This is a genomic window from Autumnicola psychrophila, assembly GCF_031846645.1.
Classification (GTDB): Bacteria; Bacteroidota; Bacteroidia; order Flavobacteriales; family Flavobacteriaceae; genus Autumnicola; species Autumnicola psychrophila.
Genome location: NZ_JAVRHN010000003.1, coordinates 57,672 through 115,342, shown reverse-complemented (window position 1 = coordinate 115,342; position 57,671 = coordinate 57,672). Strand labels below are relative to the sequence as shown.

The 57,671-nt window shown below is 37.7% G+C and carries 54 protein-coding genes (2 of these 54 cut by a window edge); 20 read left to right on the top strand and 34 right to left on the bottom strand.

What is annotated here, in order from left to right; genetic code table 11:
• The 18 genes from hisB to RM541_RS04655 all read right to left on the bottom strand — a co-directional run.
• A protein-coding gene (gene hisB / locus RM541_RS04740) for a bifunctional histidinol-phosphatase/imidazoleglycerol-phosphate dehydratase HisB (protein ID WP_311499072.1) crosses the window boundary here: on the bottom strand, positions 1 to 470 show its 5' portion. It extends 670 nt beyond the left edge of the window; only the first 470 of its 1,140 coding nucleotides appear in the window; its start codon is at positions 468 to 470; the stop codon falls past the left edge of the window.
• Between the two features lie 11 nt (positions 471 to 481).
• Entirely contained in the window at positions 482 to 1,528 is a 1,047-nt protein-coding gene (gene hisC / locus RM541_RS04735; RefSeq protein WP_311499071.1) for a histidinol-phosphate transaminase, read from the bottom strand.
• 35 nt (positions 1,529 to 1,563) lie between these two features.
• The gene (gene hisD / locus RM541_RS04730; RefSeq protein WP_311499070.1) at positions 1,564 to 2,850 is read right to left on the bottom strand and encodes a histidinol dehydrogenase; all 1,287 of its coding nucleotides are present in this window, start codon (positions 2,848 to 2,850) and stop codon (positions 1,564 to 1,566) included.
• 20 nt (positions 2,851 to 2,870) lie between these two features.
• A complete protein-coding gene (gene hisG, locus RM541_RS04725) occupies positions 2,871 to 3,734 on the bottom strand; it encodes an ATP phosphoribosyltransferase (RefSeq protein WP_311499069.1) in 864 nt (287 codons plus the stop codon).
• 256 nt (positions 3,735 to 3,990) lie between these two features.
• On the bottom strand, positions 3,991 to 4,806 hold the full coding sequence (locus tag RM541_RS04720; RefSeq protein WP_311499068.1) for a prohibitin family protein: 816 nt from the start codon (positions 4,804 to 4,806) through the stop codon (positions 3,991 to 3,993).
• Positions 4,807 to 4,835: 29 nt separating this feature from the next.
• Positions 4,836 to 5,639: a 3-oxoacyl-ACP reductase FabG gene (fabG, locus tag RM541_RS04715; protein ID WP_311499067.1), complete on the bottom strand. Its 804-nt coding sequence runs from the start codon at positions 5,637 to 5,639 to the stop codon at positions 4,836 to 4,838.
• A 13-nt stretch (positions 5,640 to 5,652) separates the two neighbouring features.
• Positions 5,653 to 7,689, bottom strand: a complete 2,037-nt coding sequence (locus tag RM541_RS04710; RefSeq protein ID WP_311499066.1) for a VWA domain-containing protein — start codon at positions 7,687 to 7,689, stop codon at positions 5,653 to 5,655.
• A 126-nt stretch (positions 7,690 to 7,815) separates the two neighbouring features.
• Positions 7,816 to 8,562, bottom strand: a complete 747-nt coding sequence (fabG, locus tag RM541_RS04705; RefSeq protein WP_311499065.1) for a 3-oxoacyl-[acyl-carrier-protein] reductase — start codon at positions 8,560 to 8,562, stop codon at positions 7,816 to 7,818.
• 126 nt (positions 8,563 to 8,688) lie between these two features.
• Positions 8,689 to 9,564, bottom strand: a complete 876-nt coding sequence (gene sucD, locus RM541_RS04700; protein WP_311494812.1) for a succinate--CoA ligase subunit alpha — start codon at positions 9,562 to 9,564, stop codon at positions 8,689 to 8,691.
• A 237-nt stretch (positions 9,565 to 9,801) separates the two neighbouring features.
• Complete coding sequence (locus RM541_RS04695) at positions 9,802 to 11,319, bottom strand: M56 family metallopeptidase (protein ID WP_311499064.1); 1,518 nt, start codon at positions 11,317 to 11,319, stop codon at positions 9,802 to 9,804.
• A gap of 77 nt (positions 11,320 to 11,396) precedes the next feature.
• Positions 11,397 to 11,768 carry a BlaI/MecI/CopY family transcriptional regulator gene (locus tag RM541_RS04690; protein ID WP_311499063.1) on the bottom strand — a complete coding sequence of 124 codons (372 nt, stop codon included), beginning with the start codon at positions 11,766 to 11,768 and terminating at the stop codon, positions 11,397 to 11,399.
• Positions 11,769 to 11,907: 139 nt separating this feature from the next.
• Positions 11,908 to 12,273 (bottom strand): nuclear transport factor 2 family protein, encoded by a 366-nt coding sequence (locus tag RM541_RS04685; RefSeq protein ID WP_311499062.1) that lies wholly within the window; start codon positions 12,271 to 12,273, stop codon positions 11,908 to 11,910.
• Positions 12,274 to 12,275: 2 nt separating this feature from the next.
• Positions 12,276 to 13,208, bottom strand: coding sequence for a UDP-3-O-(3-hydroxymyristoyl)glucosamine N-acyltransferase (locus RM541_RS04680; protein ID WP_311499061.1), 933 nt, complete (start codon positions 13,206 to 13,208; stop codon positions 12,276 to 12,278).
• A 410-nt stretch (positions 13,209 to 13,618) separates the two neighbouring features.
• The gene (gene efp, locus RM541_RS04675) at positions 13,619 to 14,185 is read right to left on the bottom strand and encodes an elongation factor P (protein WP_311494809.1); all 567 of its coding nucleotides are present in this window, start codon (positions 14,183 to 14,185) and stop codon (positions 13,619 to 13,621) included.
• Between the two features lie 11 nt (positions 14,186 to 14,196).
• Positions 14,197 to 14,982, bottom strand: a complete 786-nt coding sequence (lpxA, locus tag RM541_RS04670; protein WP_311494808.1) for an acyl-ACP--UDP-N-acetylglucosamine O-acyltransferase — start codon at positions 14,980 to 14,982, stop codon at positions 14,197 to 14,199.
• A 4-nt stretch (positions 14,983 to 14,986) separates the two neighbouring features.
• Positions 14,987 to 16,387 carry a bifunctional UDP-3-O-[3-hydroxymyristoyl] N-acetylglucosamine deacetylase/3-hydroxyacyl-ACP dehydratase gene (locus tag RM541_RS04665; protein WP_311499060.1) on the bottom strand — a complete coding sequence of 467 codons (1,401 nt, stop codon included), beginning with the start codon at positions 16,385 to 16,387 and terminating at the stop codon, positions 14,987 to 14,989.
• Positions 16,380 to 17,408, bottom strand: coding sequence for a UDP-3-O-(3-hydroxymyristoyl)glucosamine N-acyltransferase (gene lpxD / locus RM541_RS04660; protein ID WP_311499059.1), 1,029 nt, complete (start codon positions 17,406 to 17,408; stop codon positions 16,380 to 16,382). Before lpxD ends, RM541_RS04665 begins: the two co-directional genes overlap by 8 nt.
• A 24-nt stretch (positions 17,409 to 17,432) precedes the next feature.
• Positions 17,433 to 18,662: an HD domain-containing protein gene (locus tag RM541_RS04655; protein ID WP_311499058.1), complete on the bottom strand. Its 1,230-nt coding sequence runs from the start codon at positions 18,660 to 18,662 to the stop codon at positions 17,433 to 17,435.
• Positions 18,663 to 18,778: 116 nt separating this feature from the next.
• Here RM541_RS04655 and porX point away from each other — a divergent pair, with 116 nt between their 5' ends.
• The 6 genes from porX to RM541_RS04625 all read left to right on the top strand — a co-directional run bounded on the left by porX (position 18,779) and on the right by RM541_RS04625 (position 23,623).
• The gene (gene porX, locus RM541_RS04650; protein ID WP_311499057.1) at positions 18,779 to 20,329 is read left to right on the top strand and encodes a T9SS response regulator signal transducer PorX; all 1,551 of its coding nucleotides are present in this window, start codon (positions 18,779 to 18,781) and stop codon (positions 20,327 to 20,329) included.
• A gap of 134 nt (positions 20,330 to 20,463) precedes the next feature.
• Positions 20,464 to 20,868 (top strand): tRNA (adenosine(37)-N6)-threonylcarbamoyltransferase complex ATPase subunit type 1 TsaE, encoded by a 405-nt coding sequence (gene tsaE / locus RM541_RS04645; protein WP_311499056.1) that lies wholly within the window; start codon positions 20,464 to 20,466, stop codon positions 20,866 to 20,868.
• Between the two features lie 280 nt (positions 20,869 to 21,148).
• On the top strand, positions 21,149 to 21,295 hold the full coding sequence (locus RM541_RS04640; protein WP_311499055.1) for a hypothetical protein: 147 nt from the start codon (positions 21,149 to 21,151) through the stop codon (positions 21,293 to 21,295).
• A 163-nt stretch (positions 21,296 to 21,458) separates the two neighbouring features.
• The gene (locus RM541_RS04635; protein ID WP_311499054.1) at positions 21,459 to 21,845 is read left to right on the top strand and encodes a hypothetical protein; all 387 of its coding nucleotides are present in this window, start codon (positions 21,459 to 21,461) and stop codon (positions 21,843 to 21,845) included.
• Between the two features lie 64 nt (positions 21,846 to 21,909).
• A complete protein-coding gene (locus RM541_RS04630; protein WP_311499053.1) occupies positions 21,910 to 23,109 on the top strand; it encodes an alanine dehydrogenase in 1,200 nt (399 codons plus the stop codon).
• Positions 23,110 to 23,245: 136 nt separating this feature from the next.
• Positions 23,246 to 23,623: a hypothetical protein gene (locus RM541_RS04625; RefSeq protein ID WP_311499052.1), complete on the top strand. Its 378-nt coding sequence runs from the start codon at positions 23,246 to 23,248 to the stop codon at positions 23,621 to 23,623.
• A 365-nt stretch (positions 23,624 to 23,988) separates the two neighbouring features.
• On the opposite strand, the gene bcp is transcribed toward RM541_RS04625, so the two are convergent.
• Positions 23,989 to 24,438, bottom strand: a complete 450-nt coding sequence (gene bcp / locus RM541_RS04620) for a thioredoxin-dependent thiol peroxidase (protein WP_311499051.1) — start codon at positions 24,436 to 24,438, stop codon at positions 23,989 to 23,991.
• Between the two features lie 30 nt (positions 24,439 to 24,468).
• Between bcp and nth the strand changes: the two genes are divergently transcribed.
• The gene (gene nth, locus RM541_RS04615; protein WP_311499050.1) at positions 24,469 to 25,128 is read left to right on the top strand and encodes an endonuclease III; all 660 of its coding nucleotides are present in this window, start codon (positions 24,469 to 24,471) and stop codon (positions 25,126 to 25,128) included.
• An 89-nt stretch (positions 25,129 to 25,217) separates the two neighbouring features.
• Here the strand turns inward: nth and RM541_RS04610 are convergent, their stop codons facing one another.
• Positions 25,218 to 25,370, bottom strand: a complete 153-nt coding sequence (locus tag RM541_RS04610; protein WP_311499049.1) for a hypothetical protein — start codon at positions 25,368 to 25,370, stop codon at positions 25,218 to 25,220.
• A 59-nt stretch (positions 25,371 to 25,429) separates the two neighbouring features.
• Positions 25,430 to 26,014: an RNA polymerase sigma factor gene (locus RM541_RS04605; protein ID WP_311499048.1), complete on the bottom strand. Its 585-nt coding sequence runs from the start codon at positions 26,012 to 26,014 to the stop codon at positions 25,430 to 25,432.
• Between the two features lie 236 nt (positions 26,015 to 26,250).
• On the opposite strand from RM541_RS04605, the gene uvrA reads away from it, so the two are divergent.
• Positions 26,251 to 29,037 carry an excinuclease ABC subunit UvrA gene (gene uvrA / locus RM541_RS04600; protein WP_311499047.1) on the top strand — a complete coding sequence of 929 codons (2,787 nt, stop codon included), beginning with the start codon at positions 26,251 to 26,253 and terminating at the stop codon, positions 29,035 to 29,037.
• Positions 29,038 to 29,288: 251 nt separating this feature from the next.
• A complete protein-coding gene (locus RM541_RS04595) occupies positions 29,289 to 30,452 on the top strand; it encodes a hypothetical protein (protein ID WP_311499046.1) in 1,164 nt (387 codons plus the stop codon).
• Positions 30,453 to 30,539: 87 nt separating this feature from the next.
• On the opposite strand, the gene RM541_RS04590 is transcribed toward RM541_RS04595, so the two are convergent.
• The 4 genes from RM541_RS04590 to RM541_RS04575 all read right to left on the bottom strand — a co-directional run bounded on the left by RM541_RS04590 (position 30,540) and on the right by RM541_RS04575 (position 36,125).
• Positions 30,540 to 31,994, bottom strand: coding sequence for an oligosaccharide flippase family protein (locus RM541_RS04590; protein ID WP_311499045.1), 1,455 nt, complete (start codon positions 31,992 to 31,994; stop codon positions 30,540 to 30,542).
• Positions 31,995 to 31,999: 5 nt separating this feature from the next.
• Entirely contained in the window at positions 32,000 to 33,286 is a 1,287-nt protein-coding gene (locus RM541_RS04585) for a glycosyltransferase family 4 protein (RefSeq protein ID WP_311499044.1), read from the bottom strand.
• 3 nt (positions 33,287 to 33,289) lie between these two features.
• Positions 33,290 to 35,716 carry a YfhO family protein gene (locus RM541_RS04580; RefSeq protein WP_311499043.1) on the bottom strand — a complete coding sequence of 809 codons (2,427 nt, stop codon included), beginning with the start codon at positions 35,714 to 35,716 and terminating at the stop codon, positions 33,290 to 33,292.
• Between the two features lie 136 nt (positions 35,717 to 35,852).
• Positions 35,853 to 36,125 carry a DUF4834 family protein gene (locus RM541_RS04575; RefSeq protein ID WP_311499042.1) on the bottom strand — a complete coding sequence of 91 codons (273 nt, stop codon included), beginning with the start codon at positions 36,123 to 36,125 and terminating at the stop codon, positions 35,853 to 35,855.
• A 110-nt stretch (positions 36,126 to 36,235) separates the two neighbouring features.
• Between RM541_RS04575 and RM541_RS04570 the strand changes: the two genes are divergently transcribed.
• Positions 36,236 to 37,189, top strand: a complete 954-nt coding sequence (locus RM541_RS04570; protein ID WP_311499041.1) for a transporter — start codon at positions 36,236 to 36,238, stop codon at positions 37,187 to 37,189.
• 1,105 nt (positions 37,190 to 38,294) lie between these two features.
• On the opposite strand, the gene RM541_RS04565 is transcribed toward RM541_RS04570, so the two are convergent.
• From RM541_RS04565 to RM541_RS04540, 6 genes are all read right to left on the bottom strand, one after another.
• Positions 38,295 to 39,926, bottom strand: coding sequence for a sodium:solute symporter (locus tag RM541_RS04565; RefSeq protein ID WP_311499040.1), 1,632 nt, complete (start codon positions 39,924 to 39,926; stop codon positions 38,295 to 38,297).
• A gap of 4 nt (positions 39,927 to 39,930) precedes the next feature.
• Positions 39,931 to 41,115 (bottom strand): aldose epimerase family protein, encoded by a 1,185-nt coding sequence (locus RM541_RS04560; protein WP_311499039.1) that lies wholly within the window; start codon positions 41,113 to 41,115, stop codon positions 39,931 to 39,933.
• A 21-nt stretch (positions 41,116 to 41,136) separates the two neighbouring features.
• Positions 41,137 to 42,642, bottom strand: a complete 1,506-nt coding sequence (gene araA, locus RM541_RS04555; protein ID WP_311499038.1) for an L-arabinose isomerase — start codon at positions 42,640 to 42,642, stop codon at positions 41,137 to 41,139.
• Positions 42,643 to 42,669: 27 nt separating this feature from the next.
• Entirely contained in the window at positions 42,670 to 43,374 is a 705-nt protein-coding gene (locus RM541_RS04550) for an L-ribulose-5-phosphate 4-epimerase (protein ID WP_311499037.1), read from the bottom strand.
• A 2-nt stretch (positions 43,375 to 43,376) separates the two neighbouring features.
• Positions 43,377 to 45,062, bottom strand: coding sequence for a ribulokinase (locus RM541_RS04545; protein WP_311499036.1), 1,686 nt, complete (start codon positions 45,060 to 45,062; stop codon positions 43,377 to 43,379).
• A 127-nt stretch (positions 45,063 to 45,189) separates the two neighbouring features.
• Complete coding sequence (locus RM541_RS04540) at positions 45,190 to 46,734, bottom strand: alpha-N-arabinofuranosidase (RefSeq protein WP_311499035.1); 1,545 nt, start codon at positions 46,732 to 46,734, stop codon at positions 45,190 to 45,192.
• A 248-nt stretch (positions 46,735 to 46,982) separates the two neighbouring features.
• On the opposite strand from RM541_RS04540, the gene RM541_RS04535 reads away from it, so the two are divergent.
• The gene (locus RM541_RS04535) at positions 46,983 to 47,672 is read left to right on the top strand and encodes an NUDIX hydrolase (RefSeq protein WP_311499284.1); all 690 of its coding nucleotides are present in this window, start codon (positions 46,983 to 46,985) and stop codon (positions 47,670 to 47,672) included.
• Between the two features lie 74 nt (positions 47,673 to 47,746).
• Here the strand turns inward: RM541_RS04535 and RM541_RS04530 are convergent, their stop codons facing one another.
• A complete protein-coding gene (locus tag RM541_RS04530; protein ID WP_311499034.1) occupies positions 47,747 to 48,328 on the bottom strand; it encodes a T9SS type A sorting domain-containing protein in 582 nt (193 codons plus the stop codon).
• Between the two features lie 229 nt (positions 48,329 to 48,557).
• Between RM541_RS04530 and RM541_RS04525 the strand changes: the two genes are divergently transcribed.
• Positions 48,558 to 49,436, top strand: coding sequence for an AraC family transcriptional regulator (locus RM541_RS04525; RefSeq protein ID WP_311499033.1), 879 nt, complete (start codon positions 48,558 to 48,560; stop codon positions 49,434 to 49,436).
• A 74-nt stretch (positions 49,437 to 49,510) separates the two neighbouring features.
• Here the strand turns inward: RM541_RS04525 and RM541_RS04520 are convergent, their stop codons facing one another.
• Positions 49,511 to 49,864 (bottom strand): 4Fe-4S dicluster domain-containing protein, encoded by a 354-nt coding sequence (locus RM541_RS04520; protein ID WP_311495789.1) that lies wholly within the window; start codon positions 49,862 to 49,864, stop codon positions 49,511 to 49,513.
• Between the two features lie 140 nt (positions 49,865 to 50,004).
• Here RM541_RS04520 and RM541_RS04515 point away from each other — a divergent pair, with 140 nt between their 5' ends.
• The 8 genes from RM541_RS04515 (at position 50,005) to RM541_RS04480 (ending at position 57,504) form a co-directional block, all read left to right on the top strand.
• The gene (locus RM541_RS04515) at positions 50,005 to 51,066 is read left to right on the top strand and encodes an acyl-CoA reductase (RefSeq protein ID WP_311499032.1); all 1,062 of its coding nucleotides are present in this window, start codon (positions 50,005 to 50,007) and stop codon (positions 51,064 to 51,066) included.
• A 78-nt stretch (positions 51,067 to 51,144) separates the two neighbouring features.
• On the top strand, positions 51,145 to 52,209 hold the full coding sequence (gene serC / locus RM541_RS04510) for a 3-phosphoserine/phosphohydroxythreonine transaminase (protein WP_311499031.1): 1,065 nt from the start codon (positions 51,145 to 51,147) through the stop codon (positions 52,207 to 52,209).
• Positions 52,210 to 52,324: 115 nt separating this feature from the next.
• Positions 52,325 to 53,275 (top strand): D-2-hydroxyacid dehydrogenase, encoded by a 951-nt coding sequence (locus tag RM541_RS04505; RefSeq protein ID WP_311499030.1) that lies wholly within the window; start codon positions 52,325 to 52,327, stop codon positions 53,273 to 53,275.
• Positions 53,276 to 53,406: 131 nt separating this feature from the next.
• Positions 53,407 to 54,030 carry a DUF937 domain-containing protein gene (locus tag RM541_RS04500; RefSeq protein WP_311499029.1) on the top strand — a complete coding sequence of 208 codons (624 nt, stop codon included), beginning with the start codon at positions 53,407 to 53,409 and terminating at the stop codon, positions 54,028 to 54,030.
• 40 nt (positions 54,031 to 54,070) lie between these two features.
• On the top strand, positions 54,071 to 54,487 hold the full coding sequence (locus RM541_RS04495; RefSeq protein ID WP_311499028.1) for a DUF6146 family protein: 417 nt from the start codon (positions 54,071 to 54,073) through the stop codon (positions 54,485 to 54,487).
• A 45-nt stretch (positions 54,488 to 54,532) separates the two neighbouring features.
• Positions 54,533 to 54,838, top strand: a complete 306-nt coding sequence (locus tag RM541_RS04490) for a DUF6787 family protein (protein ID WP_311499027.1) — start codon at positions 54,533 to 54,535, stop codon at positions 54,836 to 54,838.
• Position 54,839: 1 nt separating this feature from the next.
• Entirely contained in the window at positions 54,840 to 55,157 is a 318-nt protein-coding gene (locus RM541_RS04485) for a hypothetical protein (RefSeq protein WP_311499026.1), read from the top strand.
• 64 nt (positions 55,158 to 55,221) lie between these two features.
• Positions 55,222 to 57,504, top strand: coding sequence for a TonB-dependent receptor (locus RM541_RS04480; RefSeq protein WP_311499025.1), 2,283 nt, complete (start codon positions 55,222 to 55,224; stop codon positions 57,502 to 57,504).
• A gap of 159 nt (positions 57,505 to 57,663) precedes the next feature.
• On the opposite strand, the gene RM541_RS04475 is transcribed toward RM541_RS04480, so the two are convergent.
• Positions 57,664 to 57,671: the end of a GlcG/HbpS family heme-binding protein gene (locus RM541_RS04475; protein WP_311499024.1), read on the bottom strand. The gene runs 451 nt beyond the window's last position; 8 of the gene's 459 nt are visible here — the last part of the coding sequence; the start codon falls outside the window, past its right edge; its stop codon occupies positions 57,664 to 57,666.

The window sequence follows — 57,671 nt, the reverse complement described above, 5'->3', positions numbered from 1 at the left end:
TCGGCTCCTAATTCTTCATGAGTGTTTATAAAGATACCTTTACCTTCAAAATTGAGGGCGAATTCCATATCTGTTAACCTGTCGCCAATCATAAAGGAATTCTTGAGGTCATATTCCTGATTATTCAGATATTTTTCCTCCAGCAATCCGGTATTTGGTTTACGGGTATGGGCGTTGTCCTTAGCAAAAGTGCGGTCAATCAGTGCATCGGTAAATTTTATTCCTTCGTTGGCTAAAGTTTTGGTAATGAAATTCTGAATCGGCCAAAAATCACTCTCTGGAAAAGAATCTGTTCCCAATCCATCCTGATTGGTCACCATTACCATTTCGTAATCCAGTTCTTTGGCAATTTTCGTGAGATAGTAAAACGACTCCGGATAAAATTCGAGCTTATCCAGACTGTCAATTTGATAATCATCAGGTTCATGAATCAGGGTGCCATCACGATCTATAAATAAAACCTTTTTCATAATTATTGTTGCTAAAGACTCTTTAGAGCCTCGATTAATTTGTTGTTTTCTTCTTTTGTGCCAACCGTAAACCTCAGAGTATTTTCACAAAGTGGTTGCGTCGTCCTGTTCCTGATTACTAATCCTTTCGAAATTAATTCGTCATATCTTCGGGTTGCATTATCTACTTTCAAAAGGATGAAATTAGCGTCTGAAGTATAGATTTTTTCAATAAATTTTACTTCATCCAATTCTTTAAATAAACGTTGCCTTTCACTAAGGATATCAGATACTTCTGAATTTATTTTATCCTGATTCAACACCCTCTCCAGCGCTCTTTGCTGCGTAAGTTCGTTTACGTTATAAGGTGGCTTTATTTTATTTAAAATCTGAATAATCTCTTCGGAAGCATAACAAGTTCCAAGTCTTATTCCTGCCATTCCATAAGCTTTGGATAAAGTTTGAGTAATCACCAGATTCGGATATTTTTTCAGCTGAAGCAGCCAACTTTCCTTTGCTGAAAAATCTATATACGCTTCGTCTATCACAACGAGTCCGTTAAAATCCTGAAGGATTTCAGTAATATTTTCTTCCGAAAAAGAATTCCCTGTGGGGTTATTTGGTGAACATAGGAAGATCATTTTTGTCTGCTCATCTGTCGCTTCCAGAATCCTGGCGACATTTGGCTCAAAATCTGCAGTTAACAGAATTTCCCTGTTTTCGATATTATTGATATTTGCCAAAACCTTATACATACCGTAAGTAGGTGGCAACGTAATCACATTGTCCTTTGCTGGTTCACAGAAAGCTCTGAAAAGCAGATCCAGCACTTCATCACTTCCATTGCCTAAAAGTATATTTGATGTATCTACACCTTTTATTTTAGCCAATTCCGACTTTAAACTGCGCTGCTGCGGATCTGGATACCGGTTCACATCTGTCTGAAACGGATTCTCATTGGCGTCCAGAAAAACCATTTCAGATCCTGTACTCTTGTACTCATCCCTTGCCGAAGAATACGGTTTTAGCCCCGCTACATTCTCCCGAACTAAAGAATTTATGTTGAAATTTTTAATCATAACAAAGACCCTTCGACTTCGCTAAGGGTAACAATTTATTTATTCAAATCTATTAATCTCAAACTCACAGCATTTTTATGCGCCTGCAAACCTTCCGCTTCTGCCATTAATTCGATTGCAAGTCCAATATTTCTTATACCTTCCTGACTTATCTTCTGAAAAGTCATATTCTTCATAAAACTATCCAGATTTACGCCACTATACTGTTTTGCATAGCCATTTGTTGGCAATGTATGGTTGGTACCCGAAGCATAATCTCCTGCACTTTCAGGTGTGTAATTACCTATAAAAACGGAGCCCGCATTTTGCACATTTTCGACATAGAAATTGTCATTTGTCGTGCAGACAATAAAATGTTCAGGACCATATTCATTGATGATTTCGAGTGCTGTTTCTTTCTCTTCAACAAATATCAGCTTCGAATTTGCTATAGCTTTTTCTGCCATTTCCTTTCTCGGCAACACCTTTATCTGGTCTTCAATTTCTTTTTCTACTTCATCTATAAACTTCTCTGAAGTAGAAATTAGGATCACCTGACTATCAGCTCCATGTTCTGCCTGGCTCAATAAATCTGAAGCTACAAAAGCAGCATTAGCCGATTCATCTGCCACTACCAACAACTCAGAAGGTCCCGCCGGCATGTCGATGGCTACATTATGTTTTGTGGCCAATTGTTTTGCCACGGTCACAAATTGATTTCCGGGACCAAAAATCTTGTAAACCTTTGGAATTGATTGTGTCCCGAATGTCATTCCCGCAATCGCCTGTATTCCACCTACCTTAAAAATTTTCGTCACTCCACATAAATGTGCGGTGTACAAAATAGCAGGATTTACACTGCCTTCTTTATTTGGCGGAGTGCAAAGCACAATTTCTTTACATCCTGCAATTGCCGCCGGAATTGCCAGCATAAGAATTGTAGAAAACAGAGGAGCAGTACCTCCCGGAATGTACAAACCAACCTTTTGAATTGGACGTTTTTCCTGCCAACACTGCACACCATCTGCAGTTTCTACAGTAATTTTTTCTGTTTTTTGAGCAGCATGAAATTTTTCGATATTGGCATATGCCAGGTGTATAGCATCTCTTAATTCCTGCGAAACCTGGTTACGGGCATCATCAATTTCCATAGAAGTAACCCGTACATTTTCAGGTTTAAAACCATCAAAAGTCTCCGTGTACTTTTCTATAGCCGCATCGCCATCCTGAATAACTTCAGCAAAAACTTTATTTACTGTTTCTTCAATGTCATTTACAGTTCTGGTGGGCCTTTTTAGGAGTTCCAGCCATTCTGAAGCCGCAGGATTATAAATTTTATTCATGGTTTCTTTTTTCAAAAAAATTAAAGCACCATTTTCTCGATAGGGGCAACCAAAATACCTTCTGCCCCGTTGTTCTTCAGCTCATCAATAACTTCCCAGAAGCGTTCTTCATTAATCACAGTATGTATAGAACTCCAGCCTTCTTCAGCTAAAGGAAGGACTGTAGGGCTTCTCATTCCTGGCAACAATTTTATGATTTTTTCCAGATTTTCGTTTGGAGCATTCAGCAGGATATATTTAGAAGTGCGCGCATTCAGCACAGACTTAAAACGAAACTGTAATTTTTCCAGAATAGCTTTTCGTTCTTCAGAAATTTCCGGAGAGATCGCTAATACGGCTTCACTTTTCAGCATTACTTCCACTTCTTTCAGATTATTCTTGAAGAGCGTACTTCCGCTGGAAACGATATCACAAATTCCGTCGGCAAGTCCAATATTCGGCGCAATTTCTACAGAACCGTTGATGATATGAAGATCTGCAGTTATGCCTTTTTCCTTTAGAAAATCATTTACCGTATTTGGATAAGAAGTAGCTATTTTTTTACCGTCAAGATCCTGAAGCCCTTTGTACTTCATAGATTTTGGCACTGCCAGGGAAACTCTACACTTTGAAAATCCAAGTTTTTCACCACGAATGATATCCTGACCTTTCTCGATAAGCACATTTTCGCCGATAATTGCCGCATCTACTACTCCATCTCTTAAATACTGCGGAATATCACCATTTCGCAGGTACATTACCTCCAAAGGAAAATTGCGTGCTGAAGCTTTTAATTGCTCCTTTCCATTGTCTATGGAAACTCCTGCATCTTTTAATATTTTCAAGGAATCTTCATTAAGTCTTCCCGACTTTTGTATTGCTATTCTAAGTTTTTCTGTGCTCATTTTTTTCCTTTTTCTATTTCAGTAATTCTTTATAATTCTAAATAGTAGTACATAACAATATTAAAAATAAAAAACCCGTCTGATTGGCTCAAACGGGTTTTGAAATATGGTGAAAACTACAGCATACCAAACTTACCTCGCCTAAGCGTAGAAGTAAACATGATGATGATGTAATTGCTTTGCTTTCATAACTGTCACAAATCTAACTATAATTTTTAAAAAGCAAAACAGCTTTTCAATTTTTATCAATTGTTTTTTAATTATTTCCAAGTATTAACGGCAACCCATCTTCTCCTGAACCAATAATTACTGTTTTTGCATTACCAGATTTAGCCAGTTCAACTGTAGCCTGGATACCTTTTTCCTGTAGAACCTTATCGGTTAAAGATTCACTAAGTATCCTGTTTGCACGAGCTTTACCTTCAGCATCAATTCGCTGCCGTTCTGCTTCCTGCTCTGCTTTGGTTAAACGGAATTCATACTCCAATGACTCCTGTTCCTGGCGTAATTTACGCTCTATTGCATCTTTAATTGTTTCAGGTAAAGAAACATCTCTTACCAACACTTCATTGACCTGAACATATTGTTCGGCCAGTAAAATATTGGTTTCTTCAAAAATTTCCTTTTGAATTGCTTCCCTTTTGCTGGCATAAAGCTGCTCTGGATTATAACGGCCAACTACGGCACGAGCTGCAGATCTTACTGCAGGTTGCAACAAACGCTGGATATAAGCTTCCCCTTTTTCCTGATGAAGTTTTCCCAGAGAACCATACTCCGGCTGGAACCATACTGAGGCATCTAATTTGATCTCCAGACCGTTGGAAGACAAAACCTGCATTTTCTCATCTAGAGATTGCTGGCGAACTTCATAAATAAAAACTTTATTCCAGGGTGCCACGATATGAAAACCCTCACTCAAAGGTGGTTCATCTGTAACAACCCCGCCTCCAAAAGTCTTATATAAAACTCCGGCTTCTCCGGAATCTACGGTAACCGCAGATTTTGCAATGAGGATAATTAGAAATACGGCAACAATAAATGCCGGAATTGCAATTTTTGGTAATCTTTCCATTCTTGTATTTAATTTATTTGTTTTTGTGTTTAACCATTCCCGATAAAACCGGGATAAAGTGACATACCGCCATCCACAAAAATGGTGGTGCCATTTACATATTCAGATTTATCTGAAGCTAGCCAAAGCACAACTTCAGAAACATCTTCGGGTTCTCCCAATCTATTGTAGGGAATAAGTTTTAACAGTTCTTTTACCTGTTTTTCATCCTTCCAGACGTCTTCATTAATAGAAGTTTTTATAGCTCCGGGCGCGACACTGTTCACACGTATCTGTTTATTTGCCACTTCCTGGGAAAGAGTCCGCATAAATTCTGTTAGTCCGCCTTTGGCTGCAGCATAGTTAATATGGCCTGCCCACGGAATTTCCTGGTGAACAGAACTCATAAATATTATTTTCCCGGCAGATCTACTGATGCCATCAACCACACCACGTTTTAGAAAATATCGCACCGCAAGACGGGAACATAAAAATGCACCGGTAAGATTAGTCCTTATCACAAGTTCCCAATCTTTTAGAGTCATCTCATCAAGAGGTGCATCTTTTTGAATACCGGCATTGCTTACCAAAATATCGAGATTATCATAAGTATTAAATACTTTTTCGAACATTTCTTCCACAGCATGCTCGTCGCCCACATCTGCCTGCACGGCAAAAGCTTCGCCACCTTCCTTTTTAACAGTATCTACAGTATCATTTGCGCCCTCTTCGTCGCTATGATAATTCACTGCAACTTTCGCTCCTGCCCTGGCAAGATAAATAGCGACACTTTTTCCAAGTCCGGAGCTGGCTCCGGTAACCAATGCAACCTGATTTTTTAAGCTTTTTTCCATAGCGAAGATAATTTTAGATCAATCCGGTGTACTTCCTGTAAAACCATTCCGCTGCGAGCAGTAGAACAAGCAGAAACAAAAGGAAGTACCAATCGATCAAAGGTACTGTTTTTTCGCGGCTTTTCTGTACAGGAAGATAACGTTTATCTTGCAGGAGATCAGAAATTAAATTCTGTGTCAAATCCGTAAAATACAGCGTTGCCTCATTGTTTTCAGCTAAAAATTGAAGCTTTCCTACATCTGCAGAAATGAATTGCTGCTCTACATTAAAATCTATAATTGTAAAGCTGCCGTTTTCCGATATTGTTGAATTTTCAGGTTGCACTTTAAAAGAATATTCTCCCGCTTCCAAATTCCCCAAATCAACTTCGTATAGATTGTTGCGAAGCAGTAGCGGAGCTTCGATATTTTCTCCAGTTTCCTGATGGGTTAGCTGAATTGTTATATTAGCACGTGGATCAAATTGATAATTTTCATCAAAATATTGTGCGGAAACAGAAATAGCCGAATTTCCGTAGTAAAAAGATTCATAATCCACGGTTAAGCGATCCCTCCTTTTCTTAGAAGATAAATTCTGAATTATCTTTCCTAAAAAATCATCAAATTGCCGAAAATTGCCATTTTCGAGGTATGACTGTGAACGCCATTTCCAGATGTTCTCACCGAATAACACACCTTGCCTGGAAGAATTTCCATCTGAAATTGCCAAAAAAGGCTGCTCTGTTGCTATTCCTTCAATTTGCTGAAAAAGAAGACTGGTAAAGGAATTATCTGAAAATTCTATGATCCCGAACACATCCTGCAAAGGAGGAAAATTTTCAAAACCAATATCTTCAAACTGAAATTTACTGAAGTTTTCATTTACTACAGGAAAAATATCCTGATCCTGGAAAGATGCATCTTTCTGAAACTGCTCCTGATTGGAATTAAGGAAATTCCAGTCGGTTTTAGTGCCGGTAATCAGAAAATAATTAATATTTTCCTGCTGAATTTCATCGATTACCATCTTAAAGTTATTATTTGGCTGATAAAGGATAATTAACTGAAAATCTTGTATTTCTACATTTTTAGAATCTATATATTGTATTGTAGCTTCCCGCTGTTCATTCGACTCGATTGACTTTTTTAGAGCGCCAAGATCGGGATGCGCAATAGCCGAAAGAATAAGCACATTTGTCCTTTCATCTATAACTTCTACAGCAAATTTTTCAGCATTATTAATCTTATTTTTTTCATTTTCTAACTGAACAATTTCCGCTTCATAAGTAAGCACGCCAAGTTGCGAAGCAGGTAACGTAGTGCCGATAATTGCCGAATTTTGAGCCTCACTAAATTCTACTTCTTCTGAATAGAGTACGTTCTCTCCGGAGCGGATAACGAAATTTGCAGAAATATTCTCTTCACCGGTGTAGTTAATGATAGCCTCTACAGGAAAACGATTATTCAGGAAAGCATAACGATTTACATTTAAGTTCGATAATTGCAAATCTGCATACTGCGCAGTGTCGCCAACAACAACAGGAAAAACTTCAACATTATCGCGAGCTTTAAAATATTGAAAATCTCTGCCTAAACTCTGGTTGCCATCAGAAATTAATATTACGGCCGTGTTTTCCTTTCGGTACAATTTATCAACCTGATTTAAAGCTGCGGAAATGTCTGTTTGTGGCTCATTAAATTCCAGATCGCTGCCTGAAGAAAGCTTTTCTCCAAACCTGACTTGCTGCACATTAAACCGCTCCTGGATCTCTTCATTTTGCTTTATGTTTTGAATAATATTCCGAACTGTGTCTGCCTGGCCCAGATGCGGAATAGACTGAGAATCATCTACTGTTAAAACCAGGTTTGGTTTTACGATTTCGTAATTGGTTGATGATATTTTAGGATTGATAAGCAGTATCAGCAACACAAAAACCGAAAGGAACCTGAGAGCAAAGAAAATATATACATTCCGGGTTCTTCTTTTACTTTTAAAAAGATATTGAAAAAAAGCAAACCCCAGCGCGAAGATCGCAGCCAGGGCTATAAATAAAATAATGCTTATTTCCATTGGAGGTGAATATGAGTATAAAAGGCAGAAGGAAGAGGTACGAACGTAGTTAGGAGAATGAGGTGTGAAGATTTGTAATTCTTGCCATTTTGTACTTCGTACTTCCCACTTCTAATTTCTAACTTCCTAAGTTAGCATTCCACCGTTTACATGCAGAACCTGACCAGTCACATAAGTACTGAGGTCACTCCCTAGAAAAACACAAGCATTGGCGATATCTTCAGGCGTACCACCTCTTTTTAACGGAATAGAATCCCTCCAGCCTTCTACAGTTTTCTCATCCAGTTTTTCCGTCATTTCAGTCTCAATAAAACCTGGAGCGATTATATTTGTACGAATATTTCTGGATCCTAATTCCAGAGCCATAGATTTAGAAAATCCGATAATTCCTGCTTTGGAAGCTGCATAATTAGCCTGTCCTGCATTTCCTTTCACTCCTACTACAGAACTCATATTAATAATGCTCCCGCTTCTCTGCTTAAGCATGGTACGCTGTATGGCTTTGGTCATATTGAAGATTGACTTTAGGTTAACCTCAATCACCTGATCAAAATCTTCCTCGCTCATACGCATAAGCAAATTATCTTTGGTAATACCGGCATTGTTCACAAGCACGTCTATGGCTCCAAAATCTTCAGCAACGCTTTTTATTAACTCCTGTGCTTCTTCAAAACTGGCAGCATTGGATTTGTATCCTTTTGCTTTTATTCCCATTCCGGATAATTCCTTTTCAAGCTCTTCGGCGGCTCGTGCTGAAGAGGCATAAGTAAAAGCAACGTTAGCGCCGTGTTCTGCAAAAACTTTTGCTATTCCTCTGCCAATTCCGCGGCTCCCACCTGTTATGATGGTATTTTTTCCTTCTAGTAATTTCATAAATTGATTGCTTAGATTGTATTGTAGCTCAAATATAGCAAAACCAAAAGGCTAAGAAATGAAAAATCCCCCCGAAATTTGCCAGTTTAGACAATCTCAGGAGGATTCAACTAATTTTATAGCAGTTTAGCCGTTCAAAACTTCGGCAACTTTTTTACCAATTTCAGCGGGAGAATCCACAACATGAATTCCGTTCTCCTTTAAAATAGCTTTTTTAGCTTGTGCAGTATCTTCGCTACCTCCAACAATAGCTCCGGCGTGGCCCATTGTTCTTCCGGCAGGTGCAGTTTCACCAGCTATAAATCCTATAACAGGCTTTCTGTTTCCGTTTTCTTTAATCCATTTAGCTGCATCGGCTTCCAGCTGTCCACCAATTTCACCAATCATCACGATACATTCTGTTTCGTCGTCGTTCATCAGTAACTCCACAGCTTCTTTTGTAGTAGTTCCGATAATAGGGTCCCCACCAATACCAATTGCTGTAGTAATTCCAAGACCTTGTTTTACAACCTGATCTGCTGCTTCATAAGTAAGCGTTCCAGATTTTGAAACGATTCCTACTTTTCCTTTTTTGAATACAAAACCGGGCATAATTCCCACTTTTGCTTCTCCCGGAGTGATAACACCAGGACAGTTAGGACCGATAAGGCGACAATCTTTATGTTTAATATATTCTGAAGCTTTTACCATATCGGCAACCGGAATACCTTCAGTAATAGTAATAATTACTTTTATCCCTGCATCTGCTGATTCCATGATGGCATCTGCAGCAAAGGCCGGCGGTACAAAGATGATAGAGACATCTGCCCCTACTTTTTCAACAGCTTCAGAAACTGTGTTAAAAACAGGTCTGTCCAGGTGTTTGCTACCTCCTTTACCCGGAGTTACACCACCCACCACATTAGTTCCGTATTCTATCATTTGCTCTGCATGGAAAGTACCTTCACTTCCGGTAAAACCCTGCACGATTATCTTTGAATCTTTATTTACTAAAACGCTCATAAATATGTATTGATTTTTTGGAATAACAAAAGTAAGTTTTTAAAGATAAAGTTTAAAGCCTTTTAGAAAGTTTATTGGGGTAAGTTGAACCAAAACTGTCTGGTTCCAGTAATTTTCTGTAATTCTGGAAATCAATAGTAAATCCGGAATAAAATTGTTCGCATTTAAGAAGCATTTCTATATTAATCTTTCCTGGCTTCCTGAAATGTAACTGCACGTTAGCAGATGATTTTCAATTTAATCCCGGTGCACAGATTCACGTAGATTTTCAGCTTTATTTTCCACCTCTTCCATTCTTTGCTCAAGCTCTCTTTTCCGCTCCTCCATCGTTGCCCGCATTTCTTCAGTTGTCTGCAGGCGATCTTGCATTTTTTGCTGAATTTCCTGCTGTTTTTGCTGCATTTTCTCCTGGAGTTGTTGCATTCGCTTCTCCTTTTCCTGCATTACTGCCAAGCGTTTTTCCATTATCTGCTGTATACGTACGCTATCATTAAATAGAACTCTCTCCTTGGTACCTGCTCTACGTAATTCGTCTTTAATCATGTCGTCAGGAGACGGTGGAACTGGTGGTAAAGGTAAGTTTTCAATACGTGGCGGTGCTGGTGGTGCAGGAGGAATTAAATCTCCCCCTCTTACTTCAGCAAATCTTGTTTTGAGATATCTCTGATTTAGTTTCTCTCTAAGATTTGTGGAATTACTAATCTGAATGTTCAATTTCGCCTTTCTTATTTCTTCATCTGTCCACTCCGCAGTTAATTTATTCAATTTCACACTAAAATTTTTTAAAGTCGCTTCTTCTCCATTCAGCGAGATTTGATCACCTTTTAAATGTATCCTGATAAGTTTGCCATTTTGATAAAGTACTGAATTTGGCAATTTTCGCCCCTCAAAAAAGGATGTTTTCTTGGGTACAAATAAATCTTGAGAAACAGAAGTTTCTATAGTTTCTACTGAATTTGGTTTTGCAACAATTTTGTTATTAAACAATAAAAGGCAAACTGCAATTACGGGCAGCAGAAGACTTAGTCTTGCCACCAATCTTTTTCCTGAAAATGGTTTTGAAATCATAATTATTCGTTTTTTAATTGATAAATGATTAAATGCACTCGACATGCTGGTATGATGAGTACCTGCCGAATAGTTGAGTAAAAGTTTTGAGTAATCCACCACCGAATTTTTTCCTGAAATCACCTTTTCATCTGCCAGGTATTCATGGTTGGTCTGGATCGATCTTTTCAGCAAAAACAACAACGGGTTAAACCAGAAAATCACCTGCAAAAATTCTATAAAAAGAATATCCCAGGAATGTTTCTGTAGCACATGCGCCTGCTCATGGGCCAGTATTTCCGGAGCGATACGTTCTTCTTCGAATTCCTTTTTATTTAGAAAAATGTACTTCAGGAAAGAATGCGGAGCAGTTTTTTTGGAAAGTAATACTGTAGTATGTTTTGCTGAAGCTATCTTTTTATTAATCCTGATCTTATTCCTAAACTGAAGCAAATTGTGAGTAAATCTATAGCCGAAAATAATAGATCCTATTATATAGATCGTCCACAAGGTTTTGTTGAAAAATTCTGTCACATTCCCGGCCGATTGCTGAAAATTGCCATTTTCGACATCCTGTCTAAACACTACTGCTTCCTGAGTGTACGACGGAATTTCTACTGGCTCTACCGTGTATGAAATGGTGATTAAAGGAATAGAAAATGATAAAAAAAGCGTTCCCAGAAGGTAAAAACGCTTAAAATGATGCATTTTTTCATTTTCTAACAACATTTTGTAGAAAAAGAAGAGCACCAAGAGACAAAAAGCCGATTTTAGAAGATAAATAATCATGTTTTCTTCTTTTCAATTTGTTCATCTATAAGCTCCCTTAAATCTTCCAGTTCATCCTGACTTAAATTGGTTTCTTTAGTAAAAAAAGAAGCAAATTGTGAAGCGGAATCATTAAAAAAATTCTTAATCAAGCCGTTTACCTGCCTGGAAAAATAATCTTTCTTCTTAACCAGTGGAAAATATTCACGGGATCTACCATATTGCACATAATCTATAAAATCCTTATCCTGCATACGCTTCAATAAAGTAGCCACTGTTGTATTTGCGGGTCGTGGTTCGGGATAAGCAGTAATTAGGTCTTTCATAAAGGCTTTTTCCTTCTTCCAAAGGATTTGCATAAGTTGTTCTTCTGAATTAGAAAGCTTCATTTGTTCCACAGAATTAGAATTACCTCTACAAATGTAGAATAATAAATTTATTCTACAAACATAGAACAAATGATTTTCGGGAATAAAAAAATCCCTGTCGAAAAATTTCAACAGGGATTAATTACCATTTATATATAAGCTAATCAGCCAACTGACTAATTTGGTGACCTTTGTATAATTTATTATCTCTGATTTCCCAAATAGCCATAAAATGCGCCATTGGAATTTCCTCTTCGGGATTTTCAATAGTGTTTACGTGGTAGGTGAAATTGATAACCACCTGATCTTTTTCCATAAGTATATCCCTTACTTCCAGTCGTAAAGATTCATAAGACCGGGCCATTTCTGCAGCAAAAGCGGAGATATCCTCAAAATTCAATAATCGTAAGCCCGTGCTACTATTCCAGGTTAATTCTGCATCTGGATGCAGGTACTTTTCAACATCTGAATCTTTATAAAAACATTCATAGAATTTTTCGATTATTTCCTTTCTCCGTATACTCATAGCTACTGTTTTAATTTAGCGATTAAGTTAGGTAATTGTCGTAAAAGTGCCAACTCTTTTAATTTTGCCCTGGCTTCCATAGCAGGATTTCCGGTGTAGGTTTTTCCTTCCTGAGTAGATTTAGTGATACCGGCCTTTCCCATTAAAACCCCGCCTTTCTTAACTACTATTCCGCTACGCATGCCTACTTGTCCCCAGACAGTCACCTCATCTTCAATAATTACAGCGCCGGCAATTCCTACCTGCGACGCAATAAGACATTTTTTACCGATAACGGTGTCATGGCCAATCTGGATAAGATTATCCAATTTTGTGCCTTCACCAATAGTGGTATCTCCAGTCACTCCTTTGTCTATAGTACAATTCGAGCCTATATCCACGTTGTCTTTTACCACTACCCGACCTCCTGATTTCAATTTATCAAAACCTTCAGGCCGATTTTTGTAGTAAAATGCATCGCCTCCCAGTACAGTTCCGGAATGTATTGTTACATTATTACCAATTACTGCATTATCATATATGCTAACGTTGGCATGAATAAGACAATTATCGCCGATTATAACATTGTTTCCTATAAAAACATTTGGCTGGATTATAGTATTCTCCCCGATTTTAGCTGAAGAAGAAATACTTTCTTCAGACTTTTGAAAAGGCCTGAAATAATCGGTTAGTTTGTTAAAATCCCTGAAGGGATCGTCAGAAATCAACAACGCCTTTCCTTCCGGACAGTCTACTTCTTTATTAATGAGAATTACTGTCGCTGCGGATTTTAATGCTTTGTCGTAGTATTTTGGATGATCTACAAAAACAATATCACCCGGCGTTACGACGTGAATTTCGTTCATACCTTCAACCGTAAAATCTTCATCTCCCACATAGTTACAGGAAAGAATTGTGGCGATTTGCTTAAGCGTATGTTTTTGCTGAAATTTCATTCTAAGACATAGATGTTAGACGATAGACTTTAGACTACAATTATATTACATTCTGAATTTTAAATTTTACATCCTACCTACCTCTCCACTCTCCTCTTTTTTCCCGCAGATTACGCAGATAAGCGCAGAATTAAAATTTAAAACTTTAAATTAAAAATTTTTAGAGGTCAGTAATTATATTCATATCGTAAATATAGTTTATAAGGCGTTTGTCAGGTTGAGCGGAGTCGAAACCTATGCTTTTTAGTTGAAAAGTTCTCGACTGCGCTCGAACAGACAATGAGCTCATTTTAAAATACTGAAAAACAGTCAGGTTGAGTCAAATTAACATATGTAGTTACCTAATGACCTCTAAAATTTTTCATTTTTTTCACTCTTCACTTCTCACTCTTCACTTTCCAAGAAAAAAGCTACTCCTTCATACGCTCTTTATAGGTGCCTTTTTCTGTTTCTACTTTAACTTTATCCCCTTCATTTATAAATAAAGGAACGTTCACCTCAGCCCCGGTTTCTAAAGTGGCAGGTTTCGTGGCGTTTGTGGCAGTGTTACCTTTAAGACCAGGTTCTGTGTGAGTAACTTCCAAAACAACACTTGCAGGCATCTCTGTAGAGAGCGGCGCGTTATCTTCAGTGTTAATGAGAACAGTAAGCACTTCGCCTTCTTTTAAAAGCTGCGGCATATCGAGTGCATTCTCTGTTAACCTAATTTGGGTATAATCCTCTACATGCATAAAATGATAGAACTCCCCATCCTGATAAAGAAATTGATATTTGTGAGTTTCCACCCTAACATCTTCAATCTTATGTCCTGCAGAAAAAGTATTATCTATTACTTTACCGGTGGTGACGCTTTTTAATTTTGTACGAACAAAAGCAGGACCTTTACCCGGTTTCACATGCAAAAATTCTATTATTTTAAAAATATCATGATTATATCGAATGCACAATCCCTTTCTGATATCACTAGTACTTGCCATTATTTTTATAATTAGTTAGAACTGAAGTATCCTTTCATGATACCTCGTTGCGAGTTTTTAATAAATTCTAATATTTCATCCCGCTCTGCGCTTGCCTGCATTTCTGCTTCAATTATAGCGACTGCCTGGGTGTTGTTGTAATTCTTCTGGTAGAGAATTCTATATATATCCTGAACTTCTCTGATTTTTTCTGTAGTAAAACCTCTTCTTCTTAATCCGATAGAATTGATGCCGACAAAAGCTAAAGGTTCCCTTCCTGCTTTTACAAAAGGTGGCACATCTTTTCTCACCAGCGATCCGCCGGTAACAAAAGCGTGATTACCAATACTGCAAAACTGCTGAATTGCAGTCATTCCTGCCAGGATAACATATTCACCCACGTTAATGTGGCCTGCGAGCGTACTGTTGTTCGAAAAAATGCAATTATCACCCACAATACAATCGTGCGCAATGTGGCAATAAGCCATAATCCAGCAATTTTTACCGATTACAGTCTTCATCCTGTCAGAAGTACCCCTGTTAATGGTTACACACTCTCTTATGGTAGTGTGATCACCAATCTCGGTCACCGTATCTTCATCATTAAACTTTTTATCCTGCGGAATTGCCGAAATAACAGCCCCGGGAAAGATATTGCAGTTCTTCCCGATTCGGGCACCTTCCATTATAGTTACATTCGAACCGATCCAGGTTCCCTCCCCAATTACAACATTATTGTGGATAGTTGTAAAAGGTTCTATGACCACGTTTTTGGCAATTTTAGCTCCCGGATGAACGTATGCTAAAGGTTGGTTCATAATATTATTTTGTTTTTACAATTTGTGCCATTAGAATAGCTTCTGTGGCAATTTTACCATTTACGTAAGCATAACCCTGCATTTGACAAATTCCGCGACGGATAGGCGCCAAAAGTTCCAATTTAAAAATAAGTGTATCTCCCGGAACAACCTGCTGCTTAAAACGCACATTATCGATCTTCATAAAATACGTTAGATAATTTTCAGGATCGGGCACGGACTTTAATGCCAGAATCCCTCCTGTTTGCGCCATGGCTTCTACCTGAAGCACACCCGGCATAACCGGTTTACCAGGGAAATGGCCTACAAAGAATGGTTCATTCATCGTCACATTCTTCATACCAATCACAGAGGTCTCAGTGAGCTCATAAATTTTATCTACTAACAAGAACGGAGGCCGGTGTGGTAAAGTATTCATAATATCATTGACATCCATAAGAGCCTTCTGGTCAGGATCTATTTTAGGGACTTTATTCCTTCTTTCCTCCTTAATCTTCTTTGCCAGTTTCCTGGCGAACTGAGTATTTACAAAATGGCCGGGTTTGTTGGCTATTACTTTACCACGGATTTTTGTCCCAACCAGTGCTAAATCTCCCAACACATCCAGCAACTTGTGCCTGGCTGCTTCATTTGGATAATGCAACGTAAGATTATCAAGAATTCCGTTAGGTTTTACAGCAATTTTATCTCTCTTAAAGACTTCTCTTAACTTCTGAAGTGTATCTTCCCCAATCTCTTTATCTACATAAACAATGGCATTATTTAAATCGCCACCTTTTATTAATCCGTGCTGCAGCAAAGCTTCAAGCTCATGTAAAAAACTAAAAGTCCGCGCATTAGAAATTTCATCTTTAAATTCACTAATGCTGGAGATAGAAGCATTTTGAGTGCCTAATACTTTTGTTCCAAAATCTACCATGGTAGTTACCTGGTACTCATCTGCAGGCATAACAATGATTTCGCTCCCAGAATCCTCATCCTGATAACAGATTATTTCATTTACAACGTATTCAATCCTTTCTTCATCCTGCTCAACAATTCCTGCCTTTTCCAGAGCTTCTACAAAAAACTTTGACGAACCGTCCATAATAGGAGGTTCTGAAGCGTTTAGTTCAATAAGGAGGTTATCGATATCAAGTCCCACGCAGGCTGCCAAAACATGTTCTGAAGTTTGAATGCTCACTCCGTTTTTTTCAAGGTTTGTACCTCTTTGGGTATTCACGACATAAGTAACATCTGCTTCAATAACAGGACTACCTTCCACATCAACCCTCTTAAAAACAAAGCCTGTATTTTCGGGAGCGGGTTTAAAAGTTAAAATCACCTCCTGCCCTGTATGAAGGCCCACGCCATTTAGCGAGACTTCATTTTCAATGGTCTTTTGTTTTGACACTTTTTCAGCCATTATTGTTTAATTTTTTTTCCAGTTGGTTAAGTTTATCTACAGTTTTGGATAGATTCTTAAAATGTATATATGATTTGTTATAATTACTATAAGTTAAGGCAGGAGAACCCTGCAGCATTTCGTCATCCTGAATATTTCGTCCAACACCAGACTGAGCCTGGATTTTCACCCTGTCTCCAATAGTGAGGTGTCCCGAAATTCCAACCTGACCACCAATAAGGCAATTCTTACCTATTTTGGTAGAGCCTGCGATACCTGTCTGGGCAGCGATGGCCGTATTTTGGCCAATTTCGACATTGTGGGCAATTTGAATCTGGTTATCCAGTTTCACACCTTTTCTTAAAACGGTAGATCCCAGTGTCGCTCTGTCAATCGTCGTTGCAGCACCAATATCTACATTATCTTCAATAACAACATTGCCAATTTGAGGTACCTTTGCATATACTCCACCTTCATCCGGACTAAAACCGAAGCCATCTGCACCTATAATTGCGCCGCCGTGTATAACAACATCGTTACCAATAAGCGTTTCCGAATATATTTTTACTCCTGCAAAGAGCGTAACGTCATTTCCAATTTTCACATTATCACCAATATAAACGTTGGGATAAATTTTGACATTGTTCCCGATTCTTACATTTTCACCAATATATGAGAAAGCACCCAGGTAGAGCTCTTCACCATACTGAACATTTTCTGCAACAAAACTTGGCTGTTCAATCCCGCTTTTGTTTAATTTGATCTTATTGTAATATTCCAAAAGGGTAGAAAATGCTTTATAGGCATCCTTTACTTTAATAAGTGTGGTGTTCACCGGCTGCTCTACTTCAAATCCATTGTTTACAATAGTAATGGAAGCATTTGTCTTATATATATAGGAAGTATATTTAGGATTACTCAGAAAAGTAAGAGAACCCTCAGAGCCTTCTTCTATTTTTGCCAATTCTGAAACTTCAGCCTCGGGATTCCCCACGACTTCACCTTCCAGAATTTCCGCTATTTGTGATGCTGTAAACTTCATTCTGGCAAAAGTAAAAAAAATGCTTCAATGTTTGGACTTAGGATAACAGATATAATATTTCACTACAGTTTTAGAAAGTGCTTTTAAATTAAGTTGATCTGAAACTTTAATGACATCGCTGATCTTGCCATTTTTATGCAGAATGTTTATCGTGTTATTTTCCTTTTTATAAGCAAGGTTGGTAATTTCTCCGCTAAAAACGAAATAATCAGCTTCTTTTTCTGAAATATCATATTTCTCCTGAAGCTTTTCCATGTGATTTTGAATCTTTAATGCATCTGGTTTCTTTCTTTTAATTTTAACCTTCAGTAGCTCGCGATTAATAATCATGCGACACAAATTGCTCAAAACAAAATCATCACAATCCAGCCATTCTTTCATGGCGCTAATAATATCATAGTCATCGAGACGTGAAAAGATCTCCAAAATTTCAGCATTAAAATCCTCTTTTCGCACTTTGTTATGCAGGAAATAACTTAAAGCAGTACTGGATTTAATTGTTTTTCCTTCATCTATTAATTCCTTTGCGCGCCTTAGAACGCGTATAAGTAACTGCTCTGCCACAAGGCTGGTTTTGTGAAGATAGACCTGCCAGTACATAAGCCTTCGGGCAACCAGAAATTTTTCTACAGAGTAAATTCCTTTCTCCTCGATAACAAGTTCATCATTTACCACATTAAGCATCGTAATAAGACGTTCACTATTTATATTACCTTCGGCAGCACCGGTATAAAAACTATCTCTTTTAAGATAATCCAGCCGGTCCATATCCATCTGACTGGAAATTAACTGATTCATAAACCGGCGGTAGTAACTTCCTTTAAACATCTTGATAGCGAGCGTTAAATCCTGGTTAAAGTTTTTATTAAGCTCCTCCATAAAAAGAAGGGAAATACATTCATGATCCACTCCTTCTACTATACTATGTTCCATTGCATGAGAGAATGGACCATGGCCAATATCATGTAATAAGATGGCTATATAAAGAGCCTCCTCTTCTTCCGAAGAAATCTCAACACCTTTGTATTTAAGGATATACACTGCTTTCTGCATTAAATGCAGGCAACCCAAAGCATGATGAAACCTGGTGTGATTAGCTCCCGGATATACGAGGTAAGACAGCCCCATCTGTGAAATTCTGCGCAGTCTTTGAAAGTATGGATGCTCAATAATGTCAAAAATCTGCTGACTGGGGACGGTAATAAATCCGTAAATTGGATCGTTTAATATTTTGAGTTTGTTTTGTGAAGCCAAGCTTTATATTTTAATTCAAACAAATATACATATTGAAGCCTATACTAGGCATCTGTTCAACCAAAAAGCCATTCGTATTCCACGAAATATGTTTTGGCCTGTAAAATTTAAATAAAATGAATAATATAAAAATACTCTGGGTAGATGATGAAATTGATTTACTGAAACCGCATATTATTTTTCTCGAATCCCGCAATTATAAAGTGAGAACATGTAAAAGTGGCACCGAAGCTCTGGAGAAAATAGAAGAAGAAAGTTTTGATATTGTATTTCTGGATGAAAATATGCCGGGCCTCACGGGACTTGAAACTCTTTCAGAAATAAAAGAGAAGCGGGAAAACCTTCCTATAGTAATGATTACCAAAAGTGAGGAAGAGTATATTATGGAAGAAGCTATAGGTTCTAAAATAGCAGATTATCTTATAAAGCCGGTTAATCCCAACCAGATTCTCCTGAGCATTAAGAAAAACCTGGACCATTCCCGGCTGATTTCTGAAAAGACGACATCCAATTATCAGCAGGAATTTAGGAAAATAGCGATGGACATGTCACAGGTAAATTCTTATGAAGAATGGGCAGAGCTTTATCAGCGGCTTATCTATTGGGAACTTCAGCTGGAGACTATTGAAGACAGTAGCATGTTTGAAATTTTGGAATCTCAAAAACAGGAAGCCAACAATCAATTCTGTAAGTTTATTGATAAGAATTACGCTTCGTGGTTTGATCGGGACACCGAAGCTCCAGTAATGTCGCATACACTTTTTAAAAGAAAAATTGTTCCTGAACTAAGTAAGGAGCAACCAACGCTGCTTGTAGTAGTGGACAACCTTAGATACGACCAGTGGAAAGCCTTTGAGCCGGTGGTAAATACTTTTTATAAGAAGGAAAAAGAATCACCCTACTTTAGCATTTTACCAACGGCCACACAATATGCCCGGAACGCGATATTCTCGGGACTTATGCCCAGTGAAATGGAAAAATTATTTCCGAAGTACTGGAAAAATGATACTGATGAAGGCGGAAAAAACATGTATGAGGAACATTTCCTACAGGAGCAAATGAAAAGGCTGGGGCTGGATTACAATTGCGGATATCATAAAATAAGCAGTTTAAAAGCCGGAAAAAGGCTTGTAGAAAATTTTAAGTCCCAAAAGAACAATGATCTTACAGTGGTAGTTTACAATTTTGTAGACATGCTATCCCATTCCAAGACCGAGATGGAAGTGATCAAAGAATTAGCATCTAATGACAAATCTTACCGCTCTCTTACACATAGCTGGTTTAAAAATTCCCCGTTATTGGAGATCATTCAGCAGGCCCAGCAGCTAGGTTTTAAATTAATTATCACTACAGACCACGGAACTATTAATGTAAAAAACCCTTCTAAAGTAATTGGGGACAAAGAGACGAGCCTTAATTTAAGGTATAAGACAGGAAAAAGTCTTACCTATGAAAAAAAGGAAGTTTTGGAAGCTACAAATCCCAAGAGCATCCATCTTCCTACTTTAAATATGAGCAGCTCATTTATTTTCGCCAAGGGAGATTTGTTCTTTGCTTATCCTAATAACTTTAACCACTACGTAAGCTACTACAGAAATACCTACCAGCACGGCGGAGTTTCGCTGGAAGAAATGATAATCCCTTACATCGTTTTATCTCCAAAATAATAAAAAACCGATAAAAAGCGTTGTTTTATCGGTAAAGTGCATTTTTAATATTTGTATTATTCTGGTATTCAGCAATATGTAATTTATTTCAAATATTTCTCTATCTTTATCGTCCCTTAAATCTGTATTATTAAATGTCGTTAACCTACGATCTAGACCAAATGGATATGGCCGTTAGTCATATCCTTGAGCATACAAAAAGCAAAACTTTGCTTTTTTATGGCGAGATGGGTGCCGGTAAAACCACCCTTATAAGAGCTCTTGTAGACGCTTTGGGCGCAGAAGAGTCTGCCTCAAGTCCCACATTTTCCCTGGTTAACGAGTACCACTCCCCACAAGGACCTATTTATCATTTTGATTTTTACAGAATAAACTCTGAAGCTGAAGCTTTAGATATGGGAATTGAAGATTATCTAGACACCCCCGCATGGAAATTCATTGAATGGCCACAAAAAATTAGTGGCTTATTGGATGAAAATGATCAAAAAGTGGAGATTTCGATCAAAACTCAGGAATTAAGATTGTTAATATTATGTTAAAAAATCAAGGAAAAGGCAGAATTACTGAAAAACGAGGGTGTAAGAAAAAAGTTACATATTAAAAATAATTTTAAGTTCAGAGAATATTTTTTGACAACTGAACGAAAATTAAAAGAAGTTTATCTTACTTTTGAAAAGTAAAATTTTCATAAGCAGGTAATTTATTGCTTTAAAAAAAGCTGCAAAAGTACAACTAATATATTTGGCGGCAGCATGTTAGGTTTTTTATAGGTTTGTATCAGAAACAAAAACGAAATACAAATTTTTAAAATCTACAAATATGAAAATCAAAGCAGTATTATTCGCAGCAGCAATCTTTGGAGCAAGTTTTTTTGTAACTTCAACTACAGATAACAACAATGATAAAGAAGTCATCAAAACACAAGCGGTCGAAAAAAGTAAAATCAGAATTCCTACTAACGGGTAGCATTATTGCGCTTCTTATTGCATTTTCACCTTATATATTTTATTTATATGAAATTTTCCCAAGCGGTCCCGTTTGGGAAAATTATTTTTTCACCTATGAAAGTAAATATTATCTTGATGTAGCTACTGCGGCCTGGACATATTTAGGAAAAATAGTACCTCTTATGCTGCTTCTTATATGGTTTTTCACTTGTAAGCATTGGTGGTATCATGTAATTTTGGTCCCAGTTTCCATGTATTCTTATCAGGTAGTTAGCACAGTTTATGATGATGTATTTATAGACTCAAATTTTTTGGATAATGATCAATTAGTTTATTTAGCTCCCTTCTTCATTGTTATTCTTTGCATTGTCTACTTAATTCGTATAAAAATCTTCGACCGCATCTATGGTCTGGATGATCTCAGCGAACTCGAAGAAACAGAAATTTCCGTTTTTTCTAATGTTTCTGAAAGAGATCGAAGAGAAATTAAATCTTTTCAGCAAGAGGTAGAAAATGATGAAACCGGAGACCAGGAAATCATTCTTGAAGATTACTACCGTAAACTATAATTAATTTTCTTCTTATTTATTTTATTAAATTAGTCGTACTTAATAATACTAGTACACTATAAGTATGGACCAGCAAGTTTCGCCTTTTACAAAAGAGCAACTAATTCCGCAGGAAGAAATGCTCGAAATTCACAAGAATAAGGGAGAACTTTTTATAGGTATCCCCAAAGAAACTTCTTATCAGGAAAAACGGGTTTGCCTTGGTCCGGACGCTGTTGCAGCAATTACCTCCAATGGGCATAGAGTACTTATAGAATCTGGGGCTGGAAAATGGGCCCGGTTTAGTGATAAAGACTATTCTGATGCCGGTGCTGAAATCACCAGAGATACAAAAAAAGTTTTTTCCTGTTCTACTATTTTAAAAATGGAACCTCCTTCCATGGATGAACTGGAAATGATTAACCCTCAATCGGTGTTAATTTCTGCACTTCAGTTAAAAACACAGTGTAAAGAATATTTTCAGAAACTGGCTTCAAAACGAATCACCGCTCTCGGTTTTGAATTTATTCGGGATGAAGACGGCTCCTACCCTATTGTAAAGGCGCTAAGTGAAATTGCAGGTACAGCTTCTGTCCTTATCGCTTCAGAAATAATGAGTAATCATGCCCGCGGTAACGGACTCATGTTCGGAAATATTAGTGGAGTCCCACCAATAGAGGTTGTAATCCTTGGCGCAGGAACTGTAGGGGAATTTGCTACACGATCTGCCCTGGGATTAGGTGCGAGTGTAAAAGTTTTTGATAGTTCGCTTACCAAATTAAGAAATATTCAATCCAACCTGGGACGTCCTTTTTACACTTCGACGATTCAACCAAAAAACCTTAGCAAAGCTCTTAGACGTTGTGATGTTTTAATAGGTGCCGTTCGTGGTAAAAACCGCTCACCGGTTTTAATTACTGAAGACATGATTGCCACTATGAAACGTGGCGCCGTAGTTATAGATGTGAGCATCGATATGGGTGGTTGCGTAGAAACCAGTGAAGTTACTTCTCACGATAGCCCGATTTTTGAAAAACATAATGTAATTCACTATTGTGTGCCTAATATTCCTTCACGTTATGCACGCACCTCTTCCCTTTCTATAAGTAATATTTTTACGCCTTATTTACTTCACATTGCTGAAGAAGGCGGACTGGAAAATACGCTGCGTTTTGATAAAGGACTACGAAGCGGGTTATATTTTTACCACGGAATTTTGACGAACAAATCCATAGCAGAATGGTTCGATCTCTCCTATAGAGATATTAATCTTCTAATTTTTTAATTTTAGCTGCTGTACAGTTTTTTCGGAAAATGTCAACTGAAACTTATCACTTTTACAGTTATGATTCAGTTTTAAACCTGATACATTTAAGTAATTTGTCACTGAAGTTTAATACTTTTGCGCATAATTTTTTTAGATGAATTTAGCACACCGTTTAGGTTATTATGGTTTTGGCCTGGTATTGGGAATAATTATTTTAATGTTTTTCCTCGGAGGCAAAAAAGCTTCCTGTGACTACTCACCCACTGCCCGCGTTTTAAAAAACATTAGAATAAAGGAGAGAAATTTCTCTGAAGAATCCCTGACTTTCTTTTCTAATAACAGCATAGACACTGCTGTAGTTTCAAGTATCTTAGAAAAAGGGAACGTGGATTTTGGCGAAAGTGACACAGATCGGGAAACCTGCAAAATTTATATGGTAACCGGAGAAACGGATTCTGGCAAACTGGAACTCGAAATAGAAAATTGTGAAGATATAGCTACTGTTCTTTCAGTAAAAAGAAGTGAAGAGTAAGGTTCTAGCAAGCTTCTTGCTTTCTTCTTGTTTCTTATCTTCTTTTTCAGGAAAAAGCAACGCCCTATAATGGCAATTATTAACTTATAAAAAAGCGAAAGAGGAAAAGAAAGAAGGAGGTAAAAAAATCATCCTCCGAAATGTCAATTATCGCGGCCTAAAATTTACATCCATTACTAACTTCCAAACCAGCTTAAACTTTTCACTATTATCTCTATCTGTTTCTCTTTTGTTTCAGTGAATTTTCTTGATTTTTATTCTTGGTTCCTGGTTCCTCCAATTCATCTATTTGAAATTCAAAATTTAGAATAAAAAGGAGTCACCAATACACCAAAAAGTTCAGCGCACCAGTGACTATATATTAACTATAGAATTTGAGCAGCATGCTCCTTAGTTTTTACTTTCTTGATGACATCTTCAATTTGCCCATTTTCGTCAATTATAAAAGTAGTACGATGGATTCCTTCGTATTCCTTTCCCATAAATTTCTTTGGACCCCAGACACCGTAGGCATTAATAACTTCTTTCTCTTCATCTGCCAGAAGCGGAAAAGGTAACTCGTATTTGTTCTTAAAATTCTGCTGACGTTTTTTCGAATCGCCGCTTACTCCTAAAATTGAGTAGCCTTTCTTTTCAAAATGTTTCCAGTTGTCCCTTAAATTGCAGGCTTCTGCAGTACAACCCGGAGTACTTGCTTTAGGATAGAAAAATAGTACTAACTTCATTCCTTTAAAATTTGATAAACTCACTGTATTCCCGTCCTGGTCTTCTACTGAAAAATCTGGCGCTTTGTCGCCGGCTTCTAATGTTGTCATAATTCTTATTTTTACCTAAAATTACACAATATGAACAAACAGCAAAAGGTAGAATTCGTTATTCGTACTTTAAATGAAATTTATCCTGAAGTTCCCATTCCGCTAGACCATAAAGATCCTTATACTTTACTTATTGCCGTTCTACTTTCCGCACAGAGTACAGATGTGAGAGTGAATCAAATTACGCCGCTGCTCTTCCAGGTGGCCGATACTCCACAAAAAATGGTGAAACTTTCTATAGAAGAAATAAGAGATATTATTAAACCCGTGGGACTATCACCCATGAAGTCCAAAGGAATCCATGGACTTTCAGAAATTCTTCTGGAAAAATATAACGGAGAAGTTCCCGCAGATTTTGAAGCTCTGGAAGAGCTACCTGCAGTAGGACATAAAACTGCAAGTGTGGTAATGTCACAAGCTTTTAATATTCCGGCATTTCCTGTAGATACACACATCCACCGCCTCATGTATCGCTGGAACCTGAGTAATGGAAAGAACGTGGTTCAAACAGAAAAGGATGCAAAGCGATTGTTCCCCAAAGACCTGTGGAATAAACTGCACCTTCAAATTATCTGGTATGGCAGGCAATTTTCGCCGGCACGTGGCTGGGATCTGGAAAAAGATCCTATTACCAGCACAATAGGCAGAAAAAGTGTTTTAAAGGAATATGCTAAAAAAGCGAAAAAATAAGAGGCTTCAAAAATGGCAATTTTGGGATGAAGCAAGTATTATGAATAAAAAAAGACCTGTAGGCTAAAAACAGGTCTTTTAAGTTCTACCTAATTCAGAAGCAATTCGTACTTCCTCATTTTTCCGTCTATCACACTTAAGGCTTTAGAATAATTTAAAAGAAAGGCTATTGTCTCTTTCTTTGGTGCTGATTTTTTCAATTTTCCTTCTTCCGAAGAATGTTTTAAGTAAATTTTCCCCATTTGAAAATCTTTTGCGTTTATTTTAAATAATAACGCAACCGATTCCTGCAAATTGCCTTTTAATTTGTTAAAATTATGTTACGTTTTTCAATAATCTTCCGCAAATTAATTAAAGCATAACGCATACGACCCAAAGCGGTATTAATACTAACTCCTGTCCGTTCGGAAATCTCCTTAAAGCTCATGTCTTTATAAATTCGCATAGTCAGCACTTCAAGCTGGTCTTCAGGAAGTTCTTTAATAAGTTCCTGTACATCACTTTCAATCTGGTCCTTAATGATTTGCGTTTCTACGTTAAGATCTCCATCGCTTAAAACAGAGAATATATTAAAGTCTCCGCTGTTGTCGAATTTGGGCATCCTCTTATTTTTCCTGAAATGGTCAATCACAAGATTATGGGCAATACGCATCACCCACGGAAGAAATTTTCCTTCTTCATTATATTTACCCCGTTTTAAGGTATTGATTACCTTGATAAAAGTATCCTGAAAAACATCTTCAGCGATATCTTTATCAAAAACTTTGGAGTAAATAAAACTGTAAATTCTGTGCTGGTGGCGGTTAATTAATTGAGAGAGGGCATGCTCATCACCCTGCATATATTCTCTTACGAGATAAGCGTCGGTTATCTGTACGTTCTTCATAACAGTTACTATTGTTCTGGAGTAAAGGATTCCAGAGGTTAGGTTTTTTAATTCTTAAAGTAACTGTATGCTATAGGCGTAATGTTAGTTTAGATTGAACAGTGTCAAATATAGGAACATATAGTTGACAAATACAAATAAAAGTATAATTCTTTAACACTCTTATAAGATTTCAGCAGCTTTCTACACTGCTCGTTATTAAGTACCTTTGCATTCTTACTTTAGAAAAAGAGACTATGAATATTGATGTTGCGAAGGTAAACCCTAAACAAAATATTATTATAAAAGGTGCAAAACTGCACAATCTCAAAAATATAAATGTTGTAATCCCCCGGAATAAATTAGTAGTAATTACAGGGCTTTCGGGTTCAGGAAAATCCAGTCTTGCTTTCGACACCCTTTATGCTGAAGGACAGCGGCGATATGTAGAGAGTCTTTCTTCTTATGCGCGTCAGTTTTTGGGGAGGTTAAATAAGCCGAAAGTTGATTATATAAAAGGTATAGCACCTGCAATAGCAATTGAGCAAAAAGTAAATTCCACTAATCCAAGGTCTACTGTTGGAACTTCAACTGAAATATATGATTACCTTAAATTGCTTTTTGCGAGAATAGGAAAAACGTATTCTCCTGTCTCTGGAAATGAAGTAAAAAAAGATACGGTTACCGATGTTATCAATTATGTCAAATCTTTTAAAGAAGGAGAAAAATTATTACTCCTCGCCCCTATTCACATTGAAGAAGGAAGGTCATTAGAAAAGAAAATTGAAGTTCTCGCACAGCAGGGCTACAGCCGGATAAAAATTGGTGATGATGTTACACGGATTGATGAAGCAGAGCTAAAAAAAGTAAAACCGGAGGAAATTTCCCTGGTAGTAGATCGTATTATTACCAAAGATGAAGAGGATTTCTTCAACAGGCTTGCAGATGCTGTACAAACAGCTTTTTTTGAAGGAAAAGGTGAGCTTTATATTGAATCCCTTGCAGACAAAAACCTGCGCCACTTCAGCAATAAGTTCGAGCTGGACGGAATGACTTTTCTGGAACCTAACGTTCACCTTTTTAGTTTTAATAATCCTTACGGAGCATGTCCAAAATGTGAAGGTTATGGAGATGTCATCGGGATCGATGAAGACCTGGTAATTCCTAATACAGGATTGTCTGTTTATGAAAACGCCATTTTTCCCTGGAGAGGTGACAGCATGAGCTGGTATAAAGATCAGCTGGTGAACAGTTCTCACAAATTTGATTTTCCAATTCATAAACCTTATTTCGAATTAACTGAAGAACAAAAGGCATTAGTCTGGAACGGAAATCAATATTTTGAAGGACTTAATCAATTCTTTCAGTTTTTGGAAAGCAAAGCATATAAAATTCAGAATAGGGTAATGCTTTCCCGCTATCGTGGCAAAACCAGGTGTTCCCTTTGTAAAGGAAAAAGATTGAGACCGGAAGCACATTACGTAAAAATCGGCGGATTGAATATTACGGACCTGGTCGAAAAACCGCTCGAACAAGTAAGGGAGTTTTTTAACAACCTGGAGTTAAATGAATATGACGAACAAATTGCCCGACGTTTACTTACGGAAATTAAGAACCGACTTCAGTTTCTTTCTAACGTTGGATTAGATTATTTAACACTGAACAGGAAATCTAATACCTTGTCTGGAGGGGAATCGCAAAGAATCAATCTAGCAACCAGCCTTGGAAGCAGCCTGGTGGGCTCTATGTATATTCTTGATGAGCCTTCCATTGGCCTACATCCCCGAGATACGGAAAGGTTGATAGGAGTTCTACAGCGTCTTCGGGATATTGGAAATACTGTAATTGTTGTAGAACATGATGAAGATATTATGAATGCTGCAGATGAAATTATTGATATTGGACCGGAAGCCGGAACGCACGGTGGCGAAGTCGTTGCCACAGGAACTCTAAAGCAAATTTTAAAATCTTCTTCCCTAACAGCACAATATCTTAATGGGGAAAAGGAAATAAAAGTTCCTAAGAAAAGAAGAAAGTCAAAACAGCAAATAACGGTTGTTGGTGCCCGGGAAAATAATCTTAAAAATATTGATGTGAACTTTCCGCTGGGAATATTTACAGCAATTACAGGCGTTTCAGGAAGTGGAAAAAGCACACTGGTAAAGAGAATTCTTTATCCTGCTGTTCAAAAACAACTTGGCGGCTATGGAGAAAAAGCAGGACAGTTTTCCGAAGTAAAAGGAAATTTTGCAAATCTTGGAGTTGTGGAATTTATAGATCAAAATCCTATTGGGCGATCTTCCCGTTCCAATCCGGTAACTTACATTAAAGCTTACGATGATATTCGGAATTTGTTCGCGAATCAAAAGTTGTCTTCAATAAGAGGTTATAAAGCCAAACATTTTTCCTTTAACGTAGATGGCGGTCGCTGTGATAACTGTAAGGGAGAAGGTGAAGTTACCATAGAAATGCAGTTTATGGCCGATGTTCATTTAGAATGCGAAGCCTGTGACGGAAAAAGGTTTAAAAAGGAAGTACTGGAAGTCAATTTTGAAGATAAAAATATTGATGATGTACTTAACATGACGATCGATGATGCTACTGCATTCTTCAGCGAGAAAAACCAGGATAAAATAGTAAATAAACTTAAGCCGCTTCAGGATGTGGGGCTGGGTTATGTACAGCTTGGGCAAAGCTCCTCTACCCTTTCTGGTGGAGAAGCACAGCGAATTAAACTTGCTTCTTTCCTGGTAAAAGGAAATACAAAAGAGAAAGCACTTTTTATTTTTGACGAACCTACAACAGGATTACACTTTCATGATATTCAGAAATTGCTGCAGTCTTTTAATGCTTTAATTGACAAAGGACATTCGTTAGTAGTTATTGAGCATAATATGGACCTGGTAAAATGTGCAGACCATGTGATTGACCTTGGACTTGAAGGCGGAGAGAAAGGTGGATATTTAATTGCTCAAGGTACTCCTGAGGAAGTTGCAAAGAACAAAAAATCCTATACCGCAAAATACCTAAAGGAGAAAATCTAAGAAAATAAGAAGTACAAAGAGGGAAGTTTGAAGGTATCTAACTGAAAATACCGCACCAGCTTATTAAAATAAACTCAGTTTTTTTGCTTCTAAGAACAAAATTAGAAGCACGAAGTTCTAAACTGGCATGGGCATTTAAAATACAAAAGACAACGAACAACAAACTACAGACTCTCCACTAGTAGACTTTGGCACGTACTTTGTTTTATTTATAGAGACTTCGCAAGTCTTTAACTTAAAACAAGGAAATCATGAAAAACTTTACTCTTCTTATAGCAATTTTCTTTGCAGGATGGTCGGTTTCGGCTTCTGCAGGAATTACGCCAGTACGGGCTTACGACAACTCTTTTATTTTTGTTGAAGGAGGAGTTGAGTTCGCTGTATATCCAAATGGAGAATTTGATTTTTACTATAATCCTGATTTTAGGAGAACAAATATTGTAAACATCTCAACCCCGAATGTGAATATTAGTTATAATGCGGGATTTAATTACGATCCGTACATTCAGTATGATGATTACGGAGCAGTGATTCAGATTGAAAATGTTCCGGTATTTTACGACTACTACGGAAGAATTATTCAGGCAGGAAACGTTTTGATTGATTATAATAATCACGGTCGTGTAGGCCGGGTTGGAAATCTGATCGTCCATTACAACAGGTTTAATAGGATTTCCCATTACAATGGATACATAAATAACTACAACAGGTATTATGTACAACGTCCATGGCACTCATTTTATACAAGACCTCATGCAAATTACAGTATAGTGTTCAACAGGCCTTACAGAGCTTATTATCAACCACAGAGGGTTACGTATAATCAGTATATAACTTATTACAATAATAACTACAGAAATAACTCTTATACTAAAGATTTCTATAGGCCTAATCAAACGGTGGTTTCCTATAACAAAGGTCGAAGGGTTACAGAGCGACGTGATGTTAGAAATGAGATTCGTCATTCAAACACTAGAACTGAAAGTAATATTGCTGAGAATAGAAGATCCAACGCTGCAAGAGAAAGAACAACTGTAGCCGAAAGAGGAAGTAATAGCAGAACCAGTACAAACCTGGAAAACAGAAGTAGGGCTATTGAAAAGATGAGAAAAGCAAGAACTTCTAATTCTAGAATAGAAAGTAATAGTAGTTCCAGAGGAACCGAAGCCAGAACTTCTAACAATACAAGAAGGCCTGAAGTTTCAGAAAGAACAATTAGGAGAAATTCGACTCCTGCAAGAAGATACAATTCTGTAAGGCAAAGCGCTCCTGCACAACGAAGTGCGACTGTAAGATCTTCGTCTTCAGGAAGAAGTTCAGCTACGCAACGTACAGTTACCAGGTCTGGAAGGGATAGTTCAAATTCTTCATCGTCCGGGAGAAGTTCGGCACGAAATATGAGAAGTAATAATTAAAATGTTCATAATTTAATTTTTTGGTTGGTTAGTTGGAAAACCCCCACGGTTGTCGAGAGATGCCTGGGGGTTTTCTGTTTTAGGTATTTAGCGATTTGTATATTTATCCAGAACCTTATTAACATCTGAAGAAAAGTTGAATTTATAGGCCAGCAGCAAATAGCAAATACAGATAATTACCGACTTCAATACAATGTTTAGTATCGGATGAAACGGAAATTCCCAGAAGTAAAATGCAGCGCTTAAAATTCCTATAAAAAATAATATGACCCAGGTTTTATTTGTAAAAGGATGAATTTTAAACTTGTTAATCACCAAAAAGATTTTAGTGCTGTTATAAATAAAAAATGCCAGAAAACTAGCCATGGCTGCGCCTTCGATTCCAAAGTTTGGAATAAAAATCACATTGAGGATAAAAGCCAATATTGCCAGAAAAACCCCAATACCCAATACCAACCTGTAATAATCTGAGTTAAACAAAATACTGTTGTTATTGCCCAAAAGATTATCGTAGAGTTTTACCAGAGAAATAAGCAAAACCACCCATACACTCAGTTCATATTCTTCAGGAATTAATTCATAAAGCTGGTTAAGGTTAGTAATAATGAGAATGAAAATGATCCCGCTTATAATCAGTAAATTTACAGAACTCCGTTTATACAAATCCCTTAAACCTTCCCTGTCTTTCGTGTTCAGCAAATTAGCAGTCATAGGGTGGGTAATCTGGTGCATTGCCTTTTGCGGGACAGAGATGACGGTAGCGATGTAAATTCCAATTCCGTAGACCGCCACATTTTCTATAGGTAGATAGTATTCGATCATAACTTTATCCAGGTCCAGCAAAACCATTGCTACTGAAGATGCTATAAGAATCAATGAAGTGTATTTTAGAACTCTCACTAAATTCCGTGGAAACTTAAAGCCGAATTCAGGCATATACAACATGAAAGCATAGATTGCCATGGCTATAGATCTAAAAACAAAGACTCCGGCTATACAGTAAATAAATACGGAAACATCTATCCATTTAAAGTAAACTGCCAGAAGCAGCATGCTTATGCAGAATCTATGAAAAACCTCTTTCATAAAATTTCCAAAAACACTTTTGTAATAAAGTTTAGACCAGGAAAAGAATATCTCAAAATATGCTGTAGCAACTGCGATAACAAATATCATCCAGATGTAAGGCTGTACAAGCTCATTCCCGTCAGAAAAATATTGAAGAAGAAAATCGTAAAAAAGCATTCCCAGCACACCAATTATTACAGCAACCCCTAGCGGCAGCAGTAAAGCAAGATTAAAAAGCCGGTCCTTTTCTTCTGTTGTTTTATAAGAAGTATAGAATTTAATCAAGGTACTATTCACTCCAAAGGCTAAAAATGGCCAAATTAGATTAGCCGCAGAAAGCAAGAAACTAACGAGACCATAATATTCCTGTTCAAGAAAATAGGTGAACAAAAACAGCGTATTAATAGCTCCAATACCAAATCCAAAGTAGGTAGTGATCAGGTTTTTAAAAGACTGATTAATAATAATTCCCATATAAGCTATTTTTGCTTTAGCAAGTTAGCTAAATTGCGTGTTAGCGCTTTGCGGTGGTAGTTTTCTATGTTTCTGGAATCTATTTCCAGCCTTTCTTCTTTAAACTTTCTATACAATTTCAAAATGTGATGCTTCAGCTTTTCTTCTTCGGAATATCTGAAAAAAGTACCGGCCAAAGTCTCATCCAAAATTTGGCAAATATCCCATTCTGCAGGCCCTAAGGCTAAGATAGGACGCTTTGCAGAAAGGTATTCAAAAACTTTTCCTGGAATTATTCCTTTGGTGTCCTGGCTGTCAATTTCTATTAAAAGAAGCACCTGACTTCTTCGCTGAAGTGTTACTGCTTCAGAATGCGGTACATATTTTTGAAGCTTCAAGTGATCCTCCAAACCAGCAGCTTTAATGGAATCCAGAACTTCTTCACTTACGGCTCCAACCAAATTCAGTAAAAAATCATTTGCAAAACTTTTATCTTCTAAAATTAATTCCCCTAAGCATCTCCAAAGATTTTCCGGATTTCTACCAGAAAGTAATGAACCAATATGTGAAAAACTGAATTTCTTATCCAGCTGAATGTTATTTTCTGCAGGCTCTTCATCAAAACCATTAGTAATGACTGATACTGGTTTAGATGTTTTATTCTGAAATTCTTTCTTTGTGGTGAAACTTGTGGTAATTATATGATCTGCAGAATTCAGCACTTCCTTTTCCAGATTAATATGCTTCTGTTGTGAAGACTTTGATAGCCTCAGCTTATCATGATAGCCAATCTGCGTCCATGGATCACGAAAATCGGCATACCATTTTATATTTAATTCATTTTTTAACTGAAGCCCAATAAGATGAAGGCTATGCGGTGGTCCTGTAGTGATAATTGTCTTTATCTGCTGCTCTTCTAAAAGGTTCTTCAAAAATTTAACTGAAGGTTTTATCCAATATTTGCGTGCATCAGGAATAAAAAAGTTTCCCCTGATGTACAGCATCATTTTCTGAAGAAAATTCTGTTTCCCTTCCTTAGCAATTATTCCGGAGCTAATTGTTTCTGTGTCTTTTTTGGAGAAGATGCTGGCAACGGAATAAGGCTCTAAAATTTTCTGTTGAAAAATCTGAATATTTTCAGGAATTTCAGCAACAAGGCTTTTATCTGTTAAAGGATACGTAGGATTTTCCGGAATGTAAACAACAGGCTCAATCTCAAAATCCCTGAGATACTTTACAAATTTAAGCCAGCGCTGTACACCCGGGCCACCTGCAGGAGGCCAATAATACGTAATGATGAGTACTTTCTCCATCCACTACTTCTCCTCTTTTCTATTTCTTCTGAAACCATAGAAAATTCCACCCAGAATACAAAGACCAAGAATAATGGAACTTGCAAGGGTGATTTGACTTCCGGTATTAATGACTTCAGGTTCAAACCGGAAAGTAACCGTATGATTCCCGGCCGGAATATTCATCGCTCTTAAAACATAATTAGCCTGAACGTGTTCTACTTCTTTTCCATCAACATATGCCTGCCATCCCGGCTGATAATAACTTTCAGAAAAAACCGCAAGCTGATTACTGTCAGAAGAAGTTTCGTAGACAAGTTCATTAGGCTGCTCACTCACCAGTTCAATTTCAGCCTTGGCGTTAAAACCAACATTATCGCCAAGAATATCTTTAAATTCTTCATTTATCACAGCTGTATTCTGCAGATCTACTTCTTTTAAAGTTAAGATTTCTTCATTTGCTGAATCTACCCATTTCACATCTTCCACAAACCAGGCATTGCCGTAATTATTAGGATTCTGTTGCGCCTGCACCCCTTCCTCTGTTGGTACGATAAAATATTTTACGTTCAGCATATTCAGAACTTCCATATTATTTCCCGCAATATAGAAATCGAATAGTTCCTGAATCCGTCCCGGTTTGGCGCCATGATACCCACCAATGGAGTTATGGAAAAAAGATGCCCTGCTACTGCTTAAAGGATTTCCGGTAATATCATAAACCCGATATCGGGAATCATCCTGCAAGATTTGCTGATCTGCCTGTGTAGCTTCAAAGGGACGTTCCATTTTTCTTGCCAGCACAAAATCTTCATTATTCACATAGCGACGATCCACTCCTACAAGATCTACCAGAAATAGGACTGCAAAACCTGCTACAACCAGTTTATCTGAAATTTTTTTCTTCAGATAAAACCAAATCAATGCTGCCGATAAGAGGACGAATATTAAAGACCTTATACTATCTGAAGTAAAAATAGCTATCCGATCTTCTTTTAATGCCCGCACAAAATCAATCCCTAATTGTTCAATTAACATAGAATCTCCCGCGCCACTAAAATCAAAGAACACAGATTTAAATAATAGAAATACTACACTCAATCCTCCGGTAATAACCGTAGCCCATTTTAGAGCATTCAGTTTCGCTTCTTCTTTGTCAAAATTATTAAAAACCTTGTACAGGCCGAAAACTGCCAAAACAGGAACACAGAGTTCTATTATTACCTGAATGGAAGTAACCGCACGGAATTTGTTGTACAGCGGAACATAATTAATAAAAAACTCCGTGAGAAACTCCAAATTTTTACCCCAGGAAAGTAAAAGTGCTAAAGCACTTCCCCCCACGATCCACCATTTTAAACGGCCTCTTATTAAAAAAAGAGCAAAAACAAACAGAAATAAGACACTCGCACCAATATAGGCCGGCGCTCCCACAAATGGCTGATCTCCCCAATAAGTTGGTGCGCCTTCAGCAAAACTTGCTGCCTGTACAGGAGAGGCTCCCAAAGCAATAATAGCTTTATATACTTCAGAATCTTCACCTACGTTCTCAGAATTAGATCCTCCCATAAACCTGGGAATAAAAAGATTAAAAGATTCCGCAATTCCATAACTGTAACTGGTAATATATTCGAAATCCAATCCTGAAGCTGTTTTCTCAGATCCATCGGGGTTAATAGTTAAACCGGTATCTCCACGTGTACTAAAGGCGGTATATTCCTGCGTTGCAAGAAGATTGGTTGCATTTGCTCCTATCGCTAAAATAACGGCCACTACCATTATTCCTAAGGATTTAAAGTAGTGAGGAAGAATTTTCTTTCGGAAAGCATCAATAAAGTAAGCAATCCCGAGACAGACTACCAGCAACAGCAAGTAATAAGTCATCTGGAAATGGTTAGCAGCAATTTCCAGGGCCATTGCCAGTGAAAGTAATATAAAACCGAGTATATACCTGGACCTGAAAATAAGCACGATTCCGCCTAAAACTGCAGGCATATAAGCAATAGCATGTGCCTTGGCATTATGCCCAACGCCCAGAATAATTATTAGATACGTAGAAAACCCGAAAGCCAGCGCCCCTAAAAAAGCAAGTTTATAGTCCAGCTTTAAACATAATAACAGAATGTAAAATCCAAGGAAATATATAAAAAGGTAATCTGCAGGTCGTGGTAAAAAGCGAAGTACCGAATCCAGCTTTTTTATGTAGTTGTGAGGGTAACGGGCTCCTAATTGATAGGTTGGCATCCCACCGAAAGCTGCATCTGTCCAATACGGCTCCTCCCCTGTCTGCTCTCTAAAGTCAGTCTGTTCTCTGGCCATTCCAAGATATTGAACAATATCACTCTGGTAAATTTCTTTCCCCTGGAGAACAGGATTAAAATAAGCTACGGCAATAATTACAAAACCTGCAAGAACAAACAGGTGAGGGAGAAATCGTTTAAACTTAACCATCAATAAGATTTTAGTTTCAAAAGAAATCCTGAAGAACAGCAGCTTCAGAACGTTGGCCGAAATTTGACAATTTTAGCCAGTTATCCATATTCACCGGATTGTTTTAAAAAATGCATCTCCGATGGATGATTCGAAATTAATCAATTTCTTCGTAATCGATATACTCACCAACATCTTTGTTGGATTTCCCGCCCTTCCGGGGCTTTTTTTCGATACTGACTTTCCCTTCCTTTTCTTCTTTTGGTTTTTGATGCTGATTAAACTGATCCTGGAACTTTTTGCCCATCTTCTTCATAAAATACCGTAAAATCAAAGGACCAAGAAATCGAAATAATATTTTCAATCCGAAATAAATAAGAAGTATAATTAATATCGTTCTTAATATACCCGAAAATGATGCGTCGTACATGTCCTGAAATTTTTGCAAAAATAAAAAGATGAGGAGACAATTCCTGTTTTTAAGAACCTAAAAAAATAATAATTTTCTTCTATATTTGAACGAACCAAAACCTGGCAATCATGCTCAAAAGCCTTATCTGTCTTCTCTTTATCTTTGCAACTTATAATGTTCAGGCTCAATATACTGAAACCATCAATTCCAATCGTCCCGGAGAGTCACAGGGAGGTTTTGCTGTAGGAAAAGGAGTGGTACAACTGGAAGCAGGGGCTTACATGGGGAATGACGATCATGCGCTTTTTCGGCAGGAAACAGGCATCCTGGGTGCTATGTATGGCTTAAGATATGGATTTCTCACAGAAAACCTGGAACTAAACCTTTTTGGTTCGTTTCAGGATCAAACAACCACCGTACGTGTAGGTAATAGGGATCAGGAATCACAAATCAGAAACTTCAGGACAAATACAATTGGAGCAAAATACCTGGTTTATGATCCCCATAAAAATGCTGAAGAAGATAAACCCAATCTATACAGCTGGAAGGCAAACAGGCGCTTTAAATGGAAAACCCTCCTTCCTGCTATTTCCGTCTATGGAGGTGCTAATTTTTCTTTTGGCGAAAATCCTTATTTATATCCCGGGGAATCCAAATTTAGTCCCAAAGCAGCGGTTATTACCCAGAACAACTGGGGGAGATGGGTTCTGGTAATGAATTTTATTGCAGATAAATTTACAGAAGAATTTCCAAGCTATGGTGCGATAGCTACCGTCACTCATGCTGTTACTCCAAAGTTTGCAATTTTTGGTGAATATCAGGGGTATATCAGTGATTTATATGCCGATGATATTTTGCGTGGTGGTGCCGCTTATTTATTATTAGATGATCTTCAGATTGACGTCTCCGGTCTAATAAATTTTAAAGATACACCATCCAGGTGGCAGATAGCCGGCGGATTCTCTTACAGGCTTGATTTTCATAGCGATGATGAAGTGCTGGAAGATGCTTTTGACGAACAAAGTAATCAACGAAGACAGCGAAGCAAAAACAGCGGATTTCAATTTGATGATGAGGAGTGAGTGAGAAACAGGAAGCAAGAGACAAGAACCTGGAGACAAGAATCAGGAGACAAGAATCAGGATACTCGCTGGAAATATTCTGCGGAAAGTCTCAGAGATTATTCTTGAATTCGTGTTGGAACTTTAGGACGATAATTGCCATTTTGAATCGCTCACTTTAGACTGAACCAGGGATCAGGAGAAAAGAATCAGGACACTTGCTGGAAACATTCTGCGGAAAGTCTTAGAGATTATTCTTGAATTCGTGGTGAAACTTGAGAACGATAATTGCCATTTTGGATCGTTCACTTTAGACTGAACCAGGGATCAGGAGAAAAGAATCAGGACACTCGCTGAAACGTTCTGCGGAAAGTCTTAGAGATTATTCTTGAATTCGTGGTGAAACTTGAGGACGATAATTGCCATTTTGGATCGTTCACTTTAGGATGAATCAGGGATCAGGGATCAGGAGAAAAGAATCAGGACACTCGCTGAAACATTCTGCGGAAAGTCTCAGAGATTGCTCTTGAATTCATGGTGGTGAAACATAATTTCGAAAATTGCCGTTTTGGATCGATCACTTTAAACTGAACCAGGAATCAGGAGAGAAGAATCAGGACACTCGCTGAAACATTCTGCGGAAAGTCTCAGAGATTGCTCTTGAATTCATGGTGGTGAAACATAATTTCGAAAATTGCCGTTTTGGATCGATCACTTTAAACTGAACCAGGGATCAGGAGAAAAGAATCAGGACACTCGCCGAAACGTTCTGCGGAAAGTCTCCGAGATTATTTTTGAATTCGTGGTGAAACTTGAGGACGATAATTGCCATTTTGAATCGTTCACTTTAGACTGAACCAGGGATCAGGAGAAAAGAATCAGGACACTTGCTGGAAACATTCTGCGGAAAGTCTCAGAGATTATTCTTGAATTCGTGGTGGTGAAACATAATTTCGAAAATTGCCGTTTGAGCGGCCTCTCTTTTTTGTAAAACTCAATAAAACATGAAACCTGAAACTTTTAAAAACTCACAACAGCTCATAAAAAAATTCCTCTTCAGTTACTTACAAAATAAGCTTCTGAAAAGGAATTTATAATCTTTAAAGCTATTAAAACAGCTTCAGTTCTAGAAAAATCCTGATTTTCCGTTAAAGAAGAGCATTACACCAGCCACAATAATAATAATTAGGATAGAGACAGCAACATCTACCCAGTTGTAACTATTCTTATTGTTAGCTTTTTCTTCCGGAGAAATAGTCTGGAAGGTAAGGTTAAAGATTTTCTCTTTTGAAGGTATACTGGTCATTAAACTCACCACTGTGATTAGTACCACACAGAAAAGGAAGAACCAGGCTGCAAAAGTAAGGAAGTTTATATCTCCCAACAAAAACAGGAATCCATCAGGATCTAATGAGTCCTTCATAAGTTCCAGCACAATTCTTAATGCACCTACGATAAAACCTACCATAAGGGTTATAAATGCTCCTTGTGCATTTATACGCTTATAAAAAATTCCGAGTAGGAAAACCGCTGTAATTGGAGGTGCTATATACGACTGAACTTTCTGTAAATATTCATACAATACACCCGAAATATTAGCCATAATTGGAATCCAGATAATACCGATAATAACAATAAATACTGTTGCTATTTGTCCTGTTCTCACAAGTTGTTTCTCAGGAGTATTTGGTCTAAGTTTCTTATAGATATCCACTGTAAATAAAGTGGAACATGAATTAAATACTGACGCCAGAGAGCTCATTAAAGCTGCTAAAAGTCCTGCTGCCACCAACCCACGTAAACCTGAAGGCAGGAGATTACTCATCAATACCGGAAAGGCCTGATCTGGGCTGTCCCAATGTAGTTCACCTCTCATTTTAAGTGTTAAGGCTATAATACCAGGAATAAGGAAAAGGAAGACAGGAAGTAATTTTAGCAATGCGCCAAAAATAGTACCTCTTCTACCCTCTTTAATATTTCTCGCAGTAAGAGCACGCTGTACGATGTACTGGTCTGTACACCAGTACCAGATTCCCACAATAGTACTTGTGATTAACAATGAAGGCCACGGAAATTCAGGATCTGAAGCTGAACGCCACATGTTAAGATATTCCGGAGTAACTGTTTCCGTCATACTCGCCCATCCACCAACTTCATCTAAACCTATAAAAGTAAGCGCTGCAGCACCAACTACAAGCATCACGGCCTGCAATGTTTCTGTATAAACTACGGCTCGCATTCCTCCCAGTACGGTATATAATCCAGTTAAGATTACTGTAGAAAGTGCACCGGTCCAGAAATCGATACCAAGTAAAGCGGAAACCACTACCCCACCGGCATATATCGTTACCGAAATCTTGGTAAGTACATAAGCGATAATAGAGAATACAGAAAGTACCCAACGTGAACGCGCATCAAAACGTTTTTCAAGGAATTCCGGCATTGTAAATACTCCGCTCCTGGCATAAAAAGGAAGAAACACCCAACCAAGGATAAGTACTACCCATGCCTGAATTTCATAAATAAGCATTGGAAGCTTATTCCCGGCACCGGCACCTGCCAGACCTACAACATGTTCTGAACCTATATTGGAAGCAAAAATTGAAGCCCCAACTACAAACCACCCTACATTTCTTCCGGCAAGAAAATAATCTGCAGTGTTTTCCTGCTTTTTACGTATAACCCAAATTGCAATACCTGCAAGTACTAGAAAATATAGACCTACGGCGATCCAGTCAAAAGTATCTAAAGTCTGCATAAATTTATTTTACTGAAAATTTAAAGCTGGTATTGGATACATAGGTTTCTCCCGGTTCAAGAACTACAGAAGGAAAACTTTCCTGATTTGGAGAATCCGGATAGTGTTGAGTTTCAAAACAGAATCCCGTTCTTTTCTCATAATTACCACCTCCCTGTGCGGGCAACGTTCCATCCAGGAAATTTCCTGTATAAAATTGCATTCCAGGTTCATCTGTGTAAACCTCCATAAATCTTCCACTTTCAGGCTCATAAGCAGAAGCTGCGAATCTCATTCCGCTATCCTGATTGTTCAAAACCCAGTTATGATCATATCCACCACCTCTCTGGATTTGCTCATTATCGGCATTAATACCTTCAGCAACTTCTTTAGTCTCCAGAAAGTCAAATGGAGTATCTTCGACATCCATCAAATCTCCTGTCGGAATCAGGTTTTCATCTACCGGCACAAATTTATCAGCATTAATCTTAATGATATGGTCAAGAATTGTCTCACTAAAATCTCCTGATAAGTTAAAATATGCGTGCTGGGTAAGATTGATTACTGTCTTCTTATCTGTAGTAGCTTCATAATTTACATCAAAGGAATTATCGTTGAACAAGGTATAAGTGACGGTGACATCCAGTTTACCAGGATAACCTTCTTCCATATCTTCACTGGTGTAGGTAAGTACCAGGGAAGATGAGTTTTCTCCTTCTTCAGGAGTGGCATTCCAAATCACCTTATCAAATCCTTTCTCTCCTCCATGCAGGTGATTTTCGCCATTATTCTGGGCAAGCTCATATTCCTCCCCGTCAAGAGAAAATCTTCCTTGGGCAATCCTATTTCCATAGCGCCCAATAAGAGCCCCAAAATAGGGATTGTCTTTTGTATATTGTTCAATGGAATCAAAACCTAAAACCACGTCCTCATAATTGCCTATTTTATCTGGAGCCTTAAGACTGGTAATCCTACCACCATAAGTAATAACCTTAACTTCCATTCCCCCGGCGTTTGTAAGCGTGAACATTTCTACCAATTCTCCTTCAGGAGTAGTTCCAAAATCAGATTTTTTTATCAAAACTTTCTGGTTTTCGGCAGTGTCTTCTGCCTGATTGTTTTCATCTTTTTTTTCATTTTTACATTGCACAAATATTAGTGCGAATCCCATAAGGGCAAAAGCAAAAAGACCTTTTCTAATGTTTTTCATTGTAGTAGTTGGTGTTAAAAATTACAAGCCATGCTGAAACAGATGATAATAAGCTTCATTGGCATTAATTTTATCTTTAAAATCTCTAACCGCAGTTTTATCATCTATTACAAGTAGCTCAATACCTGCAATATCAGCAAAATCTTCCAGATATTCTGTAGTTAATGCTTGAGTATAAACTGTATGGTGAGCACCTCCCGCCAGGATCCAGGCAGTGGCGGCAACGTCGAGATCTGGTTTTGCATCCCAAAGCACACGGGCTACTGGTAATTTTGGCAATTTTTGTGGTTTAACTGCTTCAACTTCGTTTACAATTAATCTAAATCTGTTGCCCATATCAACTAAAGAAGCATTTAAAGCGGGGCCTTCTGGAGAATCAAATACGAGTCTCACAGGATCTTCCTTACCTCCAATTTCTAAAGGATGAATCTCACAAGTTGGTTTTCCATCTGCAATTGAAGGGCAAATTTCCAACATATGCGAACCTAGAACATAAGATTTTTCTGGTGTAAAATGATAAGTGTAATCTTCCATAAAAGAAGTTCCAGGTTCCAAACCTACAGCCATCACTTTCATAGCACGTAATAAAGCAGCAGTTTTCCAGTCACCTTCACCTCCAAAACCATATCCATCTGCCATTAGACGTTGCACTGCAATACCAGGTAATTGTTTTAGCTTTCCAAGATTTTCAAAAGTATCAGTAAATGCTTTAAATCCCCCTTTTTCCAGGAAAGATCTTAATCCCAATTCAATTTTAGCCGCATCCACCAAAGAGCTTCTTTGGTCTCCTCCTTTTTTTAAGGCTTCTGTAAGGGTGTAGGATGATTCGTATTCTTCTAATAGTTGGTTCACATCTTCTTCGGAAACTTTTTCTATATGCTCCACTACTTCTGAAGAATCATAACCGTTAACAGACATTCCAAATCGGATTTGTGCTTCCACTTTATCCCCTTCGGTTACCGCTACTTCACGCATATTATCCCCAATCCTGGCAACTTTAAGGTTTTGCAATTCGTCCCAGCCAAGAACTACCCTTGTCCAGATTCCCAATTTCTTCTGAACACGATCTGATTTCCAATGACCAACAATAACTTTACGCTTTTTGCGCATCCTGCTCATAATAAATCCAAATTCCCTGTCTCCATGAGCGGACTGGTTTAAATTCATAAAATCCATGTCGATCTCATTCCAGGGAATTTCAGCATTAAACTGTGTATGAAGATGACAGATTGGCTTTTTAAGAATGTTTAATCCATTAATCCACATCCTTGCAGGTGAAAATGTATGCATCCAGGTAATTATTCCTACACAATTCTTTTCGGTATTCGCCTGAAGGCATAAATCCGTAATTTCTGAAGGAGTCTTAACAGTGTCTTTATGAACTATCTTCAACGGGATCTGGGAAGAACCGTTGAAACATTCAACAATTTCTTTGGAATTTTCTCTGACCTGGTTCAAAGTTTTTTCACCATATAGTTGCTGACTGCCTGTGACGAACCAGATTTCTTTATGATCAATATTTGTCATTTTTTGATATATTATAAGGTTAGTTTGTTATTTCTGACCGTAATAGGCATCTTTACCATGTTTACGTTCATAGTGTTTTTTGATTAGCGAATCTTTTAATCGTGGCGCTTCAGGATTTATCTGAAGGGTTAAATATGCCATTCTAGCTACTTCTTCAAGAACTTTGCTGTTATAAACAGCCTTTGCAGCATCCTTCCCCCATGTAAAGGGACCGTGATTGCCTAGAAGCACCATTTGCACTTCCTTGTAAGAAAGGTTTTTATTCCTGAAGCAATCCAGGATTTGTATTCCCGTATTATATTCATAATTTCCAGCGATTAGGTCATCTCGCATAGGAGGTGCGCAGGGAATATCTGCAGTAAGATGGTCTGCATGCGTAGTTCCAAAAATTGGGATGTCTTTTTGGGACTGTGCCCAGGCTACAGAATAAGTAGCATGGGTATGAGCAACACCACCAATTTCTTCCCAGTTCTTATACAAATAGGCGTGGGTTTTGGTATCTGAAGAAGGACGCATTTCTCCCTCAATAACATTGTTATCAAAATCCATAATAACAATATCTTCAGGTTTTAAATCTGCGTATGGAACACCACTTGGTTTAATAGCAAAAACTGCTTCTTTCCTATCTACAGCGCTCACGTTACCAAACGTATAAATTACAAGGTCCAGCGCATTAAGCTGCATATTTGCCTCGTAACATTCTCTTTTTAATTCTTTAAATGTGAAACTCATACCTAATCGTTAAGAGATTTTCTACCTGTTTTATTATCTACAAAAGAACTTAAATCTTTATATGCTTTCATTAAGTCTTCATATTTAGAAATCTTGGCATCTTCAGGGTTATATTCTGCTTCAAAATCACTTCCTAAAGTTTTACTTGCCTCGATCACATCTGGAAAAATTCCCGCAGCTACAGAAGCATAAATTGCTGCCCCCAAAGCCGGTGCTTCATCAGATTTTGCGACCTTTATTGGCTTTTTAAGCACGTTTGCCAAAGTCTGCATTATAAACGGTGATTTTCTCGCGACCCCGCCAATTCCAATCACACTGTTGATTTTGACCCCTTCCTGCTCAAATCTATCTACTATTTCTTTGGAACCAAAACAAATGGCGTTAACAAGTGCTTTAAAAATATGCGGAGCCCTTGTTCCAAGCGATAGGTTAGAAATGGCACTTTTCAGCTCCTGGTTGGCATCTGGGGTCCTTCGGCCATTAATCCAGTCTAAAGCTATTGGAATACTTTCTTCTAAAGGTATTTCTTCAGCTTGTTCTGAAAGTTTTTTAATGAAATCCTTCTCAATTTCAGATTTTAAATTTTCTTTTTGTTCCGAAGAAAGTACTTCAGAATTTAAAACAAGATTATCTACCGGCCATGAAAGAACGTCCTTAAACCAGGCCAGCAAATCACCAAAAGCCGATTGCCCCGCTTCCAAACCAATAAAACCCGGAATAACAGATCCATCTACCTGTCCGCAGATACCGCGTACCGTTTTATCTGCAATAACTTCTTTGGAAGAGACGATAATATCGCAAGTGGAAGTTCCCATTACCCGTACAAGAGTATGTTCGTCTATTTTTGCGCCTACTGCACCAGAGTGTGCATCAAATGTTCCTACGGCAACCACACATTCTGTAGTTAAACCTAGTTTATCTGCCCATTCTTTGCTTAGATTGCCTGCAACCTCGTCTGAAGTATAAGTTTCGGTATATAATCTCCCGCGCAACTCTCCCAGGTAAGGATCCAGCCGGTTAAGAAAATCTTCGGAAGGAAGTCCGCCCCAGCTTTCGTGCCACATCGCTTTATGTCCTGCAGCACATCTACTTCTTTTAAAACTTTCTAGATCCTGATTTTCGATAATATGGTAGGTCATTAAGTCGCAATGTTCCATCCAGGTGTATGCTGAATTTTTCACATTATCGTCCTCCCGGATGATATGCGCTATCTTCGCCCAAAACCATTCTGAAGAATAAATCCCTCCTTCATACTTAGTGAAGTTTTCACCTCCCCAGCTTTCGGCAAGTTCATTAATTTCATTTGCTTCTTCAATGGCCGTATGATCCTTCCATAAAACCATCATGGCATTCGGATTTTCTTTGAATTCTTCCTGCAAAGCCAAAGGAGTTCCATCTTCAGAAACCGGAACCGGTGAGGATCCCGTGGTGTCTATACAGATTCCTTTAATATCTGTTCCGCTTACTTTACTCTTTGCAACTACACCTTTTATTGTCTCCTCCAAACCTTCTATATGATCTAAAGGATGTTGTCGAAAACGATTGGCAGACGCATCACAAAATAGTCTTTTCTTCCATCTTGGATACTCGTAAACAGATGATGCCAGCTCCTTCCCGCTCTCTGTGTCGAGTAAAACCGCTCTTACCGAATCTGTTCCGTAATCCAATCCTATTACATATGCACTCATGGTATTTTATATTTAAAGAACTATAGAAATTATTAAACAGCAGGATCTCTAAGCTTATAAGGAAGAGATATGTGACTCTCGAAAGACTCTCATTTAAAGATTTTAACTGATAATTTCTTATATAACCTTATTCAGATTTCAGGACTATTACAGAAAAAGGAGGTATTGTAAGCTCTAATTTCCCTCTTTTTATTTTAAAATCTTTAAATTCTCCAGGGGTAATATTTTCCGTATTCTCGAATGTATTATGATCCTGTAATTTATCTGAAGTTAAGATAGTCGCAGTCATACCTTCTACATCCAGTTCTCCAAGATCTAACTCCACCTCGTTTTCCTTTTTTGAATCAATATTAACTAGTGAAATAGCAACCTTCCCATCTTTTTTTGATGCGGAAACAGAAACAGCAGGTAATGATTCTCCGTTATAAGTATAATCCGGAGATTCAAAATTTACCGGAAGCAATTGAGCATCATGATGTACAGTGTACATTTTCATCACGTGATAAGTTGGTGTTAAGATCATTTGTTCACCCTGCGTCAATGCAACTGCCTGGAGCACATTCACCGCCTGGGCAAGATTTGCCATATATACTCTTTCACTATGATTATTGAAGATGTTTAACGTGGCACCGGCAATCATTGCGTCTCTCATAGTATTTTGCTGAAAGAGAAAACCGGGATTAGTTCCTTCTTCAACTTCATACCATCCACCCCACTCATCTACAATAAGACCTACTTTATTCTCAGGATCATACTTATCCATAATAGCAGTGTGCTTGGTTATGTACTCCTCCATTTTTAAAGCTTCGGTCATGGTAGCGAAATAGTGATCTTCAGTAAATTCTGAAGCAGGACCTTTATTACTCCAGTCAATTACCGAATAGGAATGTAATGCAACCCCTTCCATTAATTCAGCCGGAATTTCTTTCATCAGCACTTCCATCCAGTGATAATCATTCCCGCTAGGTCCCGAAGCAATCCTGTACATTTCTGTATCCTTATCCCAGGAAGTTAAAAAAGTTGCATATTGCTTATAAAGATCTGCATAAAATTCAGCGTCCATATTACCTCCACATCCCCAAGGTTCATTTCCTACTCCCCAGAATTTTACATCCCAGGATTCTTCTTTTCCATTTTCTTTTCTAAGCTTAGCCATTGGGCTACCCTCATCGTGATTAACATATTGAACCCAGTTGGAGAATTCCTGAACAGTTCCACTCCCAACATTTCCGGCTAAATATGGTTCTGCCCCAAGTACTTCACAAAGGTTCAGAAAGTTATGGGTACCAAAGCTGTTATCTTCAGTAACATCTCCCCACCATTGGTTTACAATAGTTGGGCGATCTTCCTGGGGGCCAATTCCATCTCTCCAGTGGTAAGTATCTGCAAAACAACCTCCCGGCCATCTCAGGTTGGGAATTTGTAAATCTTTAAGAGCTTGAATAAGATCATCCCGTACCCCGTCTGTATTTGGAATAGGACTATCTTCTCCCACATAAAGGCCATCATATATAGAGCGACCTAAATGTTCAGAAAAATGGCCGTAGATGTGTTTACTGATAACAGGAGCATCTTTAGGATTTTTAATACTAATGGCCGTTTGAGCGTGTAGTGCGCTAATGAAAAAGAACGCTAATAAAAAAGAGTAAACGACAAAATTATTTTTTCTCATATTCCGGATTTTATAGTTAGTTTACCTGATTCAGCTTTACAGTAAATTAATAAGTGTGAATTTTACATTTCCAAATGTAATTAAACTTCTTTTAAAATAACAAATTATAATTTACATTCTTTTAACTTTTGCGTATTCAATTATCGCATTCGCCATTCGGTTAGAAATTTTTTATTAATTTCTATCCTCGTTTTTACTTTAAATTATAAATGGCAATCTTTGTCTTTTTCCAGTTAACATCTTTAAATATGATCCACAGGTACAACTCTGAAGACAAAGCATTACTCGCAGTAGATTGTATAATATTCGGTTTTGATAAAGAAGAATTAAAAATTCTTCTTATTAAAAGGGATTTTGAACCACAAAAAGGAAGATGGTCGCTTATGGGCGGTTTCTTAAAAAGAAGCGAAGATCTCGACCAGGCAGCAAGTAGGATTTTACATGAATTAACTGGGATCAATAATGTTTATATGGAACAGCTGTACAATTTCAGCAAGATAGATCGTGATCCCGTAGAAAGAACAGTTTCTGTCGCATACTACGCCCTGATTAACATCGAAGAGCATAATGAAGAGCTAACACAGCAATATTCTGCCAAATGGTTTAACATTTCTGAAGCTCCACAACTTATTTTTGACCACGACAGGATGGTCAGAAAGGCAATTAGCAGATTACGATATCGTACTTCCACAATGCCCATTGGTTTTGAACTTCTTCCGCAAAAATTTACAATGCGCCAGCTTCAAAAAATGTATGAAGCAATTTTAGGCGAGAAACTGGACAAAAGGAATTTTATTAATAAGATTAATGCTCTGGACATACTTCATAAAACAGATGAGAAGAACATGGAATCTTCTAAAAAAGGATCTTTTTTATATATGTTCGACGAGGACAAATACAAACGAAAAGCTGCCGATGGTTTTTCTTTTAAACTCTAAACTAATTCTTAGAAGTTTAGAAAAAAAATAACCCGCTTTCCAGCGGGTCATTTGATCACGAATTTAAATTTGAATTAGCCCAATTTCATTACTTTTCTAAAAGTATTATTTTTCGTTTCGACTTCAATTTCATACTCTCCGGCGGATACTTTAGAGAAATCCAGCGTCTTGGCAACAAAAGTATCTTTAGATACCATTGTTAACATCAACTCTCCGGAAGCATCATAGATACGCACTTCAGTATGGCTTCCCTCAGGGTTAGGTAAGGAAAATTTTACTTTCCTGTCATCTACTCTAAAAAGCGGCTTAAAAACAATACCTGAAGCCTTTGCTTCAATAAACAATCCCTCTTTAGATTTGGTAATCTTCTTTGTATAGATGTGAAAATCATCTTCAAAATGAAGATAATAGATCCCCTCAGGTACATCTTCAAAACTTAAATCTCTATTGTAGGACTTTCCATCCATTAATCCATCCTTAAAAAGAATAGCTCCATGAATGTCTTTTAGCGTAAGGGTAGCTCCTTTAACAGAATTCCCCACCTCCACTACAATAGACTCCTCACTTACTTTTACAGCCAATCCTTCAGCTGCAGAAACCTGTAAACTCATACAAAGTAAAAAAGTCACGACTGATAATCTAATTACATTTTTCATAATTCATAATTTTAAAGGTTAATAATCCTCATTCATTGATAATAACATAATCAAATGTACAGCCATTTATCCTATCGTAATTGTCTTAAATATGCAAAAATATGTTCTATTTTATCGTTAATAATTATTTAATATTTAATATATGTTTAAATACTATATTTTATTGCTAATTTAGCAAAGACCATCACTGTAAAACAGAATTACATTAAATTCATGAAAAAACCCTTTTATGTCAAAATTATTCAAACCTACGTACGAGAAAATAGAGCCTGCCTTTGGTAGCTCCATTTCTTATAGAACCTATAATAAGGACCATCAAAATAAAAACAATAGTTTTTGGCATTATCATCCCGAAATTGAATTGGTCTACGTTAACGGAGGAACCGGCAAGAGACAAATTGGAAGCCATATCTCTTATTACAGAAATGGAGATCTTATTCTTATTGGTCCTCACCTTCCCCACTGCGGATTCACCGATAGTCTTACAGAACACGAAGCAGAAACTGTTATTCAGATAAAACAGGATTTCCTGGGGGAAGTGTTTTTTAATATTCCCGAAATGAAAGGGATAAAAGCTCTTTTAGAACGTTCTCAGAAGGGTATAGTTTTTCACGGAGAAAATAAGAGGGGGATCGGAAAAAAAATTGAATCTCTCAAAGATCTAAATGCTTTCGACCGACTTATGGGGTTATTAGAAATATTCAAATTATTGGAGCAAGCAGAAAACTATACGATCCTTAATGCGCATGGCTTCATTTTAGAAACAGAACTACAGGATAATAACAGGATAAATATTGTTTTTAATTTTGTGAAGCAGGAATATAAGCGCTCTATAAGTCTTAACGAAATTGCAGAAAAGGTAAGTATGACAGTTCCTGGCTTCTGTAGATATTTTAAGAAAATTACCGGGAAGACCTTTACACAGTTTGTAAATGAATACCGCCTGGCACATGCGGCAAAACTTTTACATGAGAAGCAAATAAGCATTACTGATATATGTTTCGAATGTGGATTCAATAACTTCAGTCATTTTAATAAGCAGTTTAAAAAGTTTACGGGGAAATCTCCATCTGCATATAGAAACGAACTAAAATATACTGTTTCATAGAAAAGGAAAATCTTTAAAAAAGAAAACCTGTTTCAGATGAAACAGGTTTTCTATAATATTCATTAAAACAATACTTACTCACTTCCGTGCATAAAGCGTTGTTTTTCGAGTAGTTCTTCTTCAGATTCTACATGATCTTCATCAGGAACACAACAATCTACGGGACAAACTGCAGCACATTGTGGCTCCTCGTGGAAACCTTTACACTCTGTACATTTATCTGGAACTATGTAATAGATTTCATCACTTACCGGTTCTTGTGATTCTTCGGCATTTGCACCTTTGCCGTTAGGTAGCACCACATTACCCTCTAAATCTGTACCGTCAGCATATCTCCAGTCATCAGCTCCTTCATAAATTGCAGTGTTTGGGCATTCCGGTTCACACGCACCACAATTTATACACTCGTCGGTTATAACAATCGCCATAGCTTATTATATTTGTAAATTTAAATCTTACATTCATTAAGATCCCTGCAGGTTTAAGAAAAATCAATAGTTTTTCCCATGCGGAAATTTTAATTTCGCTGCAAATTTAACGTCAAAAGCATTCATAACCAAATTAGGCAATGACATTCCACGATAGAAAATCAAATTTTATAGAACTCGGAAGATTTCTTGAACAATTCACACTTACTACTGAAGAAACTTCAGAAAAGTCAGCTGAAAATGAAGAATTATATAATGAATTGAATAATAAAATTGATAATGCGGTTCACCATAACGGATGGTTTACCCGTGAGAATATAATTTCCTCAATTAACGAGTGGAGCAAAGCACTTAAGGAAGAAAATCTGGCCACCTGGCTTCACATGTACGACCTGGAACAGAAAAGGGAGCAAAAAACCGTAGCCGTGATTATGGCGGGAAATATTCCACTTGTTGGCTTTCACGATTTTTTGTGTGTCCTTATGTCGGGACACAAAGTGCTGGTAAAACAATCCAGTAACGACAAGCTGTTACTGCCGATAATTGCCAAATTTTTGATACAGCTAAATTCCGAATTCGAAAATCTTATTCGTTTCACAGAAGATCAGTTAAAAGACTTTGATGCTGTGATTGCCACGGGAAGCAATAATACCGCCCGTTATTTTGAGTATTATTTTAAAAATAAAGCGAGCATCATTAGAAAAAACAGGAATTCTGTAGCTGTTCTTACCGGTAATGAAAGTGAGCAGCAGCTAAAAAATTTAAGCCAGGATATCTTTAGATATTTTGGTTTAGGGTGCCGCAATGTTTCAAAATTATATGTACCGGAAGATTATAATTTTGAGCAATTTTATCCTGCAATGTTCGATTGGAAAGATATAATGAACCATGCAAAATATGCCAACAATTACGATTACAACAAAGCAGTATATTTAATGAGCGAATTTAAAATTCTGGACAACGGATTTTTAATTCTGAAGGAAGACGAAAGCTTCGGCTCTCCTATCGCCACTCTTTTTTACGAGCGTTATTCTTCAAAAGAAGATTTAAAATTAAAGCTCGAGGAGAATAAGGAAAAGTTGCAGTGCGTGGTTGCTGAAGGTTTTATGGAAAATGAGATCAAATTTGGCAAAACCCAACATCCCAAACTTTGGGATTATGCAGACGACGTAGATACCATGGAATTTTTATTGAAGTTGTAAGCCTATAATTACAATTTCAATAACTACTGGCACTTCAATTTTTCTCATCTTTGTTAAATAAAATCAACCATTTCACTCATGAAAAAACATAATTTTAGCGCAGGTCCATGCGTGCTGCCACAGGAAGTTTTTCAGGAAGCTTCACAGGCTATATTAGATTTTAATAATACAGGTTTATCTATTTTGGAAATTTCCCACCGCAGTGGGGCTTTTGTAAGTGTTATGGAAGAAGCCAGGCACCTGGCGCTGGAATTACTGGGATTAGAAAATCAAGGTTATAATGCAATCTTCCTTCAAGGAGGTGCCAGCATGCAGTTTTTAATGACCGCCTATAATTTACTTCAGGATAAAGCAGCTTACCTTAACACTGGCACCTGGTCCAGCAAAGCAATTAAGGAAGCAAGATTATTTGGAGAAGCAGTAGAAGTCGCTTCTTCTAAGGATAAAAACTTCAATTATATCCCGAAGGATTATAAGATTCCGCAGGATATAAATTATTTCCATTGCACAAGTAACAATACCATTTTTGGAACTCAGATGAAGGATTTTCCTTCTGTAGATGTTCCGTTGGTATGCGATATGAGTAGTGACATTTTTTCCCGCGAACTGAATTTTTCTAAGTTCGACCTTATTTATGCCGGGGCACAGAAAAACATGGGTCCGGCAGGCGCTACTCTTGTAATTGTAAAAGAAGATATCCTCGGAAAAGTAAAAAGGGAAATTCCTTCAATGATGGATTACCGGGTGCATATCGAGAAGGACAGTATGTTTAACACTCCGCCGGTCTACGCCATTTATGTCTCCCTGCTTACCCTTAGGTGGATTAAAGATAAAGGTGGAATCAAGGCTATGGAAGAACTGAACAACAAAAAAGCAGCTCTTCTTTATAATGAAATCGACCGAAATCCTCTTTTTAAAGGTTTCGCTGCTACTGAAGATCGCTCTACAATGAACCCTACCTTCAACTTAACCGATGAAAGTAAAAAAGAAAAGTTCGACAGCATGTGGAAGGACGCAAATATTAACGGTTTAAGCGGTCACCGAAGTGTTGGAGGGTATCGTGCATCCATGTACAACGCCCTTTCTTTAGAAAGTGTTCAGGTTTTGGTGGATGTGATGCAGAAGCTGGAAAAGGAAGCGTAAATTTTCTTCCGTAGTAAAACGAATAGGACGAATCTTGCCGTTTTTAATTACCTGAAGAAATTCAGCAGGTCGATAATTGGCATTTTTGGACCCTCACCATTTTTAAAAGAAAAAGATGAAAGTATTAGCAAACGACGGAATATCACAGAATGGCATTAACAAATTTGAAAAAGAAGGATTTGAAGTCATTGTAACCAAAGTAGCGCAGGGACAGCTTATAAGTTACCTTAATGAGCATCAAATTGACGTGATTTTAGTCGGCAGCGGCACACAAATAGGAAAAGAACTTATAGATGCATGCCCAAATATTAAAATTATTGGCCGTAACGGAGTTAGTTTGGACAATATTGATGTAAAATATGCCGAAAATAAAGGGCTTAAAGTGATTAATACTCCTGAAGCTTCTTCCAACGCCGTGGCAGAGCTTGTTTTTGCCCATTTGTTCAGCGGAATACGTTTTTTACACGATGCTAACAGAAATATGCCTCTGGAAGGGGATTCCCGCTTTAGAGATTTAAAAAAATCCTATGCCCCGGGACGGGAATTGCGTGATAAAACCTTAGGAATTATCGGTTTTGGAAGAATTGGCCGGGAAGTGGCAAAAATCGCCCTTGGACTGGGAATGAAGGTTATCGCCAGCGATATTAAAGTTAGAGAAACAAAAATCACCCTCGAATTCTATAATCATCAAAGTATAACAATTCCTATTAGAACAGAGCCTATCCATCAGCTTGTAAAACATTCAGATTTTATTACGCTTCATGTTCCTGCACAAAAAACACCAATTATCGGCAAGCAGGAAATAAATGCAATGAAAGATGGCGCAGGTATTATTAATGCTTCTCGTGGAGGTGTTATAGACGAAGAAGCCCTTCTGGAAGCACTGGAAAGCGGAAAACTTGCCTTTGCAGGGCTTGATACTTTTCAAAATGAACCTTCTCCGGCAATCAAGTTGCTTATGAACGAAAAAGTTTCACTTAGTCCGCATACCGGTGGTTCAACAATAGAAGCACAGGATAGGATTGGAGTAGAATTAGCAGAAAAAGTTATTGCCGCCCTCAAATAATTCATAAACCTTCTTAAGCTAATTCTATAAGTTATTGTTCATTGTTTATTGTTAAATGTGATTGTAGGATTTTTTTAACGCTCTCCCTATTTTGAAAGCTGTAAATTGAATTTTATTAAAAATTAAAAGTTATGGCATCAATATTAGATATTCTTAATACGCAACCGGGAGAAAACTTAATTAAAAAAGCGCATAAAGAGACCAATGAAAGTAAGGACGATATCACTTCAGCTTTAGTGATGGGAATGCCGTTAATCCTTGGTGCGCTAAAAAATAATTCAGAAAAAGAAAAAGGCGCTCAAGCTCTCGATAAAGCCCTGACTAACGAAAAACACAATGGTGACCTTCTGGAAAACCTTCAGAACTCAGAAACGGGAAAGATAACAGGAGAGGGAGAAAAAATCATTGGCCATGTATTGGGAGGACAAAAAGATATTATTGAGGAAACTTTGTCGAAAACCCTGGGAATGAGCAAAAACTCCATTAGCACCATACTAAAATTGGCAGCTCCGGTAATTATGAGCCTGCTTGGAAGCCAGAAGAGAAAAGATGGTGTGAAAGCCAATAGCCTTTCCGGTTTAATAGAATCACTAATGGGAGCAAGCTCAGCTCACGACTCTTCTCTTATAAATAGCCTGATTGACAAAAACAACGATGGAAATATTATTGATGATGTTACCGGTATGGTGCTTGGCGGTGGCAAAAAAGGAAAAGAAGGTGGAAGTATTCTTGGTGGGTTCACCGGCGGAAAATAATTAAGGAATAATTCTTGGACAGAAATTTTAAAATACAGTGATGAAGAACATAATTTACGTGCTCCTTCTGGGCCTTTTTATTTATAGCTGTGGGTCTTCAAAAAGGAGTATGCGACTTGCAAACGCTAAAAATGACACCGTTAGAATTGCTAACGACAGCCTTGAATATGAAATAATTATTATTGAACCCGGTTTTAATCTTTTCATTAACTCCATTGCACAACCAGAAGGCTACTATTCACAAAACTACCTGGAGAATAAAAACCGCCAACTGGTTATAGAATACAACAATCGCGTTATGCAGCCACAGCGCTTCGATCCCAATTTGTATGTCAATGAAATAAATTATGAACCCCGTATAGATTATGGTTACGAGGTAAACTATCTGCTTTACAACTATTTTGTCTATTTTAGTCGACAATATAATCAGCGGTTTTCAGTTTCTACACGTATTTAACTCACAGAAGTAGGTAAGTTTTTTTTCATTTAATATATTTGCAGCATGGAGAAACTAAAAAAGCATTGGGGCATAGATTCCAACTGGCAAATTCTTGTGATCCTGGTCGTATTTGCTGTTACGGGTTCCTCTTCTGCAAAACTTGCAGGACCTTTAGTAGAATTTCTTGGATTACACCAGCAAACTTCTCACTGGCTACTTTACTGGTCTCTTAGGATTTTACTTATTTTTCCTGTTTACCAGGTACTTCTCGTTTCTTTTGGCTGGTTATTTGGTCAGTTTCAATTTTTCTGGGCGTTTGAGAAAAAAATGCTTGCGAGATTAGGAATGGCTAAACTTCTTCGATTATAATTTGAAATCTTTTCAGAACATATTTCTGGTCCTTTCTGCTGTGCTGATTTTATTGCCATCAGCAATAAGCTTTGCACATATTTTTAGTAGTCACGGGCATCAACTATGTGATAATTATTCTGAAAGCCATTATCATGCAAAACCTGTGGATTGTGATCTTTATAAGTTTCATAAAACTCCGGGACTTCAGCTAGAATTTCTGACTTTAGAACCCGTAGAAATAAAGGTTCAGCAAAATGTCATCTTCAATTATTATCAATTTTTAAGTGATTATCAAAAGCTCCCTTTTGAACAGAGAGGGCCGCCACAGCACGTATAACTTCCAATTTTAAACCCAAAAAAATTTTTGGGTAGAATGTTATACTAATCATTTAAAATATTACATGAAAAGCAAAATTTTATTTGTGCTGCTTCTGGCAGTCACACCGTTTATATATGCCCAAAATCAATTTTCAGGAACCGTCACCGATGCCGAATCAGGAGAGCCGGTTATTAGTGCGACTGTTTATTTCCCTCAGTTAGAAAAAGGAACACTTACAGATTTTAATGGCAATTTCAGTTTTAGCAATATACCTGAAGGAACTTACAAGCTTGTAATTTCTTCAGTGGGTTACAGCTCATTTTCAAGGGAAATTAAACTTCCTTCCGAAGAAATAAGCATTACAATTCAACCTTCTGCCATAGAAATGGAAGAGGTCATCGTCTCTACACCTTTCCACCAGCTCCAAAGTGAGAACGTGATGAAAGTAGATCGCGAAAGCGTTTCAACATTGAACCGGAAAGGAGCTATTACGCTAGCCGATGGTATTTCCCAAATGCCCGGTGTAGAAAGTATCACCACCGGAATTGGGATTGGCAAACCTGTAATAAGAGGGCTCAGTTCTAACCGCGTTCTCGTTTACACCCAGGGCGTACGGCTGGAAAACCAACAATATGGGGATGAACACGGCCTTGGGATTAGCTCTAAAGGAATAGGAAGTGTAGAGGTGATAAAAGGCCCTGCTTCCCTTCTCTACGGAAGCGATGCAATTGGCGGTGTGCTCTATCTCAATCCGGAAAGGTATGCGCAGGCAAATACCACTACTGCTGAAGTTGATGGAAGTTATTTTAGCAATACCTTAGGTTATCAGGCAAGTGCAATGGCCCAAACATCTGGTGATAAATTGAAGTTTATTGCCCGCGGAAGTTATGCTGCACATAGTGATTATGAAACCGGAGACGGCACCAGAGTCACAAATACCAGATTTAATGAAACGGACTTTAAGGGAGGTTTTGGCTATCAGGATGCCCGGTATAAAGCAGATTTACGATATAATTTCAACCGATCCAATATTGGAATCCCTGAAGAGATCGGTATTCAGAATACTGAAAAAGAACCGCTTCTCCCCTACCAGGAAATAGATAATCATATTGTAAGCCTGGACAATCGCCTGTATTTGCCAAATTCGAGCCTCGACCTTAAAATTGGATATCAGTTTAATAACAGGAAGGAATTTGAAGAAGAGCATGCTCATGAAGAGGAAGAAGAACATGAAGGTGAAGAAGAACACGATGAACATGAGGAGCATGAGGAGCACGAAGAAGGTCATCCTGCTTTAGAAATGCATTTGGAATCCCTAAACTATAATTTGAAGTATAACCTGCCGAAAACAGGGAATTTTGAGACTATACTTGGTGTGCAGGGCATGCACCAGACAAATTCCAACTTTGGTGAAGAAATTTTAATTCCTGATGCAGAAATGGTAGACTTCGGAGTTTTTGGTACAGCACATTTTCATCTCGAAAGCTGGGATTTTCAGGGTGGTCTGCGGTATGACAACCGAACGATTAACAGCGAAAACTATGGGCATGAAGGAGAAGAATCTTTTATTACAGCTGTGGATCGCTCTTTTAATAGTATAAATGGTGCAATTGGAGCTAAATACCAATACCAGAGCAAATTTATTGTAAGATTAAACCTCGCCAGTGGATTCCGGGCTCCTAATTTAGCCGAACTGACTTCCAATGGGTCACATCATGGCGCAAACAGGTACGAAATTGGAAATGCGAATCTTAATAATGAGCAGAATTTCCAGGTAGACCTTTCGCTGGAATGGAGAAATGAACATTTTGAAGCTTTTGCAAATGCTTTCCACAATTCGGTAAACGATTATATCTTTATAAATCCTTCCGGAGAATTCATTGAAGATGATCTGGTTTATAATTATACGCAAGGGGATGCTACATTGTATGGCGGGGAACTAGGCTTCCACATTCATCCACACCCACTAGACTGGCTGCACCTGGAAAGCAGTTTTGAAACCGTGACAGGAAAATTGGAAAATGATGAATACCTTCCTCTTATTCCGGCCAATTCCCTTACAAATACTTTTAGAGTAGAATTCGACAGTGATCAGCAATTATCCAACAAGTACGCTTTTATAAGGCTGAAGAACGTGTTTGATCAAAACAACGTGAGTACTTTTGAAACAAGAACCGGAGGTTACGGACTTTTAGGAGCAGGATTAGGAGGAGAACTTGAATTAGGAGCTTCTTCTGTAGAAATCAACATCAGCGGGAATAATCTTTTTAATAAAGATTACATTTCCCACCTCTCCAGGTTAAAGCCCGATGGAATTTCGAATATCGGAAGAAACATCCTGGTATCTCTTCTCTGGAACATTTAAAAAAAGAAGCTGTCCTAATTCTGTTTTTATACATGAATTTAGGACAGCCTTTATTTTGATTAATCAAGAGGTATTAATCTGGTAAAATGTAACGCAACAGGTCTTTTAAAATGACCACAAGTCTGTTCTTCACTCAGTAACCTCCCTGTATGTAGACAATTACATTG

Bases quoted from the DNA above. Each gene is read 5' to 3' on its own strand.
- RM541_RS04595 (WP_311499046.1), top strand. From the start codon at position 29,289: ATGAAAAACTTTACTCTTCTTATAGCAATTTTCTTTGCAGGATGGTCG.
- RM541_RS04480 (WP_311499025.1), top strand. From the start codon at position 55,222: ATGAAAAGCAAAATTTTATTTGTGCTGCTTCTGGCAGTCACACCGTTT.
- RM541_RS04530 (WP_311499034.1), bottom strand. From the start codon at position 48,328: ATGAAAAATGTAATTAGATTATCAGTCGTGACTTTTTTACTTTGTATG.
- RM541_RS04640 (WP_311499055.1), top strand. From the start codon at position 21,149: ATGAAAATCAAAGCAGTATTATTCGCAGCAGCAATCTTTGGAGCAAGT.
- RM541_RS04525 (WP_311499033.1), top strand. From the start codon at position 48,558: ATGTCAAAATTATTCAAACCTACGTACGAGAAAATAGAGCCTGCCTTT.
- efp (WP_311494809.1), bottom strand. From the start codon at position 14,185: ATGGCAAGTACTAGTGATATCAGAAAGGGATTGTGCATTCGATATAAT.
- RM541_RS04515 (WP_311499032.1), top strand. From the start codon at position 50,005: ATGACATTCCACGATAGAAAATCAAATTTTATAGAACTCGGAAGATTT.
- RM541_RS04685 (WP_311499062.1), bottom strand. From the start codon at position 12,273: ATGAGTATACGGAGAAAGGAAATAATCGAAAAATTCTATGAATGTTTT.
- RM541_RS04575 (WP_311499042.1), bottom strand. From the start codon at position 36,125: ATGTACGACGCATCATTTTCGGGTATATTAAGAACGATATTAATTATA.
- RM541_RS04500 (WP_311499029.1), top strand. From the start codon at position 53,407: ATGGCATCAATATTAGATATTCTTAATACGCAACCGGGAGAAAACTTA.
- RM541_RS04540 (WP_311499035.1), bottom strand. From the start codon at position 46,734: ATGAGAAAAAATAATTTTGTCGTTTACTCTTTTTTATTAGCGTTCTTT.
- RM541_RS04570 (WP_311499041.1), top strand. From the start codon at position 36,236: ATGCTCAAAAGCCTTATCTGTCTTCTCTTTATCTTTGCAACTTATAAT.
- RM541_RS04520 (WP_311495789.1), bottom strand. From the start codon at position 49,864: ATGGCGATTGTTATAACCGACGAGTGTATAAATTGTGGTGCGTGTGAA.
- RM541_RS04680 (WP_311499061.1), bottom strand. From the start codon at position 13,208: ATGAAATTTCAGCAAAAACATACGCTTAAGCAAATCGCCACAATTCTT.
- RM541_RS04710 (WP_311499066.1), bottom strand. From the start codon at position 7,689: ATGGAAATAAGCATTATTTTATTTATAGCCCTGGCTGCGATCTTCGCG.
- nth (WP_311499050.1), top strand. From the start codon at position 24,469: ATGAACAAACAGCAAAAGGTAGAATTCGTTATTCGTACTTTAAATGAA.
- RM541_RS04690 (WP_311499063.1), bottom strand. From the start codon at position 11,768: ATGAAGCTTTCTAATTCAGAAGAACAACTTATGCAAATCCTTTGGAAG.
- RM541_RS04605 (WP_311499048.1), bottom strand. From the start codon at position 26,014: ATGAAGAACGTACAGATAACCGACGCTTATCTCGTAAGAGAATATATG.
- araA (WP_311499038.1), bottom strand. From the start codon at position 42,642: ATGACAAATATTGATCATAAAGAAATCTGGTTCGTCACAGGCAGTCAG.
- RM541_RS04720 (WP_311499068.1), bottom strand. From the start codon at position 4,806: ATGGAAAGATTACCAAAAATTGCAATTCCGGCATTTATTGTTGCCGTA.
- RM541_RS04560 (WP_311499039.1), bottom strand. From the start codon at position 41,115: ATGAAAAACATTAGAAAAGGTCTTTTTGCTTTTGCCCTTATGGGATTC.
- lpxA (WP_311494808.1), bottom strand. From the start codon at position 14,982: ATGAACCAACCTTTAGCATACGTTCATCCGGGAGCTAAAATTGCCAAA.
- RM541_RS04550 (WP_311499037.1), bottom strand. From the start codon at position 43,374: ATGAGTTTCACATTTAAAGAATTAAAAAGAGAATGTTACGAGGCAAAT.
- RM541_RS04580 (WP_311499043.1), bottom strand. From the start codon at position 35,716: ATGGTTAAGTTTAAACGATTTCTCCCTCACCTGTTTGTTCTTGCAGGT.
- RM541_RS04585 (WP_311499044.1), bottom strand. From the start codon at position 33,286: ATGGAGAAAGTACTCATCATTACGTATTATTGGCCTCCTGCAGGTGGC.
- RM541_RS04625 (WP_311499052.1), top strand. From the start codon at position 23,246: ATGAATTTAGCACACCGTTTAGGTTATTATGGTTTTGGCCTGGTATTG.
- bcp (WP_311499051.1), bottom strand. From the start codon at position 24,438: ATGACAACATTAGAAGCCGGCGACAAAGCGCCAGATTTTTCAGTAGAA.
- RM541_RS04635 (WP_311499054.1), top strand. From the start codon at position 21,459: ATGCTGCTTCTTATATGGTTTTTCACTTGTAAGCATTGGTGGTATCAT.
- hisG (WP_311499069.1), bottom strand. From the start codon at position 3,734: ATGAGCACAGAAAAACTTAGAATAGCAATACAAAAGTCGGGAAGACTT.
- RM541_RS04695 (WP_311499064.1), bottom strand. From the start codon at position 11,319: ATGCATCATTTTAAGCGTTTTTACCTTCTGGGAACGCTTTTTTTATCA.
- lpxD (WP_311499059.1), bottom strand. From the start codon at position 17,408: ATGAAGTTTACAGCATCACAAATAGCGGAAATTCTGGAAGGTGAAGTC.
- RM541_RS04610 (WP_311499049.1), bottom strand. From the start codon at position 25,370: ATGGGGAAAATTTACTTAAAACATTCTTCGGAAGAAGGAAAATTGAAA.
- RM541_RS04505 (WP_311499030.1), top strand. From the start codon at position 52,325: ATGAAAGTATTAGCAAACGACGGAATATCACAGAATGGCATTAACAAA.
- RM541_RS04565 (WP_311499040.1), bottom strand. From the start codon at position 39,926: ATGCAGACTTTAGATACTTTTGACTGGATCGCCGTAGGTCTATATTTT.
- sucD (WP_311494812.1), bottom strand. From the start codon at position 9,564: ATGAGCGTTTTAGTAAATAAAGATTCAAAGATAATCGTGCAGGGTTTT.
- RM541_RS04495 (WP_311499028.1), top strand. From the start codon at position 54,071: ATGAAGAACATAATTTACGTGCTCCTTCTGGGCCTTTTTATTTATAGC.
- RM541_RS04535 (WP_311499284.1), top strand. From the start codon at position 46,983: ATGATCCACAGGTACAACTCTGAAGACAAAGCATTACTCGCAGTAGAT.
- hisC (WP_311499071.1), bottom strand. From the start codon at position 1,528: ATGATTAAAAATTTCAACATAAATTCTTTAGTTCGGGAGAATGTAGCG.
- RM541_RS04590 (WP_311499045.1), bottom strand. From the start codon at position 31,994: ATGGGAATTATTATTAATCAGTCTTTTAAAAACCTGATCACTACCTAC.
- hisD (WP_311499070.1), bottom strand. From the start codon at position 2,850: ATGAATAAAATTTATAATCCTGCGGCTTCAGAATGGCTGGAACTCCTA.
- fabG (WP_311499065.1), bottom strand. From the start codon at position 8,562: ATGAAATTACTAGAAGGAAAAAATACCATCATAACAGGTGGGAGCCGC.
- fabG (WP_311499067.1), bottom strand. From the start codon at position 5,639: ATGGAAAAAAGCTTAAAAAATCAGGTTGCATTGGTTACCGGAGCCAGC.
- RM541_RS04490 (WP_311499027.1), top strand. From the start codon at position 54,533: ATGGAGAAACTAAAAAAGCATTGGGGCATAGATTCCAACTGGCAAATT.
- RM541_RS04665 (WP_311499060.1), bottom strand. From the start codon at position 16,387: ATGGCTGAAAAAGTGTCAAAACAAAAGACCATTGAAAATGAAGTCTCG.
- serC (WP_311499031.1), top strand. From the start codon at position 51,145: ATGAAAAAACATAATTTTAGCGCAGGTCCATGCGTGCTGCCACAGGAA.
- porX (WP_311499057.1), top strand. From the start codon at position 18,779: ATGAATAATATAAAAATACTCTGGGTAGATGATGAAATTGATTTACTG.
- tsaE (WP_311499056.1), top strand. From the start codon at position 20,464: ATGTCGTTAACCTACGATCTAGACCAAATGGATATGGCCGTTAGTCAT.
- RM541_RS04545 (WP_311499036.1), bottom strand. From the start codon at position 45,062: ATGAGTGCATATGTAATAGGATTGGATTACGGAACAGATTCGGTAAGA.
- RM541_RS04630 (WP_311499053.1), top strand. From the start codon at position 21,910: ATGGACCAGCAAGTTTCGCCTTTTACAAAAGAGCAACTAATTCCGCAG.
- uvrA (WP_311499047.1), top strand. From the start codon at position 26,251: ATGAATATTGATGTTGCGAAGGTAAACCCTAAACAAAATATTATTATA.